General features: G+C 37.9%; 60 protein-coding genes and 2 pseudogenes (2 of these 62 cut by a window edge). 30 read left to right on the top strand and 32 right to left on the bottom strand.

Translation table 11 applies throughout. The annotated features are described in order from the left end of the window. From cyoB to alr, 9 genes are all read left to right on the top strand, one after another. Positions 1 to 1,278 carry the 3' portion of a cytochrome o ubiquinol oxidase subunit I gene (gene cyoB / locus F984_RS06685; RefSeq protein WP_002049358.1) on the top strand. The gene continues 714 nt to the left of window position 1, outside the view, so only the last 1,278 of its 1,992 coding nucleotides appear in the window; its start codon lies beyond the left edge, outside the window; it ends in the stop codon at positions 1,276 to 1,278. Positions 1,279 to 1,282: 4 nt separating this feature from the next. Further along, a complete protein-coding gene (gene cyoC / locus F984_RS06680; RefSeq protein WP_002049203.1) occupies positions 1,283 to 1,903 on the top strand; it encodes a cytochrome o ubiquinol oxidase subunit III in 621 nt (206 codons plus the stop codon). Continuing rightward, positions 1,903 to 2,232: a cytochrome o ubiquinol oxidase subunit IV gene (locus tag F984_RS06675; protein ID WP_000094534.1), complete on the top strand. Its 330-nt coding sequence runs from the start codon at positions 1,903 to 1,905 to the stop codon at positions 2,230 to 2,232. Before cyoC ends, F984_RS06675 begins: the two co-directional genes overlap by 1 nt. Before the next feature lie 10 nt (positions 2,233 to 2,242). After that, positions 2,243 to 3,121 carry a heme o synthase gene (cyoE, locus tag F984_RS06670; protein ID WP_002049287.1) on the top strand — a complete coding sequence of 293 codons (879 nt, stop codon included), beginning with the start codon at positions 2,243 to 2,245 and terminating at the stop codon, positions 3,119 to 3,121. Between the two features lie 181 nt (positions 3,122 to 3,302). Further along, positions 3,303 to 3,686, top strand: a complete 384-nt coding sequence (gene rpsF, locus F984_RS06665) for a 30S ribosomal protein S6 (protein ID WP_002049107.1) — start codon at positions 3,303 to 3,305, stop codon at positions 3,684 to 3,686. 11 nt (positions 3,687 to 3,697) lie between these two features. Next, positions 3,698 to 3,925 (top strand): 30S ribosomal protein S18, encoded by a 228-nt coding sequence (rpsR, locus tag F984_RS06660; RefSeq protein WP_000090661.1) that lies wholly within the window; start codon positions 3,698 to 3,700, stop codon positions 3,923 to 3,925. Between the two features lie 8 nt (positions 3,926 to 3,933). Further along, positions 3,934 to 4,380 (top strand): 50S ribosomal protein L9, encoded by a 447-nt coding sequence (gene rplI, locus F984_RS06655; RefSeq protein WP_000382591.1) that lies wholly within the window; start codon positions 3,934 to 3,936, stop codon positions 4,378 to 4,380. A gap of 202 nt (positions 4,381 to 4,582) precedes the next feature. After that, positions 4,583 to 6,028: a replicative DNA helicase gene (gene dnaB / locus F984_RS06650; protein WP_002049228.1), complete on the top strand. Its 1,446-nt coding sequence runs from the start codon at positions 4,583 to 4,585 to the stop codon at positions 6,026 to 6,028. 32 nt (positions 6,029 to 6,060) lie between these two features. Further along, entirely contained in the window at positions 6,061 to 7,131 is a 1,071-nt protein-coding gene (gene alr / locus F984_RS06645) for an alanine racemase (protein WP_025469288.1), read from the top strand. 56 nt (positions 7,132 to 7,187) lie between these two features. On the opposite strand, the gene F984_RS06640 is transcribed toward alr, so the two are convergent. Genes F984_RS06640 through F984_RS06625 form a run of 4 tightly spaced genes read right to left on the bottom strand, consistent with a single transcriptional unit; the run spans position 7,188 to position 10,890 of the window. Continuing rightward, positions 7,188 to 7,922: a proteasome-type protease gene (locus F984_RS06640; protein ID WP_002049189.1), complete on the bottom strand. Its 735-nt coding sequence runs from the start codon at positions 7,920 to 7,922 to the stop codon at positions 7,188 to 7,190. Between the two features lie 16 nt (positions 7,923 to 7,938). Next, positions 7,939 to 8,718 (bottom strand): transglutaminase family protein, encoded by a 780-nt coding sequence (locus F984_RS06635; RefSeq protein WP_004708040.1) that lies wholly within the window; start codon positions 8,716 to 8,718, stop codon positions 7,939 to 7,941. A 2-nt stretch (positions 8,719 to 8,720) separates the two neighbouring features. Further along, positions 8,721 to 9,317, bottom strand: a complete 597-nt coding sequence (locus F984_RS06630) for an alpha-E domain-containing protein (RefSeq protein WP_004708038.1) — start codon at positions 9,315 to 9,317, stop codon at positions 8,721 to 8,723. 22 nt (positions 9,318 to 9,339) lie between these two features. Continuing rightward, the gene (locus F984_RS06625; RefSeq protein WP_004708036.1) at positions 9,340 to 10,890 is read right to left on the bottom strand and encodes a circularly permuted type 2 ATP-grasp protein; all 1,551 of its coding nucleotides are present in this window, start codon (positions 10,888 to 10,890) and stop codon (positions 9,340 to 9,342) included. Between the two features lie 225 nt (positions 10,891 to 11,115). Here F984_RS06625 and F984_RS22930 point away from each other — a divergent pair, with 225 nt between their 5' ends. Beyond that, the gene (locus tag F984_RS22930) at positions 11,116 to 12,123 is read left to right on the top strand and encodes a helix-turn-helix transcriptional regulator (RefSeq protein ID WP_002049181.1); all 1,008 of its coding nucleotides are present in this window, start codon (positions 11,116 to 11,118) and stop codon (positions 12,121 to 12,123) included. 33 nt (positions 12,124 to 12,156) lie between these two features. On the opposite strand, the gene F984_RS22870 is transcribed toward F984_RS22930, so the two are convergent. Together F984_RS22870 and mnmG are read right to left on the bottom strand one after the other, a co-directional pair. Beyond that, positions 12,157 to 12,306, bottom strand: a complete 150-nt coding sequence (locus F984_RS22870; RefSeq protein ID WP_002049353.1) for a hypothetical protein — start codon at positions 12,304 to 12,306, stop codon at positions 12,157 to 12,159. A gap of 197 nt (positions 12,307 to 12,503) precedes the next feature. Next, positions 12,504 to 14,384: a tRNA uridine-5-carboxymethylaminomethyl(34) synthesis enzyme MnmG gene (gene mnmG, locus F984_RS06615; RefSeq protein ID WP_004708035.1), complete on the bottom strand. Its 1,881-nt coding sequence runs from the start codon at positions 14,382 to 14,384 to the stop codon at positions 12,504 to 12,506. A 232-nt stretch (positions 14,385 to 14,616) separates the two neighbouring features. Between mnmG and F984_RS06610 the strand changes: the two genes are divergently transcribed. From F984_RS06610 to F984_RS06560, 11 genes are all read left to right on the top strand, one after another. Then, the gene (locus F984_RS06610; RefSeq protein WP_004708034.1) at positions 14,617 to 14,919 is read left to right on the top strand and encodes a hypothetical protein; all 303 of its coding nucleotides are present in this window, start codon (positions 14,617 to 14,619) and stop codon (positions 14,917 to 14,919) included. A gap of 155 nt (positions 14,920 to 15,074) precedes the next feature. Next, a complete protein-coding gene (prmA, locus tag F984_RS06605) occupies positions 15,075 to 15,980 on the top strand; it encodes a 50S ribosomal protein L11 methyltransferase (RefSeq protein WP_004708033.1) in 906 nt (301 codons plus the stop codon). A gap of 13 nt (positions 15,981 to 15,993) precedes the next feature. After that, complete coding sequence (locus tag F984_RS06600; protein ID WP_002049309.1) at positions 15,994 to 16,836, top strand: zinc-ribbon and DUF3426 domain-containing protein; 843 nt, start codon at positions 15,994 to 15,996, stop codon at positions 16,834 to 16,836. Between the two features lie 376 nt (positions 16,837 to 17,212). Beyond that, positions 17,213 to 17,482, top strand: coding sequence for a DNA-binding transcriptional regulator Fis (gene fis, locus F984_RS06595; RefSeq protein WP_001086304.1), 270 nt, complete (start codon positions 17,213 to 17,215; stop codon positions 17,480 to 17,482). Between the two features lie 88 nt (positions 17,483 to 17,570). Next, positions 17,571 to 19,145, top strand: coding sequence for a bifunctional phosphoribosylaminoimidazolecarboxamide formyltransferase/IMP cyclohydrolase (gene purH / locus F984_RS06590; RefSeq protein WP_004708032.1), 1,575 nt, complete (start codon positions 17,571 to 17,573; stop codon positions 19,143 to 19,145). 125 nt (positions 19,146 to 19,270) lie between these two features. Further along, complete coding sequence (gene purD / locus F984_RS06585; RefSeq protein ID WP_004708031.1) at positions 19,271 to 20,557, top strand: phosphoribosylamine--glycine ligase; 1,287 nt, start codon at positions 19,271 to 19,273, stop codon at positions 20,555 to 20,557. A 471-nt stretch (positions 20,558 to 21,028) separates the two neighbouring features. Next, a complete protein-coding gene (locus F984_RS06580) occupies positions 21,029 to 21,901 on the top strand; it encodes a MetQ/NlpA family ABC transporter substrate-binding protein (protein ID WP_004708030.1) in 873 nt (290 codons plus the stop codon). 75 nt (positions 21,902 to 21,976) lie between these two features. Beyond that, positions 21,977 to 23,002, top strand: a complete 1,026-nt coding sequence (locus F984_RS06575) for a methionine ABC transporter ATP-binding protein (RefSeq protein ID WP_004708029.1) — start codon at positions 21,977 to 21,979, stop codon at positions 23,000 to 23,002. Continuing rightward, the gene (locus F984_RS06570) at positions 22,999 to 23,694 is read left to right on the top strand and encodes a methionine ABC transporter permease (RefSeq protein ID WP_004708028.1); all 696 of its coding nucleotides are present in this window, start codon (positions 22,999 to 23,001) and stop codon (positions 23,692 to 23,694) included. The genes F984_RS06575 and F984_RS06570 overlap by 4 nt, the downstream gene beginning before the upstream one ends. Positions 23,695 to 23,856: 162 nt before the next feature. After that, positions 23,857 to 24,588, top strand: a complete 732-nt coding sequence (gloB, locus tag F984_RS06565) for a hydroxyacylglutathione hydrolase (RefSeq protein WP_004708027.1) — start codon at positions 23,857 to 23,859, stop codon at positions 24,586 to 24,588. Positions 24,589 to 24,943: 355 nt separating this feature from the next. Then, positions 24,944 to 25,147: a hypothetical protein gene (locus tag F984_RS06560; RefSeq protein WP_000758190.1), complete on the top strand. Its 204-nt coding sequence runs from the start codon at positions 24,944 to 24,946 to the stop codon at positions 25,145 to 25,147. A gap of 242 nt (positions 25,148 to 25,389) precedes the next feature. Here the strand turns inward: F984_RS06560 and F984_RS06555 are convergent, their stop codons facing one another. Together F984_RS06555 and F984_RS06550 are read right to left on the bottom strand one after the other, a co-directional pair. Continuing rightward, positions 25,390 to 26,688 (bottom strand): dicarboxylate/amino acid:cation symporter, encoded by a 1,299-nt coding sequence (locus tag F984_RS06555; protein ID WP_002049225.1) that lies wholly within the window; start codon positions 26,686 to 26,688, stop codon positions 25,390 to 25,392. A 480-nt stretch (positions 26,689 to 27,168) separates the two neighbouring features. Further along, positions 27,169 to 27,726 (bottom strand): TetR/AcrR family transcriptional regulator, encoded by a 558-nt coding sequence (locus F984_RS06550; RefSeq protein ID WP_002049198.1) that lies wholly within the window; start codon positions 27,724 to 27,726, stop codon positions 27,169 to 27,171. Positions 27,727 to 27,863: 137 nt separating this feature from the next. Between F984_RS06550 and F984_RS06545 the strand changes: the two genes are divergently transcribed. Then, complete coding sequence (locus F984_RS06545; protein ID WP_004708026.1) at positions 27,864 to 29,066, top strand: MFS transporter; 1,203 nt, start codon at positions 27,864 to 27,866, stop codon at positions 29,064 to 29,066. Between the two features lie 38 nt (positions 29,067 to 29,104). On the opposite strand, the gene F984_RS06540 is transcribed toward F984_RS06545, so the two are convergent. Together F984_RS06540 and F984_RS06535 are read right to left on the bottom strand one after the other, a co-directional pair. Further along, a complete protein-coding gene (locus tag F984_RS06540) occupies positions 29,105 to 29,554 on the bottom strand; it encodes a GNAT family N-acetyltransferase (RefSeq protein ID WP_004708025.1) in 450 nt (149 codons plus the stop codon). A 27-nt stretch (positions 29,555 to 29,581) separates the two neighbouring features. Beyond that, positions 29,582 to 30,955 (bottom strand): PQQ-dependent sugar dehydrogenase, encoded by a 1,374-nt coding sequence (locus F984_RS06535; protein WP_004708024.1) that lies wholly within the window; start codon positions 30,953 to 30,955, stop codon positions 29,582 to 29,584. 349 nt (positions 30,956 to 31,304) lie between these two features. Here F984_RS06535 and yddG point away from each other — a divergent pair, with 349 nt between their 5' ends. From yddG to F984_RS06515, 4 genes are all read left to right on the top strand, one after another. Next, positions 31,305 to 32,216, top strand: a complete 912-nt coding sequence (gene yddG, locus F984_RS06530; RefSeq protein WP_004708023.1) for an aromatic amino acid DMT transporter YddG — start codon at positions 31,305 to 31,307, stop codon at positions 32,214 to 32,216. Between the two features lie 274 nt (positions 32,217 to 32,490). Further along, complete coding sequence (locus tag F984_RS06525; protein WP_004708022.1) at positions 32,491 to 33,063, top strand: nuclear transport factor 2 family protein; 573 nt, start codon at positions 32,491 to 32,493, stop codon at positions 33,061 to 33,063. Beyond that, positions 33,030 to 33,524: a chalcone isomerase family protein gene (locus tag F984_RS06520; protein ID WP_004708021.1), complete on the top strand. Its 495-nt coding sequence runs from the start codon at positions 33,030 to 33,032 to the stop codon at positions 33,522 to 33,524. Before F984_RS06525 ends, F984_RS06520 begins: the two co-directional genes overlap by 34 nt. A gap of 17 nt (positions 33,525 to 33,541) precedes the next feature. After that, the gene (locus F984_RS06515; protein WP_004708019.1) at positions 33,542 to 34,237 is read left to right on the top strand and encodes a response regulator transcription factor; all 696 of its coding nucleotides are present in this window, start codon (positions 33,542 to 33,544) and stop codon (positions 34,235 to 34,237) included. On the opposite strand, the gene F984_RS06510 is transcribed toward F984_RS06515, so the two are convergent. From F984_RS06510 to F984_RS06465, 10 genes are all read right to left on the bottom strand, one after another. Continuing rightward, complete coding sequence (locus F984_RS06510; protein ID WP_004708017.1) at positions 34,234 to 35,559, bottom strand: sensor histidine kinase; 1,326 nt, start codon at positions 35,557 to 35,559, stop codon at positions 34,234 to 34,236. The two genes, F984_RS06515 and F984_RS06510, sit on opposite strands and share 4 nt — an antisense overlap. Before the next feature lie 28 nt (positions 35,560 to 35,587). Continuing rightward, on the bottom strand, positions 35,588 to 36,637 hold the full coding sequence (locus F984_RS06505; protein WP_002049152.1) for an SAM-dependent methyltransferase: 1,050 nt from the start codon (positions 36,635 to 36,637) through the stop codon (positions 35,588 to 35,590). Between the two features lie 8 nt (positions 36,638 to 36,645). Then, positions 36,646 to 37,425 (bottom strand): DUF1295 domain-containing protein, encoded by a 780-nt coding sequence (locus tag F984_RS06500; RefSeq protein WP_004708014.1) that lies wholly within the window; start codon positions 37,423 to 37,425, stop codon positions 36,646 to 36,648. Between the two features lie 29 nt (positions 37,426 to 37,454). After that, the gene (locus tag F984_RS06495) at positions 37,455 to 38,654 is read right to left on the bottom strand and encodes an SAM-dependent methyltransferase (protein ID WP_004708013.1); all 1,200 of its coding nucleotides are present in this window, start codon (positions 38,652 to 38,654) and stop codon (positions 37,455 to 37,457) included. Then, entirely contained in the window at positions 38,651 to 39,442 is a 792-nt protein-coding gene (locus F984_RS06490; RefSeq protein WP_004708011.1) for a DUF1365 domain-containing protein, read from the bottom strand. Before F984_RS06490 ends, F984_RS06495 begins: the two co-directional genes overlap by 4 nt. A 22-nt stretch (positions 39,443 to 39,464) precedes the next feature. After that, positions 39,465 to 40,727: an NAD(P)/FAD-dependent oxidoreductase gene (locus F984_RS06485; protein ID WP_004708009.1), complete on the bottom strand. Its 1,263-nt coding sequence runs from the start codon at positions 40,725 to 40,727 to the stop codon at positions 39,465 to 39,467. Continuing rightward, the gene (locus F984_RS06480; RefSeq protein ID WP_004708007.1) at positions 40,724 to 41,695 is read right to left on the bottom strand and encodes an acyl-CoA desaturase; all 972 of its coding nucleotides are present in this window, start codon (positions 41,693 to 41,695) and stop codon (positions 40,724 to 40,726) included. Before F984_RS06480 ends, F984_RS06485 begins: the two co-directional genes overlap by 4 nt. Before the next feature lie 117 nt (positions 41,696 to 41,812). Further along, positions 41,813 to 42,379 carry a lipocalin family protein gene (locus tag F984_RS06475; RefSeq protein WP_004708005.1) on the bottom strand — a complete coding sequence of 189 codons (567 nt, stop codon included), beginning with the start codon at positions 42,377 to 42,379 and terminating at the stop codon, positions 41,813 to 41,815. A gap of 107 nt (positions 42,380 to 42,486) precedes the next feature. Next, positions 42,487 to 43,878, bottom strand: coding sequence for a heavy metal sensor histidine kinase (locus F984_RS06470; protein ID WP_004708003.1), 1,392 nt, complete (start codon positions 43,876 to 43,878; stop codon positions 42,487 to 42,489). Next, on the bottom strand, positions 43,875 to 44,546 hold the full coding sequence (locus F984_RS06465) for a heavy metal response regulator transcription factor (protein WP_004708002.1): 672 nt from the start codon (positions 44,544 to 44,546) through the stop codon (positions 43,875 to 43,877). Before F984_RS06465 ends, F984_RS06470 begins: the two co-directional genes overlap by 4 nt. A 104-nt stretch (positions 44,547 to 44,650) precedes the next feature. Between F984_RS06465 and F984_RS06460 the strand changes: the two genes are divergently transcribed. Both F984_RS06460 and uraH read left to right on the top strand, forming a co-directional pair. Next, positions 44,651 to 45,139 (top strand): GlcG/HbpS family heme-binding protein, encoded by a 489-nt coding sequence (locus F984_RS06460; protein ID WP_004708000.1) that lies wholly within the window; start codon positions 44,651 to 44,653, stop codon positions 45,137 to 45,139. A gap of 13 nt (positions 45,140 to 45,152) precedes the next feature. Further along, complete coding sequence (gene uraH, locus F984_RS06455) at positions 45,153 to 45,554, top strand: hydroxyisourate hydrolase (RefSeq protein ID WP_004707998.1); 402 nt, start codon at positions 45,153 to 45,155, stop codon at positions 45,552 to 45,554. Between the two features lie 56 nt (positions 45,555 to 45,610). On the opposite strand, the gene F984_RS06450 is transcribed toward uraH, so the two are convergent. The 9 genes and pseudogenes from F984_RS06450 to F984_RS0103730 form a co-directional block, all read right to left on the bottom strand. Continuing rightward, positions 45,611 to 46,318 carry a PqiC family protein gene (locus tag F984_RS06450; protein ID WP_004707996.1) on the bottom strand — a complete coding sequence of 236 codons (708 nt, stop codon included), beginning with the start codon at positions 46,316 to 46,318 and terminating at the stop codon, positions 45,611 to 45,613. Next, complete coding sequence (locus tag F984_RS06445; protein WP_002049115.1) at positions 46,308 to 47,975, bottom strand: PqiB family protein; 1,668 nt, start codon at positions 47,973 to 47,975, stop codon at positions 46,308 to 46,310. The genes F984_RS06450 and F984_RS06445 overlap by 11 nt, the downstream gene beginning before the upstream one ends. Positions 47,976 to 47,982: 7 nt before the next feature. Further along, positions 47,983 to 48,792 carry a paraquat-inducible protein A gene (locus F984_RS06440; protein ID WP_004707991.1) on the bottom strand — a complete coding sequence of 270 codons (810 nt, stop codon included), beginning with the start codon at positions 48,790 to 48,792 and terminating at the stop codon, positions 47,983 to 47,985. Beyond that, positions 48,789 to 49,397, bottom strand: coding sequence for a paraquat-inducible protein A (locus F984_RS06435; protein ID WP_002049163.1), 609 nt, complete (start codon positions 49,395 to 49,397; stop codon positions 48,789 to 48,791). The genes F984_RS06440 and F984_RS06435 overlap by 4 nt, the downstream gene beginning before the upstream one ends. 319 nt (positions 49,398 to 49,716) lie before the next feature. After that, positions 49,717 to 50,274 (bottom strand): TetR/AcrR family transcriptional regulator, encoded by a 558-nt coding sequence (locus tag F984_RS06430; RefSeq protein WP_004707989.1) that lies wholly within the window; start codon positions 50,272 to 50,274, stop codon positions 49,717 to 49,719. A 653-nt stretch (positions 50,275 to 50,927) separates the two neighbouring features. Beyond that, positions 50,928 to 51,248 (bottom strand): hypothetical protein, encoded by a 321-nt coding sequence (locus F984_RS06425; protein ID WP_004707987.1) that lies wholly within the window; start codon positions 51,246 to 51,248, stop codon positions 50,928 to 50,930. Positions 51,249 to 51,331: 83 nt separating this feature from the next. Further along, positions 51,332 to 52,264: an LpxL/LpxP family acyltransferase gene (locus tag F984_RS06420; RefSeq protein ID WP_004707985.1), complete on the bottom strand. Its 933-nt coding sequence runs from the start codon at positions 52,262 to 52,264 to the stop codon at positions 51,332 to 51,334. Between the two features lie 175 nt (positions 52,265 to 52,439). After that, positions 52,440 to 53,354 carry an alpha/beta hydrolase gene (locus F984_RS06415; RefSeq protein WP_004707983.1) on the bottom strand — a complete coding sequence of 305 codons (915 nt, stop codon included), beginning with the start codon at positions 53,352 to 53,354 and terminating at the stop codon, positions 52,440 to 52,442. A 24-nt stretch (positions 53,355 to 53,378) separates the two neighbouring features. After that, positions 53,379 to 53,567: pseudogene (locus F984_RS0103730) on the bottom strand (alpha/beta hydrolase); the annotation flags it as partial. Between the two features lie 99 nt (positions 53,568 to 53,666). Here F984_RS0103730 and F984_RS06410 point away from each other — a divergent pair. After that, on the top strand, positions 53,667 to 54,554 hold the full coding sequence (locus tag F984_RS06410; protein WP_004707981.1) for a LysR family transcriptional regulator: 888 nt from the start codon (positions 53,667 to 53,669) through the stop codon (positions 54,552 to 54,554). An 88-nt stretch (positions 54,555 to 54,642) separates the two neighbouring features. Here F984_RS06410 and F984_RS06405 read toward each other — a convergent pair. Further along, positions 54,643 to 55,041, bottom strand: a pseudogene (locus F984_RS06405) (DUF6670 family protein); the annotation flags it as partial. 381 nt (positions 55,042 to 55,422) lie between these two features. Here F984_RS06405 and F984_RS22925 point away from each other — a divergent pair. Beyond that, positions 55,423 to 55,656 carry a hypothetical protein gene (locus tag F984_RS22925; protein WP_025469101.1) on the top strand — a complete coding sequence of 78 codons (234 nt, stop codon included), beginning with the start codon at positions 55,423 to 55,425 and terminating at the stop codon, positions 55,654 to 55,656. Positions 55,657 to 55,732: 76 nt separating this feature from the next. Here F984_RS22925 and F984_RS06395 read toward each other — a convergent pair whose 3' ends face one another. Then, positions 55,733 to 56,752, bottom strand: coding sequence for a Csu type fimbrial protein (locus F984_RS06395; protein WP_004707976.1), 1,020 nt, complete (start codon positions 56,750 to 56,752; stop codon positions 55,733 to 55,735). Then, a protein-coding gene (gene csuD, locus F984_RS06390) for a Csu fimbrial usher CsuD (protein ID WP_004707974.1) crosses the window boundary here: on the bottom strand, positions 56,749 to 57,671 show its 3' portion. It continues 1,567 nt past the right edge of the window; only the last 923 of its 2,490 coding nucleotides appear in the window; its start codon lies off the right edge, out of view — the gene reads right to left on this strand; the stop codon is at positions 56,749 to 56,751. The genes F984_RS06395 and csuD overlap by 4 nt, the downstream gene beginning before the upstream one ends.

Genomic DNA, 57,671 nt, shown 5'->3' with positions numbered 1-57,671 from the left:
GTATTAATCATTGCATCATTCCCTGTATTAACAGGTACGCTTGCAATGCTTACATTAGACCGTTACTTTGGCTTCCATTTCTTCACAAATGAGCTTGGCGGTAGCCCAATGCTTTATGTGAACTTGATCTGGACATGGGGTCACCCTGAAGTATATATCTTGGTATTACCAGCATTTGGTTTATACTCAGAAATCGTTGCAACCTTCTCTCGTAAAGCGTTGTTCGGTTACAAGTCTATGGTGTATGCAACAATTGCAATTACTGTATTAGCATTCGTTGTATGGCTTCACCACTTCTTTACCATGGGTGCTGGTGCGAACGTTAACGCGTTCTTCGGTATCATGACCATGGTTATTGCGATTCCTACTGGTGTGAAAATCTTCTCTTGGTTATTCACCATGTATAAAGGTCGCATCACCTTTACTACTCCAATGTTATGGACGCTCGGCTTCCTTGTAACATTCGGTATCGGTGGTTTAACTGGTGTACTTATGGCTGTTCCGCCCGCGGACTTCTTGGTACACAACTCATTATTCTTGATCGCTCACTTCCATAACGTAATTATTGGTGGTGTGGTGTTTGGTATGTTTGCCGGCATCATTTACTACTGGCCAAAAATGTTTGGTTGGAAGCTCAATGAAGCTTGGGGTAAAGCTGCATTCTGGTTCTGGTTCTTTGGTTTCTATTTTGCATTCATGCCACTTTATATCCTTGGTTTCATGGGTATGACTCGTCGTTTGAATACATATGACAACCCTGAATGGGATCCATACCTTGCGATTGCATTATTTGGTGCTGTTCTTGTTGCGATTGGTATTGCATGCTTCTTAATGCAAATCATCGTTGGTTTCTTACAACGTCACCAAAACATGGACCACACAGGCGATCCATGGGATGCTCGTACACTTGAATGGGCTACTTCTTCCCCTGCTCCATTCTACAACTTTGCGCATGAACCAGATGGTAGCGGTATTGACCGTTTCTGGACTGACAAAGAAAACGGTGTAGCATACGCACGTAATACTAAATATGAAGACATCCACATGCCGACTGATCGTGCTGCTGGTTTTGTCATTGCAATGTTCATTACACTTCTTGGCTTTGCACTTATCTGGCATATTTGGTGGCTCGTTGTTGTTTCATTCGTTTCAGCTGTTATTAGCTTGATCGTAAGCTCATTCACTAAGAATGTTGATTACTATGTTCCAGCTGCTGAAGTTGAGCGTATTGAAAACGAACGCTATGCTTTACTTGAAAAACACTTGAAGAAGGACTAAGGAAATGGCTGAAGTACTTCATCACGACAACCATGGCCACGATGGTCATCATGAACATGATGATACAGATTTAACGGTCTTTGGTTTCTGGACATACTTGATGAGTGACTTGATTCTTTTCGGATCACTCTTCATTGCGTTCGCTGTATTAAGCAGTCATGTTCCAGCAGGGACTCCAAGTGCATATGACCTGTTCCATAATTCATTAGGCTACGTGTTAACTGAAACATTTGCCTTATTGATTTCATCGGTAACTTTCGGTTTTGCTGTACTTGCCTCTTATAAAAAGAATGTAAATCAAGTTATTACTTGGTTATTTATTACATTCCTTTTTGGTGCAACCTTCATCGGTATGGAGCTCTATGAATTCCATCACCTTGTAGAGGAAGGTCATGGTCCAACTCATAGTGCATTCTTGTCATCGTTCTTTACTTTGGTTGGTACGCACGGTATCCACGTAACTTCTGGTTTAGTGTGGATGTTGGTATTGATGTATCAAATCAAAACTAAAGGTTTGACTTTACCGAATACACGTCGTCTTGCTTGCTTAAGCTTGTTCTGGCACTTCCTTGACATCGTTTGGATCTGTGTATTCAGCGTCGTTTACTTACTGGGAGTTCTCTAATGAGTAGTCATGAGCATAATGCTGCTGGTGCGTCACACGGTAACTTTAAGCAATACACTGTAGGTTTTATTCTATCTGTTATCCTTACCATCATCCCATTCGGGATGGTGATGGCAGGTGGTTTCAGCCGTGGTCTTTTAGTTACAGTGATTGCAATTACTGCCGTTGCTCAGGTTCTTGTACAACTTGTGTACTTCTTACACATGAATACATCATCTGAACAACGTTGGAATATGATTGCATTTATCTACACGATCCTATGTATCGCTGTACTGTTAATCGGTTCTGTGTGGATTATGAATTATCTTCACTACAATATGATGATCTAAACTGATTGTCATGTTGAAAAAGTATTTATTCCTGACTAAACCAGGAATTCTCTTCGGTAATTTCGTTACCACTTTGGGCGGCTTCTTCTTAGCCGCCCAAGGCTCTATAGACATCTTATTATTATTGCTCACTCTCATTGGAACAACGTTAGTCGTTGCCTCAGGTTGTGTCGTCAATAATGTTATTGATCAAGATATTGATACAAAGATGCAGCGCACTCAAAACCGCGCACTTGTTAAAAAAACTATCTCTCCTACTGTTGCGCTTATATATGCGTTTGTACTTGGGGTAATTGGTTTTAGCATTTTGTGGTTTGGAGTAAATGGTTACGCATTTTTGTTTGCAGTAATTGGTTTTGTTGTCTATGTCGGTTTTTATAGCTTGTGGACCAAACGTACCTCAATCCATCAAACCGTTATTGGTAGTATCTCCGGAGCGAGTCCTCCTGTTATTGGTTATACAGCGGTAACTCATCAATTTGATGTGGCAGCCTTGCTTTTGTTTTTAGCGTACGGTTTATGGCAAATGCCCCACTCTTGGGCAATTGCAATTTATCGTTTTGATGATTACAAAAATGCAGGAATTCCAATTTTGCCTGTAGCACGTTCTATTTATCGTACGAAAATTGAATGTGTAATATATATCCTGTTATTTGCAGCTGTTTTGAATGGGTTATATTGTTTTGGTTATACCAATGTATTCTTTTTAATTACCTTTAATGCTTTAACTGCATACTGGTTCTATTTATCGATTATTGGATTCAAAGCCGAAAACGATCAACTTTGGGCTAAACGTTTTTTCCTCTACTCGGTCATATTAATTACCCTGTTAAGTTTGAGCTTTAGCTTTACCTATCAATCCCCTGCTCCAAATCTTCCTCTCTTTTAATTAAGGGAGGATTTCCTCCTCAAAAACAACTTTTCATATTTCTTATCAAAAGATTTGTTTTTAGTCTAATTTTTACCTATAATTCAGCCTTCGCATTTTTTGCGACGTAGCTATTTATATTTTAGCTATGACTCCTTGCTTCTAATTTTTTAGGGGCTGTTTAAACCGTAAGGAGCTGACAATGCGTCATTACGAAATCGTACTTTTGGTACATCCAGACCAAAGCGATCAAGTTGTAGGTATGGTTGAACGCTATATCTCTCAGATCAAAGAAGCTGATGGTCAAATTCACCGTTTAGAAGATTGGGGCCGTCGTCAATTGGCTTACCCAATTAACAAAATTCACAAAGCGCACTACATTCTTATGAATGTTGAATGTGGTCAAACTACGCTTGATGAGTTAGAAGAATTATTCCGTTATAACGACGCGATCATTCGTAACCTTATCATCCGTCGTGAACACGCAATCACTGAAGAGTCATTGCTTGCTAAGAGTGCTGAAGAAAAGCGTGCGCGTAAAGCTCAACGCGAAGAAGCACAGCAAGTTGCTCAAGAAGCTGAATAAGGAGAACATCAATGGCACGTTTTTACCGTCGTCGCAAGTTCTGCCGCTTTACAGCTGAGAATGTTGCGTACATCGACTACAAAGATATCGACACTTTAAAACAGTACATCACTGAAAACGGCAAGATTGTTCCTAGCCGTATCACTGGTACTAAAGCTCGTTATCAACGTCAATTAGCACTTGCTATCAAACAAGCTCGCTATTTGTCTTTGATTCCGTACACTGACAACCATAAGTGAGGTGATCTGTGGACGTTATCTTATTACAACGCATTAAGAACCTTGGTAAATTAGGCGATAAAGTATCAGTTAAAGCTGGTTACGGCCGTAACTTCCTTATCCCTCAAGGTAAAGCAGTTGCAGCTACTGAAGCTAACACTGCTGCTTTTGAAGCTCGTCGTGCTGAACTTGAGAAGCAAGAAGCTGAAGTATTAGCTGCTGCTCAAGCACGTGCTGAACAATTGAATGAAGTTAACATCGTTATCACTGCTAAAGCTGGTGACGAAGGTAAACTCTTCGGTTCTATCGGTACTCGTGACATCGCTGACGCGTTAACGAATGCTGGTCTTACAGTTGACCGTGCAGAAGTTCGTTTACCAAACGGTGCGCTTCGTCATACTGGTGAATTCAACATCGCAATCCAATTGCATCATGATGTTGTTGCAGAAGTTCTCGTTACTATCGTATCTGAGTAATTTCTCATCAAAAAAAGAGCATGCTCACGCATGCTCTTTTTTTATCTCTTAAATTTATGAAATAAAATTAGATATATTAATTCCTGATCAGTTCTTCAGTTTAATTGGTTTTTTAATTAGGTAGTTTATTTATTTTTGTTTTAAGATAGTTCTCGGCTTAAAACCCTTTTTTTGTGCACACATTTTATCATCAGGTCTAATTATGTCTCAGGCGAATGCCACTTCTTTAACGCTTTCATCTCCAACAGAAAATAAGACGAGTGAATCAGGCCAACTTAAAGAGTTTCGCACTCCCCCACACAATTTAGCCATTGAACAAGCAGTGCTTGCTGCATTGATGACCGTTGCTGAATCTTTTGAACAAATCAGTGACCTACTCAAAGAAAATGATTTTTATGCCACTCGTCATAAATATATTTACCGCGCAATTGAAAAATTAGCGCAGGAAAATTCACCTTATGATGCGGTCTTAGTGAATGACTGGCTTTTAAAACAAAACTTACTTGATGCTATTGGTGGTGAAGAATACTTAATGCAGCTTATGGCTGATTCACCTTCAAGTTTCTATAACCTTGAAACCTATGCAACCAAAATTAAAGAATTCTCTACACTACGCAGTATGATCAAGGTAAGTACTGAAATTTTACAAAATGCTTATGACACAAAAGGGCGTGGTGTTAGTGAAATTTTAGATTTAGCCGAAACCAGTATTTTCTCTTTAGCTGAACAGCACAATAACAATAAAAAAGATTCTGGCCCTAAAGCAATTAGCTCTGTAACAGCCGATGTAATTAGTAAACTTGATGAACTTTCAAAACTCGATGGCAATATTACTGGTTTAACTACTGGCTTCTTAGAACTCGATAATAAAACTTCCGGTATGCAACCTGGAGACTTAATTATTGTCGCGGCACGTCCGTCTATGGGTAAAACTACCTTTGCCATGAACTTGGTTGAAAGTGTTTTGCAATACAATAAACTCCCTGCTCTCGTATTCTCTATGGAGATGCCAGCTGACTCAATTGCAATGCGTCTAATCTCTGCAATGGGTAAAGTTCACCAAGGACATTTACGTTCAGGTAATTTAGATGCAGATGAGTGGACTAAAGTTACTGGTACTATTTTGCAGCTTCAACAAATGCATTTATACATTGATGATTCGTCAGCTTTACCACCAACCGAGGTTCGTGCCCGAGCTAGACGTATTGCAAAAATGCATGATGGTAAAATCGGCTGTATCATGGTCGATTATTTACAATTGATGAAAGTTCCGGGTATGGGTGATAACCGTGTTGGCGAAATCTCGGAAATTTCGCGAAGCTTAAAAGCCTTGGCAAAAGAAATGCACTGTCCTGTGATTGCACTTTCCCAGCTTAACCGAAGTCTGGAAAACCGTCCAAATAAACGCCCAGTAATGTCCGACTTACGTGAATCGGGTGCGATTGAACAGGATGCCGACTTAATCATGTTCATTTACCGTGATGAAGTCTATAACAAAGAATCTAAAGAAGCAGGCACCGCAGAAATTATCATTGGTAAACAGCGTAACGGCCCTATTGGTACTGTTCGCCTTGCCTTTGAAGGTCAATATACTCGTTTTAGTAATCTCTCTCCTGAGTATTACAGCCAATATGATGATGAAGAATAAACTCTATCTCTAGCCCAAAGGAGTAAATGAGGGTGCGTCAAGCAACAGTTTATATTGATCGCCAAGCGCTTCAATATAATTTAAACCGTGTCAAACAACTCGCAGCAAATTCAAAAATCGTAAGTATGGTAAAAGCCAATGCTTACGGACATGGAGTCAAAGACTGTTTAGCAGCCTTAAATGCCTCAGATGCCTTTGGTGTCGCCTGCCTACAAGAAGGATTAGAAATCCGTGAACTTGGTTTTGAACAACCAGTTACTTTAATTGAAGGCGTATTTTCTGAAGATGAAATGCCCGTCGCAATTGAGCAAAAATTTGAATGTGTTATTCATCATCAACAACAGTTTGAATGGTTAATTAAACACAAACAAGCATACATTGCCCAAGGCTTAAAAGTATGGGTTAAATTAAATAGCGGTATGAACCGTTTAGGTTTTAAGAACCCAGAAGTTATTGAAATCATTAAAACTTTAAAATCTGAAGGATTTACCTGTGTACTTGCTATGCATTTTGCCAATGCAGATGTAGACCATCCTTTAAATGAACAACAAAAACAGCAATTTTTGCAAGTAAAACAAGCTTGTGAACCAGTTTTAGCATCTTGCTGTAATTCAGCGGCTATTTTTAAATGGCCAGAACTGAATTTTGACTATGTACGACCGGGTATTATGCTCTACGGTGCTTCACCTTTTGCAGATAAAACAGTACATGAGCTTGATTTAAAACCAGTCATGACTTTCACAGCAGAAGTTATCGCGTTAAACCATATTCAAGCTGGTGAACATGTGGGTTATGGTTCAACTTTTTGTGCCCAACAGGCTATGGATATTGCCATAGTTTCTATTGGCTATGGTGATGGTTATCCAAGAGCTTATGTTAAGCAAAACTTTGTCGCTATTGATGGCAAACTTTGTCCAGTTGTAGGACGTGTAAGTATGGATATGATAGCGATTGATGTCACAAATACTCAGGTAAAACTTGGTACCCAAGTGGAACTTTGGGGTAATCATCGTTTAGTTGATGACGTTGCTGAAGCTAACGGCACAATTGGTTATGAATTACTTTGCCGCTTAAGCACTCGTCCAGTCCGCCAAAGTACTTAATAATTTAGTAAATAAAAAATCCAAGCTTGCTTGGATTTTTTTATTTGAAATACCTTTTAACGCCAATAATCATCTGTAGGTTTAGGCATTTCCTGTAAACCACGACGTAAAGTATCCGACCACTGACGACTAATTTGTGAAAAATATGGATCATCTTCACTAATTCGTTTACCCATAGGAATCACAAAACTATCTCTGCTATAGACCAAGGCATCTAATGGTAAACCTACCGACACATTAGAACGCAGTGTTGAGTCAAACGAGATTAAACTACAGCGTAGAGCATCATCTAACGGCATTGCATAATATAAAGCACGATCTAAAATAGGTTTACCATATTTACTTTCACCAATTTGAAAGTAAGGCGTGTCGGTTGTAGCACAAATAAAATTACCTTGCGGATAAACATTATAAAGCTGCATATCACCGCCTTTAATTTGTCCACCCACCAAAATACTACAAGCATAATTCATTTGTTCTTGAGTATCTGAGCTAATATCTTCTAAAACATTTTTTAAAGTTTTACCGACTAAATCAGCCACTTCAAACATTGTATTAATACTATATAAATTAGGCTCTTGCTGCAAAGTAAGCGCATTTTGCAAATGCCCGATAACCGCTTGTGTCGTTGCTAAATTACCTGCTGTTTGCAAGGCAATAAAACGCTCTCCCGTTACACCGAAAGTATGAAGCTTACGAAATACAGAAATATGATCGACCCCTGCATTAGTTCGAGTGTCACTTATAAACACCAAACCCTGTTCTAATCTCAGCGCACAACAATAGGTCATTTCGTTCTCTTTACATTCAACAAGCCAACACTTGAACCACAGACATCATATTTTCAATACCACCCTGTTCTCGCACACCTCTAATTGGGGCAACATCAAGATAGTCCCGTCCAACTGCGAGATAAATATGATGCTTTGGCGTAAACAATTGATTGCTTACATCAAAACAATACCACTGATTATCTAAAAATACCTCCGCCCAAGCGTGACTGGCAAGGTGCGGATAATTTTGATCAAATAAATAACCAGAGACATAACGTGCTGGTAATTGTAACGCACGACACATGGCGATTAAAACATGTGCATGATCTTGACATACTCCTTGAGCTGCATGAAAGGCTTGCGTGGCAGTCGTATGAACAGATGTACTATCTGGTTGATATGGCATCTTTTGCAGAATATTTTCACTGAGCAAAGCAATGTGTTGTCGATCTTTGACGGTTACAATTTTCTGGGCAAAATCCAACATTTCAGAATCATATTGAGTGGCCGCTGTACTTTGAAGAAATATTTTTAATGGTATAGGTACATCTACTCCACCTATCTCTGTATTTAAAAGCTCAACAATACCCTGCGCCATAAAAGTAAGATGTTGGTATTCATAACGCTGCGTAGCGGTTAACCAAATATTATTAAAAATATCTCTTTTGAGGGTCTTATCACCTGGCACACTGATTGCCCAATTCACAACATGTTGATGCAGCGATGTTTGAGGCATCATCTTAATATACTGAATACTGTTTTTAGCAGTTTCAGTATATTTATAATGCGTTTGATGATTAATCATCAATTTCATAATCATGCCTCGAACATATATTCCAGCTGCTGAGTAAAATTATAATAAGCATCCCAAGACGGATGATCTTTTAATAATTGCCAAGATTGATTTAGCTTCTCCCACCCTAAGTCATTCAGCTGTTGAAGCAATTTTTCTAGCTCCTGTAAAAGTCCCGTAAGGTCTTGCTGAAAACGTAGTTGTATATCTAATTGCTCTACTTTCTTTCCTAAATTCAGAAATAAGGCTATATCTTCATTTTCAGAATCAAGTATTTGATTACATAGAGCTAAAGCTTTATTTAATGAATCAGGATGAGCTTGAAGTGACTTAATCGCATGATTCAGTTCGGCATAAGCGCTAGAAGATAGTATCCCTCTTAACTCTTGAATATTATCTTTAGCAATCATGAACTGGTTCAGTAATGAATATGTTTGTTTCGTATCCAACATATAGCAGTTCAGTAATTCTGCTTGCTCAATGACCAGTCCAAATGCCGCTGCAAATTGAGTTGCTTTTTCATCATCGGTAAATGGTAAATGTGATACAGCAAATTTAATCCGCATTAAATAACGGCCCAACCAATAAATGTGGTGTGCACTCGAATTGAGTAAAACCATAAATTTCCTCTTTAACCGACTATTAGGAATGTAGCGTTTCAACGACCCATGTATCTTTAATGCCTCCTCCTTGTGAGGAATTTACGACTAAAGATCCTGCTTGCATGGCCACTCGTGTTAAGCCTCCCGGTACAATTTCAGTGCGATATGGGGAACTCAATACAAAAGGACGTAAGTCGATGTGGCGCTCAGCCACTCCTGATGTCGTTAAAGTCGGTGCAACAGATAAAGCTAATGTTGGCTGTGCAATATATTCGTGTGGTGTAGCAATCAATTTTTTTCTAAATTCATCAATTTCACATGAACTCGCCTTAGGACCAATTAACATGCCATAACCACCAGATCCTTGAGCTTCCTTAATCACTAATTGATCTAGATGAGACAATACATAGTCTAAATGTTCCTTTTCGCGGCACTGATAAGTAGGGACATTCTTCAGAATTGGTGTTTCACTTAAATAATATTGAATCATCTGATCAACATACGGATAAATCGATTTATCATCGGCTACCCCAGTACCCGGTGCATTTGCAATCACTACATTTTTTTGTAAATAAGCGGACATAAGACCTGCTACCCCTAGGGCACTATCAGGCCTAAAGGCAAGTGGATCTAAAAAATCATCATCTAACCGACGATAAATCACATCAACCTTTTGACGTCCACGAATCGTTTTTACAAAAACTTGATCATTTTCTACAAATAAATCTCGGTTAGTAACCAGTGGCACATCCATTTCACGCGCCAAAAAGGCATGTTCGTAATAAGCACTATTAAAACGCCCTGGTGTTAAAACTACGATAAAAGGACAATCAACCTCTGAGTTTTCTTGAAGTATTTCTTTTAATAAGCTTGGGTAATGTTCAATGCCTTGCAAATTATTTGCAGCACAAAGTTCAGGCATGAGTTGCTGACTAATATTTCTACATTCAATCATATAAGAGACGCCAGAAGGTGTTCTTAAATTATCTTCTAGTACAAAAAATTCACCTTCGCCATCTCGTATAATATCTATACCGCTAATTTGAGAATAAATTTTACCTTTAAGCTTGTGCTTGAGCATGTGTGGCTGAAAAGCCTCATGACAAATAATATGATTTTCTGGAATTAACTGTTCCTTTAAAATATGTTGTCCATGATAAATATCATCTAAAAAATAGTTTAAAGCTTTAACTCGCTGTGCACATCCAGCTGCTATTTTCTCCCACTGTTTTTTTTCAATTACTCTCGGGATTAAATCAAAAGGAATGGTTCGCTCTGCACCCTCTTTATCGCCGTAAACATTAAATGTAATACCGTGATAGAGAAAATGTTGTTTGGCCTCCGCATTTAACTGCTTAAGCTCATCTAAAGTTCGAATGCTCAACCATTGCTCAATTTTTTTAGAAGCAGCACCGTTAGATGTGACATCGTCTAGCATTTCGTTAAAAAACTGCGATTTTAACTGTTCAAATAAGTTCGTTTGTACCGAAAGATTGTCCATAAACGAAGTCTGGTTAAGTAATGCGGTGGTCGCCTGCTCTTGTAAAAAATAATCAATATCGGCTTGTAGGTCTTTCTCTTGTTCTGACATAGCAACCTCGTCTTATCATTTATCTATATTTCATTTTTAAATAAGCAATTTCAGTGCCACTTATATATCTATAATGCTTATTGGCTTTCGTTGTTATAACTTTCTTTTAAATTTTAGCATTGATTGTAAAAGGTGCCATAAACCGAATCTGACAAACTTGCTAAATGTGTAAAGTTTTTTTATTGTGTTGACACCAAAGCAATTGGATATAGATGTATTACGCTTATGTCTGTAATAGAAAAAGAAACTTCAAATAGTTTATATCGCCAGTGGCAGATTCTATCTCGCCTTCCTACCGGTAAATGGATCGGGACTCGAGAATTGCAAGAAATGCTTGAGCGTGAAGGTATCGAAATCAGTTTAAGGACAATTCAGCGTGATTTAAATCAAATTGCTCAGCGTTTTCCAATTGAAAGTAATAAAGCTGTGCCTCAAGGCTGGCGGTGGCAATCAGATGCACCAATTCAAAGCTTACCGCATATGACAAGCTCTCAAGCAGTAACCTTTATGATGGTTGAAGAACATCTCAAACATTTGCTCCCACCAAGTCTACTTGATGAGATGGGTCCTTGGTTTGACTTAGCAAAACGTAGTCTGTCTACACAAAATAATGTAAGACAATGGATTAATCGTGTCCGTATTGTGCCAGCAAGCCAACCACTGATTCCACCTGTAGTCGACCGTGCTGCTCAACAAGCAATTTACGAAGGCTTACTGCAAGACAAACAAATTGAGTGTGTTTATCAAGCCCGTGTAAATCAAGGCGAAGATAAAACTTATATTTTAAATCCGCTTGCATTGGTCCAAAAAGGTGCTGTTATTTATTTAATTTGCACCCGCCATGATAAAACCGAAGTACAAACCTTTGCCCTACACCGCTTCAAATCCGCTAAGGTTTTAGAAAGTCGTGCGCTCCACCCCGTTAATTTTGATATTGATCATTATATTGACTCGGGTGCTTTAGGTTTCAGGGTAGACTACAACCAACCTACTGAATTGATACAGCTCACCTTAACCATGACTGAACAAACTGCCAAAACTTTTTATGAAAGTCAGTTAAGTAAAGATCAGACAATTACTCCAATTGAAGAAAACATTGTCGAAGTTACGGCAACTGTTCCTTTTACATCTCAACTCGTCTGGTGGTTACGAAGTTTCGGTAAAAAGTTGCTCCATATTGAACCAGTTCAAGTACACAATGCAGTACGAGAAATTGAACCTGATAACAAATGACTAGATATAAAAAAGAGAACCGTCAGGTTCTCTTTAGATTTTGAATAATAATTTTCTTAATTTTATATTAGTATTTATAGTTTTATTTATTTTCAGATCATTCTGTTCTCCTCCACCAAAATGATCTGCTTCTTCTTTTGCGCTATGTTGAACATGAGCATTGGCATGCCAAATCATATCCATTATAGCGAATTGATTTCATTGTCATGTTTAAAGCCCTCTTGTTTGAACGTGAATTCAATATAACGTTCGTTTTAAAACATGTGAAATAAGAAAAAAAGGAAGTGAAATCTATTTTCTTCCTTAGGAAGTTTCCATATATTTTTTGATAAGAAAATAAAAAGCCCAGTCTTAACTGGGCTTTTTTAATTACTAAATGATTAAGCTGTTTTTTTGACCATGTTATTTTTACGAATCGTGATCATTACAAGTTGAACAGCTGCTGGGGTAACACCAGGAATACGACTTGCTTGAGCCAATGTTTCCGGACGCACAGTTTTTAACTTCTGAGTAATTTCACGAGATAAACCTGAAACAACATCATAATCAAAATCGGCAGGAATCTTGGTTTCTTCAAGACGCTTTAACTGAGCTACATCTTCATGCTGACGGTTAATATAACCTTCATATTTAACTGCGATCTCGATTTGCTCACCCACTTGTTCTGAAACTTCTGAACCCGTAAGTTCTGCGATTTGAGCAAAACTAATATTAGGACGTTTGAGTAAATCAATCGCACTACATTCTTTACTCAAGTCAGCACCGGTCATTTCGACAAACTTTTTACCCATTGGGTTATTAGGCGCTGCCCATAAATGCTGTAATCGAGATGTTTCACGTTCAACTGCTTCCATTTTTTCACAATAAGCAGCCCAACGAACATCATCAACTAAACCAAGCTCACGACCAATAGTTGTTAAACGTTGATCGGCATTATCTTCACGTAACATCAAACGATATTCCGCACGTGAAGTGAACATGCGGTATGGTTCTTTCGTTCCCAAGGTGATCAAATCGTCAACCAATACGCCCATATAAGCTTGGTCACGTTTCGGTGTCCATTCTTCTTGCTCCCACGCACGGCGAGCAGCATTTAGACCTGCAAGTAAACCTTGGGCACCAGCTTCTTCATAACCGGTAGTACCATTAATTTGACCAGCAAAATACAAGCCGTTAATAGCTTTGGTTTCAAGGGTAAATTTCAATGCTTGCGGATTAAAATAGTCATATTCAATTGCGTAGCCCGGACGCAAAATGTGGGCATTTTCCATACCACGAATTGAGCGTACAAGTTCAAACTGAACATCAAATGGTAATGAAGTCGAAATACCATTTGGATAAAGCTCATGTGTATCAAGACCTTCTGGCTCTAAAAACACCTGATGTGAGTCTTTATCAGAAAAACGATGAATTTTGTCTTCAATTGATGGGCAGTAACGTGGACCTACACCCTCAATAACCCCGGTATACATTGGTGAACGATCTAAACCACCACGGATAATGTCATGGGTTTTTTCATTGGTATGTGTGATATAGCAGTTCACTTGTTCAGGATGCATTGAAGTATCCCCCATAAATGACATCACCGGAGATGGGAAGTCACCTGGTTGTGGTGTCATAACAGAGAAGTCAACTGAACGGGCATCAATACGCGGTGGAGTACCTGTTTTTAAACGACCTACTGGTAGTTTTAATTCACGCAGACGCTGAGCAAGAGCAATAGAAGGAGGATCTCCTGCACGACCACCGCTTGATTTTTCTAAACCAACGTGAATAACACCACCCAAGAATGTACCTGTAGTCAATACAACAGTTTTTGCGTCGAAGCGAATACCCATTTGGGTCACAACACCCTTAACGGTATCGCCTTCCACAATCAGGTCATCGGCCGCTTGTTGGAAAATATCAAGATTTGCTTGGTTTTCTAATGTCTCGCGAATAGCAGCTTTATAACGAACACGGTCTGCCTGAGCACGTGTTGCACGTACTGCGGCACCTTTACGCGAGTTTAAAATACGAAATTGAATACCGCCTTTATCGGCAGCTAATGCCATTGCACCACCAAGGGCATCAATTTCACGTACTAAGTGTGATTTACCAATACCACCAATTGCTGGGTTACAGCTCATCTGACCCAAAGTCTCAATGTTATGGGTCAAAAGCAAAGTCTGTCGTCCCATACGCGCTGCAGCAAGTGCCGCTTCCGTACCTGCGTGACCGCCACCGATAACGATAACATCATAAACTTTAGGATAGTGCATGAGTACAAAAACACCAGAAAAAAAAGACGGAACATTATAGCAAAATTATCTGCTTATTGATGTACATAATTACAAAATTGTCATCACATGATTTACGCTACACCACATGTTTTGACATTTTGTTTCAGGAATTCAATACAAAGTGAATGTTTTTAAAAATTTTTCATTCTAGAATAAAAAACGTACAGCACTTCTACGACTTTAAAATTAACGCAACGAGAAGGAACACAAAATGAAAACGACCATGTTAAAAATCTTAACTGCATCTCTCCTTTGTTTTTCAGGCGTAACGTTGACCCACGCTGCGACTAATCATAATGCCAAATCGACTCACACTACTAAATCGAGTCATACTGCTAAAACAAGCAAGCATGCTGCAGAGTCAAGTACATCAGTAACGCAAAAAGAACTGAGAGCTTGTGCTAAAAAACGTCAGGGTGATTGGGTTTCTTACAGCCATAATGGTGCAACCTTCAATGGTACTTGCCAACCAAACGAAAATGGCAAACTACAATTTAAGGCCCCTGCTCCCTAATATAGTTTGAACCTAAGGTATAGAAAAAAGTTTTAATTTTTCTATAACACAGCGAAATTTTCAAAAAGCGGTCCATTAAAGATGGGCCGTTTTCTTTTTTAAACCATTCTAGTCGGCTACAATACACCTTTAAATAAAATTTTTAGGTCCTTTTCGTGAAGTGGTTACAAATACACATTACCGTTGATCAAGAACAAGTTGAATTCACAGAAACACTTTTAATGTCTCTAGGTGCGGTAAGCGTAACGCTGGATGATGCTGAAGATCAGGCTTTGCTTGAACCATTACCAGGCGAAACACCTTTATGGAATAAAGTTATTGTTACAGGTATTTATCAACAAGACGAACAAGACCCAATTGATGTTGACACTTTAGAAGCTTTCTTAAAAGCTCAACTTCCAGATGTACCTATGCATCATGAAGAACTTGAAGACCAAGTTTGGGAACGTGCATGGATGGATTATTATGAACCGATTCAAATTGGGGAAAAATTCTGGATCGTACCTGAGTGGTTAGAACCACCAGAAGCAGATGCGACTAATATTAAACTTGATCCAGGCCTTGCTTTTGGTACAGGTAACCATGCAAGTACATTCTTATGTTTACAATGGTTAGGTAAAACCGATGTAAAAGATAAAATCGTTATCGATTATGGTTGTGGTTCAGGCATTTTAGGCGTTGCAGCTTTATTATTAGGTGCTAAAAAAGTCTATGCGACAGATATTGACCCTCAAGCTGTTCTTGCGACAAAACAAAATGCAGAACTCAATGGGGTTTTAGACCGCCTATATGTGGGTCTTCCTGAAGAGTTCGATCAAGAATTCAAACCTCAACAGGCAGACGTTTTAGTTGCAAATATTTTAGCAGGACCGCTCATGGCACTTGCGCCAGAGTTTGCAAAATTACTTAAATCTGATGGTGATTTCGCACTTGCTGGTGTAATTGAAGAGCAAGTAGCTGATGTTTCAGGTGTTTATTCTGAATTTTTTGATATATTAGATGTCGAAAAGCGCGAAGAAAACTGGTGCCGCATTTCAGGAAAACGTAAAACAATAAATTGAGATTATTTAACTCATGAATGAAAAACAAACCCGCTGCCCTAAGTGTTTAACAGTTTATAAAGTTTCTCTTACCCAGTTAACTGTTGCTCAGGGTATGGTTTGTTGCCCTAAATGTAATTTAAATTTTAATGCTCTTACCAACTTGGTTAACATTGAGCTCCCAGAAGCAACAAACTCATCTGTTTTAGCTGACGGCTCGATTCAAACACGATATATGACTCATTCTCATGTATTAGATATCTTTGATCAGAAAGTTGAAAACTCTAATATTGATCTTTTGACATATTTAAATAATTTAAATTACTTCCACAACGAGCCCATCAATGCTCTTCCCAACCTCAACTTAGCTGAACAAGCAACTTCACCCGAACAGGATAATGGTAAAAAGCATAGCTGGTTGTACTATACACTTTGGAGTTCTGCGAATCTGATTCTGATTTTAGTTTTTACTTTTCAGATTCTCTGGTTCAACCCAAAACTTATGCAGCAAAGCCCTGCTATTAGCCATGCATTTAATTATGTCTGTCAAATACTGCACTGCAGTAAGTCAGCTGAACAATATCAACTTCTTTATATAGAAAAGGTAAAGCTACGTAGAATAGATATAGAACATACTCGATTTTCTGGCGTTCTAGTCAATCAAAATAATAAAAGTATTGAGTTACCAAACCTAAAATTAAGTTTTGGTCAAGAAGGCAATCAAGAAGAGATCATTTTTACTCCTCAACAATACTTGGTTGAAAATTTACGAGGCATTCAACGTATCCCAACTAATACACCGTTTAAATTTCAATTTGATTTAAATAAAAGCAAAAAAAGCCTAGTAAATTATCGATTAGAAATTGTCCACCCCTAATTTGTAAAAAAAGTGAAAAAAAAATAAAAAAAAATGCAGTTAATTTGCTCACTTTTTCCTAGACAATGGTATGATACGCGCCACGAAAGCTTTGACTCATATACTCCTCGCTCTCAATTCAAAAAATATACTGTTAAGCATGTGTGCTTTTCTAAATTAAGCGCATAGCCTAACTTTTTTTGTTTTTGAGGGGGCTGTAACAAATATTTAACTATTGTTACGCTTATTTTTTACTCAATACGAAGATTTATGGCAAGCTAATTGTTCTTATGTTTTAGAGTCAATGTTTTAGGATCTAAAACAGGACTCCGTATTTTTAGACCACATTTATATACTACTTTACCCAAGCTAGTATTTGATTTTCGGATTAACTCGCATGAATAGCAAATCTCCTATTTTTACTGCACAATCTGATGTTGCTCTTCGCATCCACGTGGATCGCGCAGTTCGTCATTATTTTGCACAATTGCAAGGTGAGCAACCATCTCAGGTATATGACATGGTGCTAGCAGAAATGGAGAAACCTCTTTTATCTGTAGTTCTTGAATATACTCGTGGCAACCAAACACGTGCCGCAGAGATTCTTGGACTAAACCGCGGCACTTTACGCAAAAAGTTAAAAGCTCACGGTTTAATGAGTGAATAAATGATAAAATGCTCACGACGTCGTGGGCATTTTTTTATGCTTCTAATTGGTTTTAATCCGTAGACTTGAAATTGTTGACTTGAACATCATGACTATTAAACGTGCTTTGATTTCTGTATCAGACAAAACAGGAATTGTCGAATTTGCTCAAAACCTTGCAGCTTTAGGGGTAGAATTATTATCTACAGGCGGCACATACAAGTTGCTTAAAGATAATAACATTGCTGTTGTTGAAGTATCTGAACATACTGGTTTCCCAGAAATGATGGATGGTCGTGTAAAAACACTACATCCAAAAATTCATGGCGGTATTTTAGCTCGTCGTGGTCTAGACGAAGCAGTTATGCAAGAACACAACATTGATCCAATCGATCTAGTTGTTGTCAACCTTTATCCATTTGCAGCTACAGTTGCTAAACCTAACTGCTCTCTTGCTGATGCTATCGAAAATATCGACATCGGTGGTCCGACAATGGTACGTGCTGCTGCTAAGAACCATGCCTCTGTAGGTATTGTTGTAAATGCTTCAGATTACGATACAGTGATTAGCGAATTAAAAGCTACAGGTTCACTTTCTTATGAAACACGCTTCGATTTAGCGGTTAAAGCATTTGAACATACAGCTCAATACGACGGTATGATCGCTTCTTACTTAGGCGCTCGCGTTGGTAAGACCGAAGGTGAAGCTGATTTATTCCCTCGTACGTTCAACACTCAATTAAATAAAGCACAAGATTTACGTTACGGTGAAAACCCACATCAATCTGCTGCTTTCTATGTTGAAGCAAACGCAAAAGAAGCTTCTGTTTCTACAGCAAAACAATTACAAGGCAAAGAATTGTCTTATAACAATATTGCTGACACAGATGCTGCACTTGAATGTGTTAAATCATTTGCTAAACCAGCTTGTGTCATCGTAAAACATGCTAACCCTTGTGGTGTTGCGGTTTCTTTAGACGGTATTAAAGCTGCTTATGATTTAGCTTATGCAACAGATCCAGAATCTGCTTTCGGTGGCATTATTGCATTTAACCGTGAGTTAGATGTTGCAACTGCTCAAGCAATTGTTGACCGTCAATTCGTTGAAGTTATTATTGCTCCAAGCATTGCTGATGGCGTACTTGAGGTAACTGGTGCGAAGAAAAATGTTCGTGTTTTAGTATGTGGCGAATTACCTGCAATTGATGCACGTGCTCCGCAACTTGACTATAAACGCGTCAACGGCGGCTTACTTGTTCAAGACCAGGACTTGGGCATGATCACTAAAGATGATCTTAAAGTAGTTACTAAACGTGCTCCTACTGAACAAGAAATTGATGACCTTATTTTCGCGTGGAAAGTTGCGAAATATGTAAAATCAAACGCTATTGTTTATGCAAAAAATCGTCAAACTATTGGTGTAGGCGCGGGTCAAATGAGCCGTGTTAACTCAGCGCGTATTGCTGCAATTAAAGCAGAGCATGCTGGTTTGGTTGTTGAAGGCGCTGTTATGGCATCTGATGCATTCTTCCCATTCCGTGACGGTATTGATAATGCAGCTAAAGCTGGCATTAAATGTATCATTCAACCGGGTGGTTCTATGCGTGATGAAGAAGTTATTGCGGCAGCTGATGAAGCTGGTATTGCAATGGTCTTCACTGGTATGCGCCATTTCCGCCACTAATTTAAATTTAGTCCTCCCTAACCCTCCTTTTATTCAGGAGGGTTTTCCACAATAATGGAACTATCTCTCCACTTCGAGAAATAGAGGGGGATGAAAAAGGATTAAAGTTAAGGAACAAATTAAAAATGAATATTTTAGTTTTAGGTAGTGGTGGTCGTGAGCATGCTTTAGCATGGAAAATCGCGCAAGATACCAAAGTTACTCAAGTTTTTGTTGCGCCTGGTAATGCCGGAACGGCAACAGAAGCAAAATGCGTTAACGTCCAACTTGATATTTTGGACAACCCTGCAATTATTGCTTTTGCTAAAGAAAATAATGTTGAGCTGATTGTTGTTGGTCCAGAAGCACCATTAGTAAATGGTGTAGTAGATGCTGTACGTGAAGCTGGTTTAAAAATTTGGGGTCCAACTCAATATGCAGCGCAGCTTGAAGGCTCAAAAGCGTTTGCTAAACATTTTTTAAAACGCCATAACATTCCAACTGCTTTTTACGAAGTATTTACTGAAGTTGATGCAGCGAAAGCTTACGTTGAGAAAAATGGCGCACCAATTGTAATTAAAGCTGACGGTCTAGCGGCAGGTAAAGGCGTCATCGTTGCAATGACCAATGAAGAAGCTTTTGCAGCAATTGATGACATGCTTGCAGGCAACAAATTTGGTGATGCAGGTTCACGTGTCGTAATTGAACAATTCCTCGCTGGTGAAGAAGCTTCTTTCATTTGTATGATTGATGGTAAAAATATTTTACCAATGGCAACTTCACAAGATCACAAACGTATTTTTGAAGGCGACCAAGGACCAAACACTGGCGGTATGGGTGCCTACTCTCCTGCTCCAGTTGTAACTCCAGACGTATTTGAACGTGTGATGACTGAAATTATGCGTCCAACTGTTGATGGTATGGCTGCTGACGGTCATGTTTACACTGGTTTCTTGTATGCTGGTTTAATGATTGATGAACAAGGTCAACCACGCGTAATCGAATTTAACTGCCGTTTTGGTGACCCTGAAACTCAACCAATCATGATGCGCTTAAAGTCATCTCTTGTTGATTTGGTTGAAGCAGGTATCGCGGGTAACTTACCAAGCGAAGCAGAGTGGGATGAGCGTAAGTCAATCGGTATTGTACTTGCAGCAGAAGGCTACCCAGACAGCGTGCGTAAAGGCGATGTGATTTCAGGTATTGGTCAATCACCAGAAGATACTAAAATCTTCCATGCAGGTACTGCTACTCGTGAAGATGGCCACATTGTGACTTCTGGCGGACGTGTGCTTTGCGTAACTGCTCTAGGTGACAGCGTTCTTGAAGCACAAATTAATGCTTTAGAAGTTTGTGGACAAGTAACTTTCACAGGTATGCAATACCGTAGTGACATCGGTTACCGCGCGATTGCACGTGAAAAAGCTGAATAAAAGTTAGCAAAAAAAGCTTCCTATTTAGGGAGCTTTTTTATTTTGTACACCAATAGAAGAAAATGATATAAATTTTTATAAGATTTATTAAGATATCAACAAATAGAAAAAAGCCCTCTATATCAACTACATTTTTATTGCTATCATTAGTACATAGTTGTAACTGTCATCAGACACTGCTGTTTTAATAATTTCCATAAAGACTTGCTCTACAAATTATGCCTGTAGAGAGTTTTTTAATATTCTAAATTTATGAATGCTCGTTTGGCTACTGTTGGGGATGAACTGTTTGGGGAAACAGTTTTTGTTTATTAAACAATTACCCTCTGTTATAGCCAAAATATGCAAGCAAATTATGGAACCCCAGAAAAAGATCACAGAGTTTAGACTAGTTGTAATTCCAACTCCTCTTTTTTCATATTGATATAGATCAATCGTTATTGTTCTATATCTTAATCAGGACTTTTTTAAATGAAAAAGCTGATCAGCCTTTTTTTAAGCATGTCAGTAGTATTATTGACAGCATGTAGCAAACAAGAAAATGCTCAACAAGCCGAACAAAACAATGATAGTTCCAAAGTACAAAAGGTAGTAATTGCCTCTACAGGTTCGGATGCTGACATTTGGCGTTATATCGCATCTTTACCTGAAACCCAAGCTGCTGGACTGAAGTTAGAAGTAAAAAACTTCTCAGACTCCGTTTCAATGAATACAGCAGTTGCAAATAAAGAAGTAGATTTGAACGCATTCCAAGCTTATTCTTATCTTACTGTATTTAATAATTCAAACCCGGATAAGATTGCAGCGGTTTCTACCACTTATATTGAGCCAATGGGGATTTATTCAAGTAAATACAAAAAAATTGAAGAACTTCCTGAAGGTGCAATTATTTCAATCCCGGATGATGCTGCCAGCGAATCTCGTGCGCTACTCTTGTTACAAACTGCTGGCTTAATCAAGCTTAAAGCTGACTATAATCCTGTTCAGGGCAGTCCAATTGATGTTATCGAAAATCCCAAAAAGATCAACATCAAACCAATCAAAATGGAAACTGCATTACGTCTTAAAAATGAATTTGATGCAGTTGTATTAAATAATACCATAGCACTCGAGGGAGGTTTAAACGTACTCAAAGATTCTATGTTCTATGAACCTATTGATCAAATCTCAAAAATTAGTGTAAACGTTCTAGCAACTGCTGAATCACGTAAAAATGATCCTGTCTTGCAAAAAGTTGGTAAGCTTTACCACACTGCAGCTGTTAAAAAATACATTGAAGAACACTTTGGTGGAACAAAAGTTGACGTAGACAAACCAATCAGCTATCTCTCAGAAGCTAAATAGTAATATAATAGCCCAAACGTGAAACAGGCAAATTATCTTTGCCTGTTTTTTCTTTCAAGCATAGTTTCTGACGATATGATTCAATTTAAAAACATTTCAAAGCACTATCAGCTCAAAAGCCAAACCATACGCGCACTCGATCAAATCAATTTAGAGATTCCAGAGGGCAGTATTTTCGGCATTATTGGCTATAGTGGTGCAGGTAAAAGTACTTTAATTCGCCTGATTAATTTACTCGAACGACCAAATGAAGGTCAGATTATTATTAATCAAAAGGACTTCACTGCTTTAGATGCACGTTCATTACGTCAGGAGCGTGCAAATATTGGTATGATTTTTCAGCATTTCAATTTGCTTCAAACCAAAACAGTTGCTGAAAATATCGAAATGCCAATGCGCCTGCTAAATTATAAAAAAGCAGAACGTGAAAAGCGTTTAAATGAATTATTAGAGTTTATTGATCTTAAGCATAAAAAAGATGCCTATCCAGATGAACTCTCTGGCGGTCAAAAGCAACGTGTTGGTATTGCGCGTGCTTTAGCAAACCATCCTAAAATTTTATTATGTGATGAAGCCACATCTGCACTAGATCCGCAAACTACTCAATCAGTTCTAGAGCTTTTAAAGAAAATCAATCAAGAACAGAAAATCACAATTGTTATGGTTACTCATGAAATGGATGTCATTGAATCTATTTGTGACCATGTTGCAGTTATGGAAGCTGGTAAAGTGATTGAGCAAGGCTCAACTATTGATATTTTTAGTAATCCTCAGCATCCAACAACTAAAAACTTTATACAAACTGTTTTACATCAGCAGTTACCAGTTAACATTCTAAATCAATTAGAAAATCAGCATCACCACAGCATCTATTGCCTACAATTCTTAGGACGTTCGGCTCAAGAACCTGTAATTCAGTCACTTATTAAACAATATGATATTAGTTTAAATATCTTATTTGCCAATATGACTGAAATTAATGGCACAGTGATTGGTCAAATGTTTGTACAGCTTTTAGGTGATCCGCAGTTGATCAGTCAAGCGATTGAGTTTTTAGAGAAAAATGAAGTGAGCGTAGTTCAATCAGGAGATCAAGTATGAGAGATTTAATCGTACAATGGTTAACTGAACTTACTCAGCCTTTCTGGCAAAGTTCCCTTTCTATGGACCAGTTTGTAACTGCATTACAAGAAACCTTTAATATGGTGTTCTTTGCACTTATATTTGGTGGTATTTGGGGCTTCATCCAAGGCATTATTCTGCTTGTAACTCGCCCTGAAGGGATCTTACCAAACAAATTCATTTATCATTTGCTTAACCCAATTGTAAATGCATTGCGTTCTCTGCCATTTATTATTTTACTTATTGCAGTTATTCCACTTACAAAGTTCTTGGTAGGTACTTCGATTGGTACATGGGCGGCAATCGTTCCTTTAACGATTTATGTTGGACCATATATGGGCCGACTTATTGAAACTTCCCTACTTGAAGTAAATGAAGGAATTATCGAATCTGCTCAAGCAATGGGTGCAACGCCTTGGCAGATTATTTCACGCTTTATTTTACCTGAAGCTCGTAGTTCTCTTATTTTGAACTTAACAACTGCTACGATTAGCCTTATCGGCGCGACTGCTATGGCTGGTGCGGTTGGTGCTGGTGGTATTGGTGACTTAGCAATTTCTTATGGTTATCAACGTTTTGATACAAGTGTCGTAATTTTAACAGTGATTATCCTCTTGCTCTTAGTACAGATTGTACAGACTTTGGGCAACTGGCTCTCTAAGATACGTTAAATCATTTATATACAAATCAAAGCTCCCTAAACGGGGGCTTTTTTTGTTTTTAGAAGTTTTTGTCATCAAACAGTTCAGTACGTGGCTTAATAGCATTTTCTGTTATCATCAGAATTAGCGATTAATCATTTACTCTTTGGATTTAGTTTCAGGATAAAAACAATGCGTTATAGAATTCATTTTATTGATGTGCAAAATGCCCTACAAAACTATATCTGGATTTTAGAAGATACTGAAACTCATGAAGCTGTTGCAGTTGATCCAACAGAAGCTGAGTTAGTCACTCAATTTTGTGATGAGCATCATTTAACTTTAAAGCAAATTTGGCTTACACATTGGCATAAAGATCATATTGGTGGCGTTGCAGATTTAATGGCAAATTCCACTCTAGCTGTATATGGTCCAAGAGACGAATTAAGTAAAATTCCTGGTATTACCCATCCCCTTCAACATGATGACCATCTAAAGTTTAATGATTTAAAAGCAGAGATTATTGCGACACCTGGTCATACCTTAGGACACATTGTTTATTTTATTGAAGAGTTGAATGCGCTCTTTTGTGGAGATACTTTGTTTGCAATGGGATGTGGCCGACTATTTGAAGGTACGGCAGAACAAATGTATCACTCTTTAAATCGACTTGCTGCCCTTCCAACCACAACTAAAGTCTATTGCACACATGAATATACGCTTTCTAATGCTGAGTTTGCTTTAAGCGTAGAACCTGAAAATCATGCCTTACAAGAACGTGCAGAACAAGTTCGTAAGCTTCGCACGGAAGGTAAAATTACCCTACCAAGTAGTATTGAACTTGAGTTGGCAACCAATCCATTTTTACGTGCTGAAAGTGTAGATGAGTTCGCTCAATTACGTAGTTTAAAAGATAATTTCTAATTTTTTGGCTTTATATAAAGATACAGTTTAATTTTAAGAACTGTATCTTTTTGAATAAGGCATGTTTCGTGAAATTATTTTTTACATTTATTGATTTTAAATTAATTTTTTTTGATTAAAATTTACTCTAATTCTTATATTTTAAAATAATTATAAAAATTAAATAGTTAAATTTTATTAGTGATAAAAATGATTACACAAAAACTGAATAAATTCATAAAATGAAGAAGATTGGTTTATCTCTATTACTTTTTTTACAAGTTGCAAAATAAAACAAAGTTTTCCCCCTTTAAAAAATCCTAGTAAATCCCTATTAATAAATAAGGTGTAAGACACGGATAGAAGGAGTTCTCACGTGAAAAAGGTTGTTAAAGCTAAAAATTTAATTGCGTTCCGTATTTGGTTAGAAAAATTAGGATATTCGGTTAAAAATCTTGCCGATGGAAAAGGTTTCACTTTCAGTTTTAAAAAAGAATATGGTTTAGTCACGTGTGATTTGGCTGGTAATGCCTTAGCGATGCAATTAGGTGAAGAGTTTGAGGATCACTTAAAAGCGTAAGCTTGAGCTGTTTTGCATATACTATTTTTAGTATAGGCACCTCAAAAGTTCTACTTCATAAGTAGATCTATATGAGAGTTTGTGAGAAATTTTATACTGACCTCCCATAATTAAGCATTTATATAGAAGATAGTTTTTTTAAATTAAATTTTCGACTAGATAAAATAAAACCTGTAGCATGGCGCCTCTCCCAAATTGCCAATTGCTACAGGTTTTTTATTTCGAATTAAAATTTTAAATAATTAATTCGTTTTAGATTTTCCTAATGCTTTATCTAGAACGTCCTTGTCCAGAGCTTTGTCCCAACGAGCAACAACAATTGTTGCACATGCATTACCAATTAAATTAGTTAAAGCACGACACTCAGACATAAAACGGTCAATACCTAAAATTAGCGCCATACCTGCCACTGGTACAGATGGAACAACCGACAAAGTAGCGGCCAGTGTAATAAAGCCTGCGCCCGTTACCCCTGCTGCACCTTTTGAACTCACCATTGCCACTAAAAGTAATGCAAGCTGTTCACTAATGGATAAGTCTACATTACATGCTTGTGCAATAAATAAAGCGGCCATGGTCATATAAATATTAGTACCATCAAGGTTAAATGAGTAACCTGTAGGAATGACTAAGCCCACTACAGATTTTTCGCAACCTGCTTTTTGCATTTTATCCATGAGGGAAGGTAAAGCAGCTTCAGATGAACTTGTACCTAAAACCAACCAGAGCTCGTCTTTGATATAACGAATCAAAGCAATAATTGAAAAGCCGTTATAGCGCGCCACAGCACCTAGAACAATTAATACAAACAGCACAGCTGTAATATAGAAAGTCATAATCAACAGTAATAGATTACCAATTGATTCGATCCCATATGCGCCGATAGTAAATGCCATAGCCCCAAAAGCACCAATTGGCGCAAGTTTCATTAACATGCCAACCAAGTAGAAAACTGGAGCAGTAAGGTTATTTAGGAAATCAGTGATTGGACGCGCACGATCACCTAAAGCAGCTAAAGAAATACCAAATAACACCGCCACAAATAGAACCTGCAAGATTTCACCACCAGCAAGCGGACTTACCAGGGTTTGCGGGATAATATTCATGAAGAAGTCAGTAATATTGGTAGCATGAGCCTTCTCAACGTAAGTATTTACTTTATCGCTGACTAAGGTCGCTGGATCAATATTTAAGCCTTTACCAGGTTGAATGATGTTTGCCACAATCATACCAACCACAAGTGCAAGACTTGAGAAAGTAATGAAATATAGCATAGCTTTACCAGTCACACGTCCAACTCGACTCATGTTCGTCATGCTGGCAATACCAGTAACCACGGTCAAAAAGATTACGGGAGCAATAATCATTTTAACGATCTTGATGAATGCATCACCAAGCGGTTTTAAGCTTTGTCCAAGTTCAGGGTAAAAATGACCTATTAAAACGCCTAAAATAATTGCAAAAATGACCTGTACATACAAAATTTGGTGAAACTTCTGTTTTTTCTGTACCGTTTCTTGGTCAAGGGTATTGAAATCCATTATCTAAATACCTGTTCGATGGGGATAAAAAAATAAAATATAAAGCGTGCACCACAAGCTGCTTTAAAGGAAGTGAAGCCATTGTAAAGAATAAAAAACACCCTGTGTCATAAATTTAAAAAATGTTAAATTCAAAAATCATGTATATTTTTGTATACAAAACAATTATTTTACGGAATTTTTAAAAAATTAAATTTCTTAAAAATAATTAAAATTCCAGATAACCATATGTTTATTATATGATTTATATTATTTAAAACTTCCTTGAATGCTTTCAGTATTAATTTTACAATGAATAAAATCATCATTTCAAAAATAAATGATTAAAATAAATTCATATTTATTCTAAATTATGAGAATTTAATTTTTAAATAATAAGAAATATTGATATATAATTGTTTAATAAAAACAAAAACCTATATGCTTAGGCTAATTAAATGAGCCATTTTTAACTAAAAAGACAAACATATTTCTATGATTTTAAATAAATAGGCGTTTTAAAAGACTACGTACATAATCTAAATTTAATTCCTGATTAGTAAATAGAATCCGAAATAACATGGGTGCAATTACAGTTTCGATAATTTCTTGGTTTGGTATAGTGAACTCATTTCGTAATTTTGCACGATTTTGAATAATGTCGAGTTGCTGAATAATTAAACTTTCGCACATACGTGCATTAGAATCCGAATTTGATGTATACAGAACATCTCGTAATAAATCTTGTCCCACCTCGGAAGCATATTCTTCAAAATATTGCTCAACCCATGCTGTGATATCTTGTTTAAACGAACCTAAATCTTTGGGTTCCATATCAGGTTTAAGTTCATTTAAAGCTACATCTGAAAATAACTGATTGATGTCTCCCCATCGACGATAAATGGTTGAAGGTGTTACTCCCGCCTGTGAAGCGATCATTGGAATGGTAATCTGGCTTTGCTCGAAATCTTTTTGTAATTCTTTTACAGCATTATGTACCGCGGTTTGTATTCTTTCGCTACGGCCACCAGGGCGTAATCCAGTAACAACTTTTGCCATTTATAAACTCTGTAAAGGTCTCGAAAAATTTATAAATATTTATATCTATATACAAAATACACTAAAGCTAAGGATTTGCTTTAGTGTAAAAATAATGTATAAAAGCTAAATATTCGCTTTTATGTTATTCATATTCTATGAACAATTCAAGTTCAAAACGGTCAAGAGCTGTTTTTCAATTAGATGCGGCAAGTGCTTTGACACTTAATACCATCACGCTCATGACATTTATGGCTGCATCTAGTGCACCGACACCACTCTACCGCCTATACCAACAGCTTTGGCAATTCTCACCTGTCACATTGACTTTGATTTTTGCTACTTATGCTTTTACGCTGCTTGGCTCATTGCTCATTATTGGTTCTTTGTCTGACTATATTGGACGCCGCCCGGTTATTATTGCAGCTATTTCTCTGCAAATTATTTCAATGAGCTTTTTCTTATTTGCTTCAGATGTTTCAATGTTATTTATTGCACGAGGCCTACAAGGAATCGCAACAGGGCTTGCTGTTTCAGCTATAGGGGCAGCAATTTTAGATTTTAGTAAACTTCACGGCTCACTGATTAATAGTATTGCGCCAATGATAGGCATGGCTGTTGGTATATTTCTGACTTGCTCTATTTTGCAATTCTCTGCCCATCCCTTACAGCTTGTTTTTGAGTTCTTATGTTTTCTTCTTATTTGTGAACTCATTTTAAGTTTTATTACTCCAGAAACTGCACAAAAAAGATCCGGGGCACTTGCTTCATTAAAACCCAATATGGCCATTCCTCCGCAAACAAAAAGCGCTTTATTGAGTATTAGCCCGATTAACATTGCACTTTGGATGGTCAGTGGTTTCTTTCTATCACTTATGCCATCTTTACTGGCAAAAATTTTCCACACGTCATCGGCATGGTTAAACGGGATTATGTTTATGGCGCTCGCCCTTTCCGGTGCGATAGGTATATTAACGCTTAGGAAGTCGACAAATTTCCGTATTTTATTAACCGGTACGCTCTCGATTGCTATCGGTGCTATTGTCTTATTCATCGCCATTAACCTAACCAATGCTGTAGTTCTATTTTTAGGTTCTATTATTACTGGAGTTGGTTTTGGTACGGCTTTTATGGGGGCCATTCGTAGTGTAATGCCATTGGCGCTTCCTGAAGAACGTGCGGGTCTTATGGCTGCTTTTTTTGTTGAAAGTTATTTGGCTTTTAGTATTCCTGCAATTTTAGCGGGGTATTTTGTAGGTAAAATTGGGCTGATGAGTACAGCAAATAGTTATATTGGTTTTATTATCTTATTGTCACTGGTTGCCCTTCTGATGATTATTAAAAATTTTAAAAATAAATAAGCCATAAAAAAATAGCCTCTAATGAGGCTATTTGAATTCTAGGTATCTGCGACATACATACGCACCATCTCACCTTCCTCATCCTTTACCAACGTTAAAAACCGCCAACCACATTTTTCATAAAACTCGGTATGGTCTGTTATTAAATAAAGTGTTTGGATGCCCTGATTACTCAAGTCTTCACGTACAAAATCTAAAATGTGCTTTGCAATGTTTTGGTTTCGATAGTTCTCTTCTACAAATAAAGCACATAAGTTGGGTGTTAAATCTTTACGCTCATGGAAGTCATTATCAATAACTCCCGCTCCAGCAATTAAATGCTTATTTTCATTTAAAACAATGTACCACTGTGGAATAGCATGCTTCTGATCAATGGAAATCTGGATACTCTCAAGATAGGCTTCCACAGGGATTTGCCATTTTTCAGAAAACCACTGTGCAGCCATTTCTTTGTATTGAGGGTAATCAGATAACCGTAATATTTGCATAAAATAAACCTATTTTGACCAACCTTTTTAAGGTTGAGTCACTGAACTACTAATGGATTGTTGGGTTGGACTCTCATACGTTGTTTCAGCAACTGGTGAGACACGCCAAATCGTGTTACCAACATCATCTGCGACTAACACAGCTCCTGAAAAATCAATTGCCACCCCAACTGGACGCCCATACGCTTTGCCTTTATCACTTAAAAACCCCGTCAAAATATCTTGCGGTGGACCAGAAGGCTGACCACTTCTAAATGGTACAAAAATGACTTTATAACCACTATGAGGCTTACGGTTCCATGAACCATGCTGACCGATGATCGCCCCACCCCTAAATTGTGGCATGAGTTCAGCGGTATAAAATGCAAGGCCTAAAGAAGCAGTATGGTTACCTAGCGCATAGTCAGGTTTAATGGCACGAGCAACCATTTCAGGATTTTGAGGTTTGACTCGTACATCTACATGTTGACCATAGTAGCTATAAGGCCAGCCATAAAAAGCACCGTCTTGGACTGACGTCATATAGTCGGGCACTAAATCACTACCAATTTCATCGCGCTCATTTACAACCGTCCAAAGTTTACCACTCTGAGGCTGCCACGCCATACCGTTTGGATTACGCAGTCCTGTTGCAAATGGACGCGACTGACCACTTGCGATGTCAAACTCCATAATTTGTGCACGGCCTTTTTCTTGATCTAAACCATTTTCGGCTACATTACTATTGGAGCCGACGGTAATGTAGAGCTTTGTCCCTTCACGATTGGCAATGACGTTTTTGGTCCAATGGTGATTTAGAGGGCCACCCGGTAAATCTAGTACTTTAGTACCACTGGCAGTAATTTTGGTTGCGCCTTCTTGGTAAGGGAAACGCATAAGTGAATCTGTATTGGCAACATACAAATAGTTCCCCACCAGTGCCATACCAAATGGTGAATTTAGATTTTGAAGAAATACGGTTTTCTGGTCAGCTATTCCATCTCCATTGGTATCACGAAGTAAAGTAATACGGTTAGCACTCGGATGAGATGATCCTGCTCGTCTCATCACAAAAGTCATAATTTTACCTTTAATGCCTTTGCTATCTTCCGGTTTAGGCGGAGCATCTGTTTCAGCGACCAATACATCACCATTCGGTAATACATAGAGCCAACGTGGATGTTCAAGTCCTTTAGCAAATGCTTTTACCTTTAAGCCTTCTGCCGGAGTTGGTGCAACACCACTAGGCCAGCCCTTCGCTGGTGCTATATTTACGGTTGGAATTAAGCTTGTTTTTGGTTCAGGTAACTTTGGTTCTGGACCGTAACTCTCGGTAATTGGATATTGAGAGGATGAAGCACACCCAGTAAGTACACATACAACGGTAGTGCCTAAAGTCGGCAGTAAAAAACGTGTAAGCATCTTTTATCTCCATTTCTTATTTTTTCGCAATAAGCACAGGGTAATGCTTTAGGAGAGAGACTTATAGTTTATTTATTTAACTGTGCTCGGCATTAACGGCTATATTTTTAAACTTTTAATACATAACTGGGTGTTTTCTAGGCGTTTAGCTTACTTTAATGCTTAGCTATAAATTGATACCTTACATTTAGTTTAATTACCTAAAGTATTTACGTTTGCTGATAATCATTTATTAGGTAATTATCTATCCGTGCCTATTTTTTAATTAAAAATTCCTTTACCCTGACTTACTTTAATTATTTTAACTTTCACTGTAGCTCAGGTGTTCAACTAAGTTCATTTATTTCTTATGTCAAAAAATTTAGCAACATTGATTGGTTTAAGTGCCATCCTGATGTGGGCCTCTATGGTGGGTTTTGTAAAACATATTACGACCGTGATTGGACCAGATGTTGGCATTACACTGATCTATTCACTAAGTGCGTTGCTACTGCTTATTATTTTTAGAGTGCCAAACTTTAAGTTAATTTCTAAAAAATATTTAATTTTAGGTGCAATTTTATTTATCGCTTATGAACTCTGCTTTTCGTTTGCACTTGCCTATTCAAAGACAGCGCAACAAGCGATTGAAGTCAGCATTGTGAACTATCTTTGGCCAAGCTTGACTGTTTTAGCTTTTGTCATTTTTAAAGAGCTAAAATTTAATATCTTTATTATTTTAGGTTTAATTATTTCGATTTTCGGCATTACTTTTATTCAGACCGGAAATGGCGATTTTAGTCTAAGTCGAGTTATAGACAATTTTTATAGTAATCCTCTAAGTTATATTTTGGCTTTTATAGGTGCAATTATTTGGGCTTTGTACTGTGTATTAACCAAGAAAATAGGTAAAGGACAAAACCCTATTTCTATTTTCTTTATTGGCGTCGCTCTAACATTGTGGTTAAAGCTATTCTTTAGTGGTCAAGCTGTTTTACCTACACTCGATTTAAATACGACTTTATCTCTCGTTTTTGCCTCTACAGCAATTGGGCTAGGTTATGCAGCATGGAATATTGGCATTATTCATGGCAACACCACGATGCTAGTGGTAGCTTCTTACTTCACTCCAATCATTTCATCTTTACTGGCCATGCTGGTTTTACAAACCGAGTTATCAATCAGCTTTTGGCAAGGAACTGCTATGGTTACAGCCGGTTCACTCATCTGCTGGCTTTCAACAAATTGGACAGTAATCCGCTCTTATTTCAAAAAGAATTAAAAGCAGTGATGAGTAACAGAACTAGTATTAGTTTTTTTGCTCTAAAGCAAAATTTACAGCTTCTTTGGCATGACTAGAAAGAAATTGCTGTTTATCTTTTCTTAGCCTAGTTATTTTTAATATTAAAAAATATACAGCCTCAAAATTATCTTCAAACAAGCAAACAAGAATCTGTAGTTCTCCCTTTAACGTGAAAACTAAAAACTCAAGAATTCACGCAAATTTCACGACAGCCTCTTTAAGTTAATTTTATAAAGTTGGCTAGGATTTAAATATGAAAATTATAACCACTGCCCTAGGGCTGATTACCTTAGTAGGTCTAACAGCATGCAAAAGCGTGCCTAGTTACTCAGGTGATTATGGTAAAGCCGAACGACAAATTACTGGCGTCACATTAAATGATGAGCAAGCACTGGAGATTGGTCACCGTTTTGTTGCTGCGTTTAACACTTTAGGCACACCTTCTTTTGTAAGTAATGCGAGTCAACTTTATGCGGATCAGCTCTATATCAACGATACACTTTCCCAGTTCTCGCAAAAAAAAGATCTAATTAAACACTTTGAGGGTATGAACGCACGAGTAAGTAACGTCACTGTAAAACTGATTAGCGCAACTCACCATCAAGATACAGCCTATATTCATTGGTATATGGCTTATGACTTTAAAATACTAGGCCGTACAAAAACCATGGCTTCTTATGGCATTAGTCAAATCAAAATTAATGAACAACAACAAATTATTTTCCAACAAGACTTCTGGGACTCTGCGAATGGTCTCTACCGTTCTTTACCTGTATTTGGAGGAGTTTATAAATGGATATTGCCATTCAAAAAAGTCGAATCTTAATACTACTGGGTATTTTAATTGCGTCTCATGCAAATGCTGCTGAACTGAAAAAATGCAGTTCAGCTCCTTTAATGGTAACGAGTCAAAAAGTCGGAAATGTTAGCTACTTTGCTGAAGATTGCCTAAAAAGTTGGCAGAACCAAAGCATAAAAATGGACTTTAGTTATAACCGAGATATTCCTGAGTGGGCATTTAAGCGAGCAGCAACTCACTATTTAAAGAAGAATATTAGTGGATTTGATGCGAAATCCCCGCTTAATCATATTAATGAGCTTTATAGACCAATCAAGAGCGGAGATTTATATAGTCTTTCTTATCACCATGAAAATCAAAAACTAGAGCTAAAATTAAACCAGAATCTACTCGGTTCTATAATTAATCCGAATGCAAATCAATATTTTAAAATCTGGTTTGGCACTGAACCATTTAATGCTAAATTAAAACAACAACTATTAAATTAATGGCTTAATAAAATCTCATGGGTAATCATTTTATCCTCATGGTTGAGGACCATTTTGAACTGGCGGCGACCGTGTGTGAATTTCTTGAAGTACATGGTTACGTCATCGATCATGCGCGTAATTTAGATGCGGCACGTTCTTTTCTTAAGTCACAGCATTATCATCTTTTGTTGCTCGACATCAACTTACCCGATGGCTCAGGTTATGATTTGTGTAACTGGTTACGGACCGAGCAAGGCATTGATATGCCAATTCTTATGCTCACTGCTAGAGATACTTTAGATGACAAACTTAAAGGATTTACTGCTGGCACGGATGATTATTTAGTTAAGCCATTTGATTTTAATGAGTTGGTCATGCGTATTCGAGCACTGATCAAAAGAGCTGCAGGTGAAGTCGCAAATCATAAAATTCAAATTCATGATTTAATTCTCGACAGCGCAACTCAAACTGTTATTCGTGCCGGAAACAATATCGAATTACCCCCTATTCAATTTAAATTATTAAAAATTTTGATGCGTCAGTCTCCTAAAGTAGTAACTAAACAGGAACTTATGATGGAGCTATGGGGTGATGAAGAACCTGAAAGTGATGCTTTGCGCAGCCACATCTATAACTTAAGGAAAATGATAGATAAACCTTTTGACCCTAAACTATTACATACAGTAGCAGGCGTAGGTTTAAAAATTGCTTTAGACGATACTGCCGATTAATTTAAATAGACGACTACTATTAAACCTGTGGTCATCTCTAAATCCAGCTCAGGATGAGTCGTTAAGTAATATTGCCGATCAAACAACTCAACTCGCCAACCTAATTGTTTGCAAAGCTTTTGGACCAATTGCAACCCGATGCCGTGTCCTTTGGCTTTTAAAGAAAGTTGCGAGTCGCTGAGTTCCTGAACTTTCATATCATTAGGTAAAGAAATTCCGATACCATTATCGGCAATAATTAAGCTGTTTTTTTGTTGAATAATATCAATTTGTGAACCTTGGGAATAATTCAGAGCATTACGCAAAATATTGCCTAGAACCATTTTAGTCATAGAGGGATATAACCAGCGTGGTTGTTCGGCTGAGTCTGGGTGAATATGAATATGTATACCTTTACTCACACTTACCCCTTCTAAACTTTCGACTAAATCCCTCACAATTTCAGATAATAAATTCTTTTCAGACGGTAAATTTTTTACAGTATTACGGGCAATTGCGAGCAAGGTGTCGACGAGCAATTGCATGTCTTCAATTGTATTGTGAAGACGAGTTAAAGATTTATCTTCACCATATTTAGTCTGACAAAGTTGTACATTGCCTTTTAAAATCGTGAGCGGCGTACGTAACTCATGGCTGACATCGCCGGTAAATTCTCGTTCACGTCGAATAAATTCACTTAAAACCTGATGATATTTTTCCAAGGCTTGTTTGAGATATTCCGCCTCCATATTGCCATTGGTATTGATATCTTTAAAAGGTGAAGCTTGTGTATCTTGGTGTGCCCAATCAATATTTTCTAATGCATTTGCCAAACGGGTAATAGGGGAAAAATAGCGTCTTGCTCTTCGATTTGACCACCACAAAAAGCTATATAAAACAGATAAACTAAACATAAGTGGTGCGAGACCAAAAAGCCAAACCAGCTTATTGACATTACTTTCGCCAAATACCAACAGTACATGCTGACCATTACGTTCACCATATACCGTCATACGTTCTTTGCCATCAACAAATATTCGATGTACCCCACTTTCTAGATGCATATCTTTAAAAGGTTGTGGGGCTACTTGAGTATTCCACCGATATCCATATAAATTTTTAGTATCTGGCAGGTCTGCATTTGGGTTACGTTCTATACGCAACCAGTAATGTTCCATTTCCTGTTCTAAAGCGGTTTTAAGTAAAGAGCCTTTAATCACCCAAGCACTACAAGCCAACCCGACCACAATTGATAAGGCAATTAGACCAATCTGCAACCAATAATATCGATTGAACATTTGGGCTAATGGATGAGCTTTGCCATCGTTTCGAGTTCTTATCATATTTTATCGCCGAGATAGGCTATCGAAATTACAATGATCTCTTTTTAAATAAAAAGTGACCAATGACCCACTCTTGTCCTTGTTCAAAACCAAAAAGTTCAGCACAAGCCATGAAGAAAATACGCCAGCGTTGCCACCAAATATTGGCATCTTTCCCATAGATCTTTTTAAACAGTGGCTTGAGCTCTTCCTCTTGATTATCCATATTATTAAGCCAAGCGTTTGCCGTTCTCATATAGTGCTCACCCGACCATTGCCAATGTTGAGCCAACTCTAAATGCTCTTGAAAATGCAAAAAAGTTGAAGTCGAAGGCATTAAACCGCCAGTAAAGAAATACTTGGACATCCAATCATAATCTGATTTTACTTCAAAAGGATAATGCAAAAAGCGATGACAGAAAATATGACACCAGAGTAACCCTTCCGGCTTTAACCACTGCTGAATTTTTTCAAAAAGTCGCTGATAGTTTCGAACGTGTTCAAACATTTCGACCGATACAACACGATCAAATCGGGCTTGGTCTAATTCGAGAACATTCACATCACAGGTCAGTACTTCAATATTGCTTAAACCTCTTAACTTTGCTTGCCCGAGAATATGCTTTTTCTGGGTTGCAGAATTTGAAACAGCCGTAATCTGTGATCGTGGATAGTTTTCTGCCATCCACAAAGTTAAAGAACCCCAACCGCAACCTAACTCTAAAATGTGTTGACCATTTTTAAGTTGTGCTCTTTCACAATAAAGCTGAAGTGCAAGCTCTTCTGCCTGATCTAAAGTTGTTGTTTTGGTGGGAAAGTAACATGCACTATATTTAAGTCTTTTTCCAAGCACCGCCTGAAAAAACTCGGTTGGTAACTCATAGTGCTGCTCGTTTGCCTTATCTGTTTCAACGGCTATTTCGCTCTTTTTCAGCATATTAAGCACATCCATATAGCGCTGTGCCCCTTGTTCAGGGTCATAGCGACCTTCCTGAATTAAACGCTTTTTGCTTAAAGCTCGAATTGCAGCCCGAATTGCATGGTCTGGAATCACACCACTTTCAACAATTTTCAAAGACTGATGAACGATAAAATCCATATGCGCACCTATTTTTTTGGTTTCCGCGGTATAAACATTGACGTTTTTTGTTGATAATCAAGATAATTTTGACCGCGACTTTTAATTGCCTGTTTTTCACTAAATGGAATACCCGTGACGTAATATAAAAATAGCCACATGAGTACCGGATAAATCCACAATAAATATTGGCCTGCTGCTAAACCAATAATTGGATAGGCAAACCAGTGTAACCATTCAAAAAAATAATTGGGATGACGGGAATAGCGCCATAAACCTTGGTCCATGGTTTTACCCTGATGTTCTGGGTTTAATTTGAATCGGTATAGCTGCTGATCAGCGAGCTGCTCTCCGATAAAGGCGGTTCCCATAACTACAGCAGCAATAATTAGGGTAATTTTATATCCGCTGTCCCATGCAGGTGCCTCTACATTGAGTAACAACCACATCGGCAAAAAGAATAAAAGCACTAAAAAGGTTTGAAAGATAAAAAATAAGAAAAAACCTAAATGCTGAAACTTACCCATTGCCTGTCGCATACTGGCGTAACGACCATCTTCATTCTGTTCAGATTGATAACGTCTTAACAAGTGCCAAAATAATCTTAAAAACCATAATCCACTGAAAAGACCAATAAACAGTCGTACTTCGACAGGAGCAACCGAAATGAGTAAAGAAGAAACAATAATGTTCACTGCCAGACAGAAACTCCATGCGGCATCTACAATTCCGGCACGACCATTTAGAGTTGCAAGTAGCCAACTGAGCAACATGATCAGTAAATCCAGAATTAATAAATTCCATAACATGCGCATTCTCCTTGCTTGATGTGTTTGAGTTAGTAACTGCTACTTTCAAACAACAAGTGAACGTTGCTTATCACACCTTCTTTAAAGCCACCCTCGCAATAACATAAATAAAAATCCCACATACGTATGAAGTTTTCATCGAAACCTAAAGCCAAAACCTGCTCTCGGGCTGCTAAAAATCGCGCTCGCCAGTGATGAATGGTTTGCGCATAACTTAGACCAATGTCATTTAAAGACTTTAACCTTAAACCACTTTCAGACGCGGTTTGAGTCAATACAGTTATGCTAGGAATAAAGCTACCAGGGAAAATATAGCGTTTAATATAATCAACAGTGTTGAGTGCTTTCTTATAGCGGAAATCTTCAATGGTGATGGCTTGAATAAACGCTAAACCTTTTGGTTTTAATAGTGCTTTGCACTGGTCAAAATATGTCGATAAATACTGTGCACCAACTGCCTCAACCATTTCAATTGACACCAACTTGTCAAACTTACCTTCAAGCAGACGGTAGTCTTTGAGTTGTACATCAATTCGGTGAGATAGTCCTGCTTCATTTACGCGAGTAATGGCTTCATGGTATTGAGCCTGTGAAATGGTAATGGTGGTCACTCTACAGCCATAGTGTTGAGCTGCATAAATTGCAAAACCACCCCACCCACTTCCAATTTCAACCAAATGATCCATTGGTTTTAAATCGAGCTTTTTACAGATAATCTCTTTTTTTAAATCTGATGCTTCTTCGAGAGTCATGGTTTCATTTTCAAAGACTGCACTCGAATACATTAAAGTCGGATCTAAAAACAATTTAAAAAAGTCATTGCTTAAGTCGTAGTGCTCAGCAATATTTTTACGGCTACCACTTATGGAATTCTTCCGGTTTTGATACCAGGCCTTAAGAAAAAACTGACTGGCTTGGGCAACAACATTCTGGTTGATTTGGTCTAATACATCTCGATTACGCGCTAATATCTGAATCAACTCGACAAGTTGCTCACTGCTCCAATCACCACGGATATACCCTTCTGCTGCTCCTAAAACACCATTTTTTAAAATGAGATCCATCAGTAGAGGATTATGAACTTCAATTACAGCGTGAAGATCTGAAACTTCACCGACCGTCCCATTCCACGCGCCCTGAAAAGTAATCTGTCCATGACGTAATTTAAGAAGACTCTTGAGCAGTAATGGTAGCGAGTCATCTTCACCATAAAGAAATGTTTTTATCATGTCTTATCTACCTTGATCTTTTTAGGATGACGATAAAATGGAACTTTTTTTCGCCACAACTTAAATGCCTCTAAATATATGGAAAACAGCATTTTAAAAGGCGCTAGGCTGTTGATAAGAGCATATCGATATTGCTGTGAAGGAAATGTGATGGGCACAAGTTCAAAGCGCATAGTGGCATCAAAGACTTGTTTTTTCTCTTCAAAGAGCTGCATATGAATAACATTTTGTAAGTCTGAAAAACTAAACCGCCAACGGTAAGTCAACTGCATGGGCATGAACGGCGAAACATGAAATGATTTTTCAAAGTTAAAATCGAAACTCTGATAATCACCCACCTGACCTTGTTGTTTTATACAGTCGTGTGTATAGACTTTTCGCTCATTCCACGGGGTATTGGTAATTTCACTAAGAATAAATAGCGGTTGGCCTGTTTGACTTAAAACAAAATAAAATACGGCTGAATTGAACCGAAAACCCAAACAACGAGGCAAAGCCAATACTCTGATTTGCCAATCTGAACCCATATATAAGTTGTTATTTTGCAGTAGCGCTTTTCCTACCCGATCCCTTACCGAACCGCTATACATATTTAAAAAATCACTTTCGGATAGTTTTAATACATTCCAATGATCAGTCGACCAAAATAAACAATCTTGTGTAATTTCATTTAATTGATCTGGGTCAAACCATAAATAATTTAAGGTCGATGTAAATTGGTGAGTTTTGGGACTATAACGTCTGTGACGAATAAGTGCGGGAGCCATAGCCAGTTTAGTTAATAACATTTGATAAGCTCCCGTTTTATTTTTATAACGCTAAGAGTTGCTCAACAACACGCGCTGCACTGCGAGCGCCATCTTCATGAAAACCCCATCCCCAATATGCTCCACAAAATGAAGTACGATTTTGCCCACTAATTTCTTGCCAACGAGATTGAGCTTGAATCGCTTTTGCATCAAATACCGGATGTCGATAATGACGTTCAACCAAAATATCTTCGGCTTTAATTTGCACATTGGGATTTAAAGTACAGAAAATCTGAGTTTTGCAGGGTAGGTTTTGTAAATTGTTCATCCAATAAGTAAAACCATAATGTATGGCAGACTCATTGTTTTGAACTTGCGATGCAGGAGTTACATGTACATGCCAGCTTGCCCACTGCAAACGGCTTTTAGGCATAATTGAAAGATCGCGGTGTACCACCATATGATTATCTTGATAACCAAACTGACTTAATATTTCTTGTTCAAGCGATGAAGCATCTTTTATTAAATCTAGACTATCATCAGCATGGCTTGCAAAAATCACCCAGTCATATTGTGCTTGCCCTTCTGAAGTTTCGATCCACACGGTTTCAGGGGAACGGCTCACACCTTTTACTTCTGCAAACTTCCATTCAAGCGATGGGCAACACTTTTGAATAGCACGAATATAACTTGCCGAACCATGTTTAACCGTTTGCCATTGGGGCCGCTCTTTTAGCTGCAACATACGATGATGCTGAAAAAAACTTACCACAAATCGATATGGAATCTGTCCTACCTGCTCAACCGGAGCCGACCATAATGCACCGCACATCGGATAAAGATGCTCATAACGGAACTCGGCACTGTATTTATGCTGATCTAAATAGTCTTCAATCGCTAAATTAGGATCCAGATCTGTCACGTCTATATCTTTATTATCATCGTAAAAACGCAGCAAGTCTGAGAGCATTTGTAGAAATTTACGATTTAAAAAGTTCTGCGGACGGGCAAAGAGCGACCATTTTTTTGAAGGATTATATTGAAGCCCACTGACCAGATTATTTACCGAAAAACTCATATCGCTGCTTTGAGTTTCTACGCCTAATTTTTTAAGCATGTCAGTAAATAACGGGTAGTTATAGTCATTAAACACAATAAAACCGCTATCTACCGCTATCTTAGTACCGTCTATATCAAGCTCATGCGTATCTGTATGACCGCCAAAATAGTTATTTTTTTCATATATCGTAACCTGATGTTGTTTTGACAATTTCCAAGCCGCATAAAGCCCCGATATACCTGAACCAATAATGGCAATTTTCATAACACTTCCCCATTTTCAATTTTTTCTATCGGTAGATTTTTAATTTTTTTATATTGATAAACCTTCTCTGGTACTGGTTTTAATCCCCATACCAAACCAAATAAAGACATGACTTTTAACACATAAAAGGTAATATCGATCTGCCACCAATAAAAACCTTGACGCACACTACCCGCGTAAAAGTGATGGTTGTTGTGCCATCCTTCACCTAAGGTAATTAAAGAGAGGAAAAAGTTATTACGGCTATCGTCAGCCGTATTAAACTCTCGTGAACCATAACGATGCGCAAGTGAATTAATACATAAAGTCGCATGTGTTAACAGCACAGTAGAAATCACAAAACCCCATACCAAAAGCTGTAAGCCATTGGTACCCAACCCAGGGAAACGCTGCGCCAACCATGAACCTAAACCGTAAATTGCCAAAGCCGTCAAAATCACAACAGGTAAGCTAAATCGGTCAAGCCAAATCAGTTCCGGATACTTCAACCAGTCTTTAATGACTTTTTTTCGAGTGGCAAAATTCTGTTCGTTTAAAAACCAGCCTACATGCGAATACCAAAAACCTGCTTTCGCTGAATGCGGATCTTGTTCGGTGTCGGTAAAATGATGGTGATAACGGTGGTGTGCTGCCCACCATAACGGTCCGCGCTGTGCACTCATGGTTCCAATCAAGATAAAAATAAATTGGACAACACGGGAGGTTTGAAAGGTTTTATGGGAAAGATAACGGTGAAAAAAAGCGGTAATTGCAAACATGCGTATTAGGTAAAAGCCAAGCATGAAAATCACAGCAAACCAAGACACCCCTACCCAAAAAGCAGCTAAACAAGCGATGTGTAATAGAATAAAAGGTATGATTCTTAACCATTGAATTTTCTTTTCAATGACATATTCGCTAGAAGCATCCATTTGCGCATTTTCTGAATCTGACCAGCTATCGATCCAGCGTAGAAAAAATTTAGACATTGATTCTTCCCGATCTAAAGCATTTCTTTTGGTTCTAATTTAGAAAATGCGCAATGAATTTTATGTGAAGTTCACAGTTTTATGAGCCAAATTTAAAAGGCAACATAATCAGCGATTTCAATAATTTGTTTGTGTTGTTTTAATGAGTTTGGAAACATCATAGCCATAATGTTTTGCCGTTTGCAAATAAGAGTTATATGTTGCTTGATCAATTTGAGGGCTACGAGAAAGAATCCATAAATATTCTGTACTTGGTCCACCCACCAAAGCGACTTGATAATCTGGGTCAACTCTAAGCACCCAATAGTCACCTTTAGTAAAAGGAATCCATCTTAAACCGGAAGGTAAGAAGCTTACCTCTAGTTTACTATTACCTTCATTTTGCGGATAAGCCACACCTTCGGATGAAATCACTTCGCCTTTTTTATTCGTACAACTATTTAAAACGCCCACGGTTTTATCTGCGTTAATCGAATAGGTTGCTGTTGTATTGGCTATACAATTACGCTGAAAAAACATAGGTAAATGCGCAATTTCATACCACTTACCTACATATTTATTAATATCGATAGCGTCAACAGCTACGGGTTTAGTGGTAGTTTCTGCATAGGTACTTAAAGGGGCCAATAGACTAACTACGGCCAGACTGCTACTCATCACAATTGATTTAAATAATAATTTCATCATGATCCTCCTATATTTATTTCATGTGTTTAAACATACTTCAGAGGGTTGTGAACAAAGTGTGAAATTTAAAATTAAGCAACATTTATAGGTAGTTAATTGTATTTCTATGGAGTATCTGCAATTGGGAAATCAAGCTCAAAACATACTCCTACAGCCGTGTTATAAGCACGGTATGAGCCATGATGTAAATCCATAATAGAAGCCACAATAGATAGACCTAAGCCGCCTGTCTGACTCTCATCAGTTCGGCTTGAATGACATTGGTAGAATCGTTCAAAAAGATGTTCAAGTTGATGTTCAGCGATTGAAATACCACTGGTTATCACACTTAGGCTCACCATTTTCTTGTGATCAAGTGTCTTATATTTACTTGTAACTAAGATAGTTCTGTTATAGCCCCCATGAACCAGCGCATTTAAAACAAGATTGTAAACCGCTCGTTGAAATAACTCTGGATCTGCAAATAACATTGGAACTTCTAGATTAAAACTAATGTGGCAGTCTTGTTCCTCAAATTGATATTCAAAAATCTGGCATAGCCCATCTAAAACGTCCTGAATATTGATTTGCTGTTTGTTAACAAGCACCATTTTTTGATCGGCTCTTGCCAAGAACAACATGCTATCAATCATACGTTTTAATCTGTGATAATCCTCTAAATGAGACACTAACAAATCTTGATATTGCTCTACTGAACGCTCATCTGTTAAAGCAATCTCGGTTTGTCCTATCAAGTTATTTAACGGCGTACGGAACTCATGTGCGATATCTTCAGAAAAACGATTGAGCTGCGTATAGCCCTTTTCAATACGTTCAAGCATATGGTTTATATCTTTAGAAAGCAGCTCAACTTCTAAAGATGTATTTGATAGGTTTAAACGTTTTTGTAGCTGATTTACGTTAATTGAGTGAGTTTGCTTGCGAAGCCGTTGTAGCGAACGCAACCCTAAATGACATACCAAAATACAAAGAGCAAAAATTGCAAGAATTCCTCCTACCACATACATCAAAAGATTCTTTTGAAATGGTAAAAGTATATTGATGTGCTCAGACCACTGTTTACCTGCAATAAGCAGATAAGGTTCCTGATTAATAGTGATGGTTTTCCACGCAATTCGCGTTAGATATGAGTTGTTAGCCAAGTCCTGAAATTGAAGATTTGTTCGCTCTGCAAGCTGAGGTAGCTGAATATGGAGTGGATTGATATTAATTAAAGCTTTGTCTTTATGAATAAGTAAAAATAAGTTGTCTTGGTTGCCAAGCATGTTTTGATACAGCTTAGGACGCGCAATAATTTGCTCAACATTTTCACTGTCTTGTAGCAAAATTTCCAAACGATTAATTCGGTCTACTAAAGCTTTATCTTGCTGCTTTAATAAAATTTGGTTAATACCTAAATAGGTCATAAAGCCGACTGAACATAAAATGAGAGCCGAACAAAGCGTGACCAGTATGGTAATACGGACTTCAAGCGAACGCAGAAATTTAAAGTTCATAAGCTAACCGAAATTTTATAGCCCAAGCCACGGATGGTATGGATAAGTTTTGGTTCATATCCTTCATCAATTTTGCTTCTTAAACGGCGTACTGCAACGTCAATAAAGTTAGTATCGGTGTCAAAGTTAATATTCCAAACCTCAGAACCGATTTGTCTACGCGTCACGATTTGTTCTTTATTGACCAATAAATAACGTAATAAGTTAAATTCGGTTTTACTCAGTTCGATTAAGTTGCCATTACGCCATACTTTATGCCCCACCAAATCCATTTTTAGATCACTTATAGACAACTCATTTTCTTGCAAATACTGCTGTCGTCTTAACAAACTTTTAATGCGTGCCAAGAGTTCAATATAGGAAAAGGGTTTAGCCAAGTAGTCATCTGCACCTAACTCTAACCCTTTCACTCTATCCATGACCTGATCTTTTGCCGTTAAGAAAATCACCGGAATTTTTGAGAACTGGCGTAGTACTTGTAATACGCTCCAACCTTCTATGTCTGGCAACATCACATCAAGAATAAGCAAGTCATATTGATCTCTTTTTAGCATTTCCAAACCTTGAAGCCCAAAATGTACGCACTCGGCTTGGTATCCGGATTCTTTTAACCCTTTGACCAAATAAGTGGCGATTTTGATCTCGTCTTCAATAATAAGAATACGCATTTTGTAGAGACTCATTAGAAAAATGACAACTTTGTAATGTGATTGTCATGCTTGAAATTAGGCAATTTGTTTAAGATTTTCAAAGCGACATAGAGGCAATCATTATGAACAAAATAAACTGGCTGCTACTCACAACAGTGCTATTTGCAAATAGTACTTTTGCACAGCCTCCTGCTTTGAATCAAGTTTATTCGTTAGATCTTAAAACCGCCCATCTGTTAGCCGACAGTGCTAAACAGGCATGTAAACAACTAAATCAAAATATTGCGGTCGTTGTCGTAGATCGTGGCGGTAATACTTTAACTGCCGAGCGGCATGAGTTGGTTGGCCCGCATAATTTAATGGCTGCCGAGAAAAAAGCATATACCGCGTTATCGACCAAAACATCGACCTTAGTTTTAAGCCAAAACAGTAACCAAAACCCCGATGCAAAAAATTTAACCACCGTAGCAAATTTACTTTTGTTAGGCGGTGGCGTACCTGTCCGTTTTGAGAACCAAGTGATCGGCGCAATTGGGGTTGCGGGTGCTGGCGGCGCGCAAAATGACAATCAGTGTGCAAGCAAAGCCATTGAAACCGTTTTTAACTCATAAGGAGCTACATCACATGAATAAATCATTTATTGCTTTATCTTCTTTATTTATAGCCTCAGCTACATTTGCACAAACCAATCCGCTTAGCGTGCATGTATTAAACCTAGAGACAGGTTTACCCTCTTCTCAGGTTGAAGTGGTTTTGGAGAAGAACACCAATAACCAGTGGGTGAAACTCAACCAACAAGTGACAGACTCAAATGGTCGTATTACTGCGCTCTATCCGGAAAATAAAAAACTAGAACAAGGTGTTTATAAAGTTACGTTTAAAACTGAAGAATGGTTTAAAAAGAACAAACAGCAAACGTTCTTTAGCGAAGTACCCGTGATTTTTAAAGTGGACGGCAGTGTAAATCACTACCATATTCCGTTACTGCTCAGCCCTTACGGTTACTCAACCTATAGAGGCAACTAAAATAAAAAAACCTTTATCTGTTTTTAGGCAGATAAAGGTTTTTTTAAAACAACTTGCTACGAACAAATACCATTGTTGACGACTACTTTTTTATTTGAATCTAGCGCCAAGATGGAAGAAGAAACCGTATTAATAATTTGGCTCATTGCCTCACTTGAAGCACTAACAATTGCTTCAAGTTTTTTAGCTTTTTGATCAATCGGCTGCTTAAAAGCAATTCGACAATTGAGCTGCGAACCCGCATTCGTGATGACTTTTGGATTAGATGATTCTAATTGAGTAGGCGGTATTTGACGCTTCACCACCCAAGACACTGCAACATTGATATTGCTGTTATCTACAATATCGAAATGAGAAAAGTCTGTAGAAACTCGGTATAAAGGCTGATTATTTCCAGCAAGCCCACTGCTATAGCTATCAATAGCGCCTAACTTTTGCTGTAAACCCGCCGACAAGGTATCACGTAATTGTGTACTCATAGTCGAAGTCCAACGCTCATTATCCAATACTGTTGACTTGCCATTACTGTCCTGTAGCACCAAAGGCGCACGATCTAAACGGTCTGGAAGTCCAACCGGTAGAACTTCAATAACTCGAATACTTGAGTTAACTGCCGGAGTTACTTTAGGGCTAATCGTATAGTAGTTTGGCGTTGGCGAACTAGAACAGGCTGTCATAGCAACCGCTGTTAAAAGTACCCCACTCCCAAGCAGCCATTTGGCTACTTGAGAGTGTTGAAATGATTGGTTCTTTTTATTTTTCATCGTTGGCCTCTGGTCTCTTACCACGAATAATAGATTCAGGATGTTGCTCAATATAATCTGACATGAGCTGTAAAGAAGCAGCCGCACGAGTCATCTGTTGCAGTGCTTTACGTACGTCTTGTTGTAACGGCGCATCACTCGACAAGATAGACTCGGACGATCTTACAGTTTTACGAACATCGTCTAAGGTTGCCTGTAAACCAGGTGCGACTTTACCGTCTAACTGTTTAACCAGCTTGTCAGTTGACTCAATAGCTGTATTCATGTTCTTAAGCGTTTTACGAACATCCTGCCCAATTTCTACTAACGGGAATTTGGTTAACTTGTCAGCAATTTGAGAAACCTGCGCCTGCAAACCACTTAGCTCTGTTGCAGTGGTTGGAATCACTACACGACCATCATTTAGTGTTTGTAAAGTTGCCGGTTTAGCTTTAGGGAACTTGTCTAACGCAATATAGTTTTGGCCTGTTAAGAGGTTGCCCGTTCTCATTTGTGCACGCCATCCATGCTCAACAAAATCTTTGAAAATTTCACTGTTTGGATTGAGTGCCAAGCCATTTTCAACGCGTGACGGATAAATTACCGCCTCAACACGCATACGAATCTGCTTATAGTTGTTATAAAACTCTGCATTAATTGATTTAACACTACCAATTTCTATACCCATGAAGTCGATTGGTGCACCAACTGCTAACCCACGTAATGAATGATCGAAGTACATAATCACGCCACGCGGTTGTCCATCTGGTTCTTTTAATGCCTCAGCTTTTGAGTCCCAAAGATTAAAGTGACTCTTATTGGCTGCTACAGTTGCATTTGAATTTTCAGGGAAACCAAACGCAATACCACCAGCGACAATACTTGCAAGCGACTGAGTATCTAAATTAAAGCCTGAAGCATTTAAGGTGACGTCTATACCACTTGCCTGCCAAAAACGAGCGTCTGTTGTTACAAACTTATCATACGGCGCACGAATAAAAGTCTGAAGCTCTACACTTTTACCGTCATCGGCTAAGTTATAAGCGGTAATTTGTCCTACGTTAATTCGACGATAATAAATCGGTGAACCGATATCTAAAGACCCTAAATCATCAGCTTTTAGGAAAAATACTTTGCCCGGGACATCTGAGGTAATAACGGGTGGTATTTCTAACCCCGTAAATTCAAGTTTTTTCTCGGGTGATTTCCCGCCATCCACTTCAATATATGAACCCGACAATAAAGTATCTATGCCTGAAACTCCACTCGTCCCAATGCGTGGTCGCACCACCCAAAACCGTGAATCTTGGGCAGCAAAGTTGCTTGCATCTTTACGTAAATCAATACGTGCAATAACGCGCGAACGATCTTCTGCAAGAGCAATCTGCCGTACCACCCCAATATCCACTTGCTTATAGCGAACTGTTGTTTTACCTGCGACTAAACCCTCGGCTGTACGAAAAGACACTTCAATCGTTGGCCCATTCGACAGTAACGCTTTCACCGCGAGTGAAAGTGCAATTAAAAGTGCAACCAGTGGGACAATCCAGATGAGTAAAGGTTTCCACCGATTTTTCTTTTCTTGAGGTTCTGGTAAATCATTCATGTTTTCCAGTTCAACATCTGTCTCATGATGATCTGAGGTACCGCTGGTTGTTTTGTTTTCAGACATACTCATTTTTCTTTTATTGACTGGGATTAATGGAATCATTATTCAAGGACGAGTGCTCTGCCTGAATAATTGTGGTTTTTTCCGAGGAAAACTGATTGGGTTTATTCGTATTTTGAGATGCATAAAAATTATCCCAAATAATACGTGGGTCAAAACTTAAAGATGCAAACATGGTCAAAACCACAACTGCACCAAAGGCGATAGAACCCGGCCCTGCTAAAATAGTGGCAAGCGATTGAATTTGAATGAGAGCAGTCAATAAAGCGACCACAAACACGTCAATCATAGACCAACGCCCGACAAATTCTACAATTCGATAAAGTTTAATACATTGCTCAGGCGCAAATTTCCAAGCTGCCGATGACTGTATATATACAACCAATAACAGGAAATACAAAATAAATAGCTTAAGCATCGGAATAAAAATACTGGCCATAAAAATGACCACCGACACCAAATAGTCTCCATTTTGCCAAAAGTAAATCACGCCACTCATAATGGTATCTTGCTGACTTCCTAAAAGAGAGTCAGTCACCGTCATGGGCAGCACATTTGCCGGTATATAAAGAATAGTTGCAGCAACCACTAAAGCAAAGGTACGGTTTAAACTTCCCGGTTTACGTTGGTGCAGCACACTGTGGCATCTCACACAGCGTAAAACTTGATGTTTTTTACCAGCGACCGTTTTATCTACTTTTGATGAGTTTAATAACCCGCAGCAGTGACACAATATAAGTGAAAGATCTTTGGCTCTTGGATATTGCTTTAGAACCGTATCGGTATTTTCGGTTTTCACTGTAGTCACATTTTTTATTGTTTTCATAATTGTGACCTATCAATTTCGTTCCATATGTCACTGACTTTTATGGATGTAATATAAACCATTAATAGGCTTAAGACCGCAAATGCCCACAAGGCAATTTCGGGAATAACCAGTACCATACCCATTAACTTTACGAGAGTGACCAAAATTCCAATTAGGAACACCTCAACCATTCCCCACACTCTCATAAAATAAAGTGTACGTAAGGCACCGACTAAAAACTTGGGGCGTCTTTTAAATACACTCACCGTACCAAGGACATAAGCCATTAATAACAAATATGAAAGCGGCACTATAAATGTAGTGATTAAAATGAGGACACCGACGAAGGCCCGATCATAATGAAACATCACCCATACGGCACCAAGTAAAGTGGTTTCGGATATGTTGCCTTGCAACTCAATTTTTACAATCGGAAAACTATTGGCAATCACAAATACAATTAAGGCCGTTAAAATTAAAGCTAACAACGTGGTAAACGGTTTGGTATGCCGATAAAGTTCCGCACCACAGCAGACACAATAAGCTCTTTTTCCGTAAGCAAGCGGGACTCTACGATAGACGGTATCGCACTCCTCACAACCTGCTAATTCTTTAAGCTTCATAGTTATACTCTAAGGTTTATCGTTTTACTGTGCTATAACGCTTGCCGAAAATAATACTTATGAGCAATGTGCCAAACTAATCTCATTTCTTCAAGAAAAAATTAGTGACCATATGGATGAATTATTTTATTAAATAAAACAAAAAGAACTAAAAAGCTCCTTTTCTTCAAGGAGCTTTTAAGGTACTAAATCTAAAAGAATATTCAGCTTAAATAAATTTACGCTCTCTTCAACGCAAAAACATTCCAGTGCAATTTTACGCCCAGCATAACAAAATAAGTTTATTCATTCTAAATAGTAATTCTTTAGATGAATAAATTTAATTAACCCTCACCAAAAAGTAATCTAACAACTTGGTTTGTTCTTCAACTCTGTCTGAGGTCAAAAGCCCTAAAATTGCCCCATCTATCATAAATACCAAAATCTCTGCTTCTGCATAAGAAGTCATTTTCTTAGTTTCTACCATGAGGCAGAAAACCTCATTTTTTAGCCAACGCCTATAACGCACGGCACTTTGGTAAGCATAAGGATAAAGTGATTTAGTTTCAAAAATTGCTTTAAACAATAGGTAGTAAGCGCTATTTAAGTCGGCATGTAAAAGATAAATTTGTCTGAGTTTATCGGTTAAAGTGGAATATTGGGTTGTTTCTATCACCTCTCTTACTTTTTCCATGAGTGTGTCTTTTTGAAGTAAAAGGCATATTTCAATGAGACCTCCTTTTGAGCGAAAGTAATTGTAAAGCGTAGCTTTCGGAATTTTGGACTCTTTGGCAATCAGGTCTACGCCTGCGGTATGAAATCCATATGTTGTAAATAGACGTATAGCCGTTCGAATAATGTGTAATTTTTTAGAAGGCGTTTCTAAATAACGTGGCATAGTTTTACCAATTAAAATAATTTTTTGTTGTATATAAAAGAGATAGAAATGCCGTCACTCTTAAATTGAGTGCTGAATACAGACATGCATAAGCCGCACAATAATGGTGTGCTCGCCTATCTCGGGTTTATTGTTGCTATGATTTTTGGTCGTAACGATTTTTAAGGCGTAGAAAACCTAGAGTCGATTAAACCGTTTTATAGACTTTTTAAGTGGTATGGGCAGAGAAAATTTGGCGAAAGCCAATAAAGAAGAATTAGTACGCATGTGCGAACTCCTTTGGGTAATAAAGAAGCTTCACCACATTACTGTCAAATAATGGTGGCGAAACGAGAGAAGGTTGACAGACTGATACCCAAAAGATCAGCACACCCGAAGGTGTCCCCCTCCCGTTCCGCCGCAGAGGGGGCACGCAGGGACGCCCACAAAAAAGAAAGACTTTTTCGTGTGCTTTGGGTATCCGACCTGTCAAAGTCGACTGGCAATGTGGCCAGCAGGCAAAGAATAGTGCTCAACTCTATTACAGTCAAGCATACAAAATGACATTTGCTTTAAATTAGAGCATTAAAAAGTAAGGATAAATAATTAAAATTTATTGTTAATTTGGGTTTATAAAATAAGCTGCTTTGGCTCTTTAAAAGATATGAGTATTTTTAAAAATAGTCAGTTTTAGATACAGAAATACTTTTTATAAAATTTGCCAACCAAAGTATAAACTCATATTTATTATCAAAATTAGGTAATAGACTTAAATCGATTTTAATAAGACGCTCTTTCATGGGCCGATTTAAACAGCTTTCAAAATCGATAGCGCTATACTTTAGCTTTAAGTTATTAATAGCCGCTTCTTTCTTGATCTCGACTAAAAGGTTATTGAGACAATCCACTAAATTCTTGTTCGGATGTTTTTTTAAACTTATATTTTCATAAACACTTTCGGCCACATCAAAATATTTTTTCATCTCAATATCCATATTTTTTCTCATGTCTTAAATTTTATTCATTAAAAAGCATCTCATTAAAACTATTCATTTTCGACTAAGTGAATTAGCTTGCATCAGTAGAACTTTGCCTCCCCCACAGGGCGAGTTTTAAACCTTCTATGAAACCACATGTACTGTGTTGGCGCGATGCGAATCTGTTTTTCAATAATTTTATTGACGCGTTCAGCATCATTCACTTCACACTCACTTGGAAAGTTTTCAAGTTTAGGTTCTACCAGTACATTATATTGAGGATCTCGGATATCCCCACTTCTGTAGAAATATAATGGTATTGCAACAGCGTTAGAAATATCCATGAGTCTTCGATGTGCAGTGACTGTTGCAGCCTGTATACCAAAGAATGATGCCATGACGCCTTGCTTTAAACCAAAGTCCTGATCTGGGCTATACCAAATTGCATGCCCGTTTTTTAATTTTTTTATTAAACTACGCATATTGTCTTTTGCAATTTGGTTTTTATAAACCCTAGCGCGACTACGATGAATTAAAAAATCCATAAAAGGATTGTTTTGAGGTCTATAGACAACATCCATATCAAAAAATAAAGTACAAGCAGCGCCTCCAGCGTCAAGCAAGGTACTATGTGTACCTAATAGCAAAACACCTTTGTCTCGATTTTTTTCTAGATGCTCCAAACCTTCAATATGTACTCTTTTTTTAAACCATGCAGGACAATACCAAGCATTTAAAGCTTCAAATATTCCAATCATCGTATCAGTAAAGACTAACTTAGCCTTAGCTTCAATTTGCTCAGGTGTTTTTTCCGGAAAACATGCACCTAAATTTCTTAAAGTCGTTTTCTTTCTAGAAGCCAACAATGTCCAAGCAATTTTTGAAAAAAGTTTTGCTAAGCGCCACTGGATTGCCCAAGGCAAGTACGCAAGAAACATTAGAATAAAAGCTGTAAACCAGATACCCCAATATTTTAAAGATAGAAAGGAAAATTGAAACTGCCCAGATATATACTGCGGTTCAGATTTCGTCATACTATAAGTATCTAGAGATGTAGAAAATCATGCTAACACACTCAAACCCTATAAATGCTTATAAAGTGTGTCTTAATATTATGCTCAATGCTTAAGCTAAATTATACAATTTATTGATTAACTTTTAATAAGTAAAAGCCCACCACAGGACTTTTACTTATTAAACAGTACTCACTTACAATTTCATTTTAAAGAAATCAGCAAGTACGCTCGAAGCTTCATTTACATATTGAGGAATATCATATAATTCCATATGGTTTGCACCTTCAACAATATGTAAGGTTTTGTCCTGACTTGCAGCACGTTGAATTAAATCTTCACTCATCCACTTACTTCCTGCCACACTTCCGGCAATCGCAACCAACGGTTGAGTTAAGAAAGCTTCAGCTTTATTGTACGCATCGTAAGTAATAAGCTGAGTCAAGCTACGCGTTGTGGCAAACCCTGGAGAGTTAGGGTGCGCGGCTCTTGGCGTATGGTAGTATTCCCATGCCTGACGAAGTTCTTCATTCGGGGCATCTTCTTCTTTTAAAGGTGCAAGCGGAATGGTTGCAATATTTCCACTCGCTGCATCGGCTGTGCGTGCATCTGAACCCGCTTGAATGTATGGCAAGGCATCTGCATCTTTAACCGTGTTTTCCCAACCATTTCTAAACATTGAACCAATATTAACGGCGCTTACCGTACCTACTGCTTTAATACGGCGATCATTGATTGCTGCATTTGCAGCATAACCACCACCCGCACAAATGCCCATAGCACCAATACGGTTTTGGTCGACATAGCTCAAGGTTGTTAGATAATCAATCACTGCACTAATGTCTTCGGTACGGATGTAAGGGTTTTCTAACTGGCGAGGTAAACCTGTACTTTCACCTTGATAAGACGCATCAAATGCAATTGCAATAAAACCTTGTTCAGCAAGCTTAGACGCATATAGGCCTGCGGTCTGCTCTTTCACTCCACCGCCCGGATGAGCCACAACAATAGCTGCATACTTTTGTTTTTCATCAAAGTTTGATGGGTAGTGAATATTTGCTGCCATAGTAATATCTTGGCCATTCGTATTTTGAAATTTAACAGTATTCATTGTTAGCTCCTTTATAAGCTTAACTCAGATATTTTTTTGAAAAAATGGGATGATCTTTGCTTGTGCGACAGGTTCAGGTTTTTCATATAAGTCGTAGTGAGACCAACCTTCTACAATCACAAGCTCTTTATTTTCTGAACGTGCTCGTCCATAAATTTCCGAACTATCTCGATATGAACCAAACCCACCGACCTTATCACCTGCAATAATCAACTCATCTGTGTTGACTTTGTTAAAGGCATATTAACAAGCAATGATTAGCGTGATTAGATGCTATAATTCGATCGTAGCTATTAGCAAAACTTATGAATCATGAAAATTAATCTGAATGATTTAAAAACATTTTCTGAAGTAGTAAAAACTAAAAATTTTACAAAAGCCGCCGCATATATGGGCGTTACCCAATCTGCTGTAAGCCAGAGTATTAATAATCTTGAAGCACAGTTAGGTATAAAATTATTAAACCGTTCTACCCGTAGCCTCACCCTTACAGAAGCAGGCTTACGGCTTATTGAGCTCGTCGGTCAAAACATTGAAAATATTGACTTAGGCATAGAACAAATTAGCTCTATGAAAGACCTACCCAGTGGTCATGTACGTATTTCTGCCGATGCATTTACCATTAAATATTATTTATGGCCAAAGCTTAAAAAGCTTGTAAAACAGTATCCCGATATATCTTTGGAACTGACTTCTGAAAACAGACGAATTGATATAGCAAAAGAAGGATATGACGCCGGAGTACGTGTCGGAAACTTGGTCGAAAAAGATTTAATTGCAGTTCCGATTAGTAAAGAAATTCCTTTTCGCTTAGTTGCCTCACCTGAATATTTAGACAAGTATGGAACACCGAAATCTATAGACGACCTTAAAAAACACAAAGGCATCTATATACGACTTTTAACCGATAACTCTCTAATGGCGTGGGAATTTAAAGATAAAAATAAAAGTGTATTTTTTAGAGGCCCTGTTCAACTGGTTATGACCAGTTTAGATGAAATGTTTGATGCTGTACTCGATGGTTGTGCTATAGCTTATTTGCCATATTTTTTAGTTAAACCAGCTTTAGAAGATAAAAAGTTGGTCAGTTTATTGGAACAACACGCAGTCACCTTACCGCCTTTTTATTTGTTCTATACAAGTCGTCGGTTAATGTCTCCAGCCTTTAAAATTGTTAAAGATACGTTGAGTGAAATATAAAGAAAGTTCTCAAATCTAAAATACCCGTGAAGTACCAACACTGCATTTAATTATGCAGTGTTCACTTTACTTTCTTAAATAATAAAATTTATCGGCGATCTATATATTCGAGATAACCCCTTCCCACTAATGGCTGATCATAGAATTCACCTTGCCACGCATAGGAAGAAACAAAACCAGCAGCCAATCCAAAACAATATGGAGTGTCGACTTGAGCTGAAATATCTAAAACTTTTTGATTATTGTGATAAGCAGCCCAGCGAAAAGTATTTGGTACATTCATTGAAAAATTATCAGGTGTAATCAGTGGTTCTTCTTGAAGGCTGGTTACTTCAAAAAGTATATCTCCGTTGTATTGAATTGACGTTCCATCTATATGGCGGTAGTAAACAGAAGTCATAATCGGCTGATCTTCATAGCAAATAAAAGCCAGCAATAACTGCTGTTCATGATCAATATTGATGACTTGATAACTAAAAACTTTCACTGAAAATGTATATTCTCAACTAGCTATTTTTATTAAAAATAATATTTCCAAAAAACTCTTTAAATAGAATGTATTAAAACAAAAAAGCCAATTCTTTCGAATTAGCTTAATTACAACAGACCAGCTTTACTTGAAAATTGCTTCTTGCTTTTATTGTTCGCAACAATCTTCATTTGTTTTTGTTATAGCCTCAAATTAGCCTTTCATTATGACAGTTCGATTAAAAAAACATCAGGTATAAATATGAAAACAAACTTGATACATATATTGTTCATTTTAGAGAAACACATCACAATTTTAAGGGATCCGTATGATAAATAGCTACACACCTAAAGGTTTAAATCTATTATGCTTGAGTTATCGAATTGTTAAGTATGTATGATGGAACAGCAAACTTTATTACAAGAACTGAACTCTCTCATTGAATACTATTCAAAAAGAACCGATTGCCCACCTACTCGTATACGCATCGGCTATAGAGCTTATGCCAAACTGATGCAGTGCCCGCCTTTTGCGGATGAAGTAATGAACTCGGCGCTCGATCCAAATAAACGGAAATATAAAAAGATAAAGATTAAAATTACTAAAGATGATGACCAATTAGAGCTTGAGTAAATTTTTAAAACTAATGACTTCATTTAAAGACAAAAAGCCCATGAACTGAGCTTTTATCTTTCATACAACACAACTTTTAAAACTCGACTTGTACCGTAACCGTATCTTGATACGTTCCCGCTGGTACAGTGTCTGCATTTTCATCGACAATTTTTGTGGTAAACACATAACTCTGCTGGGTTACTCCGTTATGCACGCCCGGATTAACCGTTGCGTTTAAACTCGACCAACGTTCGTTACCACTGCCCCATCGGTCATTCGATGAATTTTTAAAAATATCGTATTTTAAATACGTATTTCCCGTTTGTGACTTCATGGCACGCTGGTTACCGTTTTGCGGGGAAAGTCCATTATTTAAACTGACATAGTATGGGGTATTTACCGAGCAACGGATTCCCATAGACGACTGAACAGGTTCAAGCTTGGAAGCAAACGCCGCCGTACCAAAGTTTACGTCTTGAGCTAAAATTCGGCAGTCTGGAAGTACAGTAATTGAGAGTGAACCAAGGGAATCCGCGCCAGTTCCCCAGTTAAAACCAATACCTAATACCCCACGTTTAAACCCCGGGCTTTCAAAAAAGATCCCGATGCCAGCAATAGCAACACCCGGTACCGAATAAAACCATTTTACTTTTAAAGGTGAATCAGCCTGATAAACACCAGGTGATACGCTTTGCCCAGCCGGAAGTCGTATATAAAAGGGTAAATTACCATCTGGTCCGCTAAAAAGTTTGACCAGCGTAAAGCTACTCATGTCTTTTTCTTGGCCTAAGCTTATGATTTCATTGTTACTATCTAAAATAACAGCATTGAGCTTTTCTCCGGTTTGAGCATTGGTAAATGAATTCGACATTTGCTCAACCCGATATTTTAGGTAGGTCATGTTCGCCAAAGCCAAGCTAAAACCCGTGCATGACAAACCTGAATTAAACTGTGAAGAGTTTTCACCGTTTTCTGTTAAATAGATAGACGGAACCGAAATAGAAGATGAACCAGAAGCACTCACATTACATGCAGCATGAGCCAAATTTCCAGCTAGCATTAGTCCAGAAAATATAAATAAATGGCTAAGTAATTTTTGTGTTTTTATATTCATGGTAAAGATACCTCATGACACGTAACAGGCTTAACCACCACAATTTGTTGTTTGGCTTGCTCTACATCTACAGAAAAATCTGCCTTACAAATACTTTGGTCCGAACGCTGAACCGTTACGGTATTGTTCGGTTTTAAATTTTCTAAATAGACAATGCCATCCATTCCCACATAAGACGACTCTTGGTCAGCTCTATGCACGACAGAACCTACAGGCATCGGTTTGCCGTCTGCTTGAGTTAAATAAACGTTAGCAGCAATAGACTGATGAACTGGGAACTTAATCACAACGCCAGAACCGCGTTTCGCAGCAATACGCTGTTCAACTTGTGTGATTGTAAAGTTTGAAGGTAAGTCTATTGGGTCGACGCTGTATTTACCCGAATAGTAAGGCGTAACGGATGGCACAAAAATATGGCCTTTTTTATTGCTACGGCCAATTAGGCTGTTTTCATATCTGACCAAAACATCCGGCACTTGGTTGGTATCAATCAATGCAAAAGAATCACCTAAACGGTTTGAAGCAAATACTTCTCCTGCCATATAAATGAGAGATCCAGATAGACCAAACCAATAGTTATAGTCATGGTTTCCAGACATCCCAAAGTCGGTATTGATATAACCGTTGCGGTAATTGACTCGTGCCTGATTTAAATCTTCACTATTTTCATTATAACGTCGGGTTAAATCGACACCGAAACCACCTTCGGATGGCACAGAACGGTTAAAGTTAATGTAGCCGGTATCGCCTTGTTTATTAAATGCATAACCCGAGTTTACAGTTGCGTTTCGCTGAAACAGCGGTATCGAAAGTTGAAATGCAGCACTCCACTCTTTTTCAATAAAGTCACGGTTGGCACTTAAAGAAACAGTCACGCCATTCATATAAGTCGGTAGAACAGGCGCCCATGACAAGTTTA

The organism is Acinetobacter nosocomialis NIPH 2119 (assembly GCF_000368085.1).
GTDB lineage: Bacteria > Pseudomonadota > Gammaproteobacteria > Pseudomonadales > Moraxellaceae > Acinetobacter > Acinetobacter nosocomialis.
Note: the sequence above shows the minus strand (reverse complement) of the source record. Positions and strands in the feature narration are given on the sequence as shown.

Bases quoted from the DNA above. Each gene is read 5' to 3' on its own strand.
- cyoC (WP_002049203.1), top strand. From the start codon at position 1,283: ATGGCTGAAGTACTTCATCACGACAACCATGGCCACGATGGTCATCAT.
- F984_RS06675 (WP_000094534.1), top strand. From the start codon at position 1,903: ATGAGTAGTCATGAGCATAATGCTGCTGGTGCGTCACACGGTAACTTT.
- cyoE (WP_002049287.1), top strand. From the start codon at position 2,243: ATGTTGAAAAAGTATTTATTCCTGACTAAACCAGGAATTCTCTTCGGT.
- rpsF (WP_002049107.1), top strand. From the start codon at position 3,303: ATGCGTCATTACGAAATCGTACTTTTGGTACATCCAGACCAAAGCGAT.
- rpsR (WP_000090661.1), top strand. From the start codon at position 3,698: ATGGCACGTTTTTACCGTCGTCGCAAGTTCTGCCGCTTTACAGCTGAG.
- dnaB (WP_002049228.1), top strand. From the start codon at position 4,583: ATGTCTCAGGCGAATGCCACTTCTTTAACGCTTTCATCTCCAACAGAA.
- F984_RS06640 (WP_002049189.1), bottom strand. From the start codon at position 7,922: ATGACCTATTGTTGTGCGCTGAGATTAGAACAGGGTTTGGTGTTTATA.
- F984_RS06635 (WP_004708040.1), bottom strand. From the start codon at position 8,718: ATGAAATTGATGATTAATCATCAAACGCATTATAAATATACTGAAACT.
- F984_RS06630 (WP_004708038.1), bottom strand. From the start codon at position 9,317: ATGGTTTTACTCAATTCGAGTGCACACCACATTTATTGGTTGGGCCGT.
- F984_RS06625 (WP_004708036.1), bottom strand. From the start codon at position 10,890: ATGTCAGAACAAGAGAAAGACCTACAAGCCGATATTGATTATTTTTTA.
- F984_RS22930 (WP_002049181.1), top strand. From the start codon at position 11,116: ATGTCTGTAATAGAAAAAGAAACTTCAAATAGTTTATATCGCCAGTGG.
- F984_RS22870 (WP_002049353.1), bottom strand. From the start codon at position 12,306: ATGGATATGATTTGGCATGCCAATGCTCATGTTCAACATAGCGCAAAA.
- mnmG (WP_004708035.1), bottom strand. From the start codon at position 14,384: ATGCACTATCCTAAAGTTTATGATGTTATCGTTATCGGTGGCGGTCAC.
- F984_RS06610 (WP_004708034.1), top strand. From the start codon at position 14,617: ATGAAAACGACCATGTTAAAAATCTTAACTGCATCTCTCCTTTGTTTT.
- F984_RS06600 (WP_002049309.1), top strand. From the start codon at position 15,994: ATGAATGAAAAACAAACCCGCTGCCCTAAGTGTTTAACAGTTTATAAA.
- fis (WP_001086304.1), top strand. From the start codon at position 17,213: ATGAATAGCAAATCTCCTATTTTTACTGCACAATCTGATGTTGCTCTT.
- purH (WP_004708032.1), top strand. From the start codon at position 17,571: ATGACTATTAAACGTGCTTTGATTTCTGTATCAGACAAAACAGGAATT.
- purD (WP_004708031.1), top strand. From the start codon at position 19,271: ATGAATATTTTAGTTTTAGGTAGTGGTGGTCGTGAGCATGCTTTAGCA.
- F984_RS06580 (WP_004708030.1), top strand. From the start codon at position 21,029: ATGAAAAAGCTGATCAGCCTTTTTTTAAGCATGTCAGTAGTATTATTG.
- F984_RS06575 (WP_004708029.1), top strand. From the start codon at position 21,977: ATGATTCAATTTAAAAACATTTCAAAGCACTATCAGCTCAAAAGCCAA.
- F984_RS06570 (WP_004708028.1), top strand. From the start codon at position 22,999: ATGAGAGATTTAATCGTACAATGGTTAACTGAACTTACTCAGCCTTTC.
- gloB (WP_004708027.1), top strand. From the start codon at position 23,857: ATGCGTTATAGAATTCATTTTATTGATGTGCAAAATGCCCTACAAAAC.
- F984_RS06555 (WP_002049225.1), bottom strand. From the start codon at position 26,688: ATGGATTTCAATACCCTTGACCAAGAAACGGTACAGAAAAAACAGAAG.
- F984_RS06550 (WP_002049198.1), bottom strand. From the start codon at position 27,726: ATGGCAAAAGTTGTTACTGGATTACGCCCTGGTGGCCGTAGCGAAAGA.
- F984_RS06545 (WP_004708026.1), top strand. From the start codon at position 27,864: ATGAACAATTCAAGTTCAAAACGGTCAAGAGCTGTTTTTCAATTAGAT.
- F984_RS06540 (WP_004708025.1), bottom strand. From the start codon at position 29,554: ATGCAAATATTACGGTTATCTGATTACCCTCAATACAAAGAAATGGCT.
- F984_RS06535 (WP_004708024.1), bottom strand. From the start codon at position 30,955: ATGCTTACACGTTTTTTACTGCCGACTTTAGGCACTACCGTTGTATGT.
- yddG (WP_004708023.1), top strand. From the start codon at position 31,305: ATGTCAAAAAATTTAGCAACATTGATTGGTTTAAGTGCCATCCTGATG.
- F984_RS06525 (WP_004708022.1), top strand. From the start codon at position 32,491: ATGAAAATTATAACCACTGCCCTAGGGCTGATTACCTTAGTAGGTCTA.
- F984_RS06520 (WP_004708021.1), top strand. From the start codon at position 33,030: ATGGATATTGCCATTCAAAAAAGTCGAATCTTAATACTACTGGGTATT.
- F984_RS06515 (WP_004708019.1), top strand. From the start codon at position 33,542: ATGGGTAATCATTTTATCCTCATGGTTGAGGACCATTTTGAACTGGCG.
- F984_RS06510 (WP_004708017.1), bottom strand. From the start codon at position 35,559: ATGATAAGAACTCGAAACGATGGCAAAGCTCATCCATTAGCCCAAATG.
- F984_RS06505 (WP_002049152.1), bottom strand. From the start codon at position 36,637: ATGGATTTTATCGTTCATCAGTCTTTGAAAATTGTTGAAAGTGGTGTG.
- F984_RS06500 (WP_004708014.1), bottom strand. From the start codon at position 37,425: ATGTTATGGAATTTATTAATTCTGGATTTACTGATCATGTTGCTCAGT.
- F984_RS06495 (WP_004708013.1), bottom strand. From the start codon at position 38,654: ATGATAAAAACATTTCTTTATGGTGAAGATGACTCGCTACCATTACTG.
- F984_RS06490 (WP_004708011.1), bottom strand. From the start codon at position 39,442: ATGTTATTAACTAAACTGGCTATGGCTCCCGCACTTATTCGTCACAGA.
- F984_RS06485 (WP_004708009.1), bottom strand. From the start codon at position 40,727: ATGAAAATTGCCATTATTGGTTCAGGTATATCGGGGCTTTATGCGGCT.
- F984_RS06480 (WP_004708007.1), bottom strand. From the start codon at position 41,695: ATGTCTAAATTTTTTCTACGCTGGATCGATAGCTGGTCAGATTCAGAA.
- F984_RS06475 (WP_004708005.1), bottom strand. From the start codon at position 42,379: ATGAAATTATTATTTAAATCAATTGTGATGAGTAGCAGTCTGGCCGTA.
- F984_RS06470 (WP_004708003.1), bottom strand. From the start codon at position 43,878: ATGAACTTTAAATTTCTGCGTTCGCTTGAAGTCCGTATTACCATACTG.
- F984_RS06465 (WP_004708002.1), bottom strand. From the start codon at position 44,546: ATGCGTATTCTTATTATTGAAGACGAGATCAAAATCGCCACTTATTTG.
- F984_RS06460 (WP_004708000.1), top strand. From the start codon at position 44,651: ATGAACAAAATAAACTGGCTGCTACTCACAACAGTGCTATTTGCAAAT.
- uraH (WP_004707998.1), top strand. From the start codon at position 45,153: ATGAATAAATCATTTATTGCTTTATCTTCTTTATTTATAGCCTCAGCT.
- F984_RS06450 (WP_004707996.1), bottom strand. From the start codon at position 46,318: ATGAAAAATAAAAAGAACCAATCATTTCAACACTCTCAAGTAGCCAAA.
- F984_RS06445 (WP_002049115.1), bottom strand. From the start codon at position 47,975: ATGAGTATGTCTGAAAACAAAACAACCAGCGGTACCTCAGATCATCAT.
- F984_RS06440 (WP_004707991.1), bottom strand. From the start codon at position 48,792: ATGAAAACAATAAAAAATGTGACTACAGTGAAAACCGAAAATACCGAT.
- F984_RS06435 (WP_002049163.1), bottom strand. From the start codon at position 49,397: ATGAAGCTTAAAGAATTAGCAGGTTGTGAGGAGTGCGATACCGTCTAT.
- F984_RS06430 (WP_004707989.1), bottom strand. From the start codon at position 50,274: ATGCCACGTTATTTAGAAACGCCTTCTAAAAAATTACACATTATTCGA.
- F984_RS06425 (WP_004707987.1), bottom strand. From the start codon at position 51,248: ATGGATATTGAGATGAAAAAATATTTTGATGTGGCCGAAAGTGTTTAT.
- F984_RS06420 (WP_004707985.1), bottom strand. From the start codon at position 52,264: ATGACGAAATCTGAACCGCAGTATATATCTGGGCAGTTTCAATTTTCC.
- F984_RS06415 (WP_004707983.1), bottom strand. From the start codon at position 53,354: ATGAATACTGTTAAATTTCAAAATACGAATGGCCAAGATATTACTATG.
- F984_RS06410 (WP_004707981.1), top strand. From the start codon at position 53,667: ATGAAAATTAATCTGAATGATTTAAAAACATTTTCTGAAGTAGTAAAA.
- F984_RS22925 (WP_025469101.1), top strand. From the start codon at position 55,423: ATGGAACAGCAAACTTTATTACAAGAACTGAACTCTCTCATTGAATAC.
- F984_RS06395 (WP_004707976.1), bottom strand. From the start codon at position 56,752: ATGAATATAAAAACACAAAAATTACTTAGCCATTTATTTATATTTTCT.